Source organism: Rheinheimera sp. WS51 (assembly GCF_050936095.1).
Taxonomy (GTDB): domain Bacteria; phylum Pseudomonadota; class Gammaproteobacteria; order Enterobacterales; family Alteromonadaceae; genus Alishewanella.
In genome coordinates, this window is sequence record NZ_JBOTRC010000005.1 from 57,672 (window position 1) to 115,342 (window position 57,671).

A 57,671-nucleotide genomic window follows, 5' to 3' on the forward strand; every position below is an offset into this window, starting at 1 on the left:
TATCAACTTACGCTCATTAGGTAATAGTTGCACAAAACTCGCTGTGAGTGTCGCTTTGTCTTTTAACATAAAAAACACCATCAAAGGCACTAGCACTAAGTAAATAAGTAAAGCGACTAAGTCAACTATAGAAGCTAACGATAATGACAGCATACTTTGGCCAAAAGCCATCAACCGCTCATCAACTGAATGCATTATTAAATTAATTTGTTCAGTGCTTATCATATCTGGGAAGCTTGCAGGTAATTCTAATAGGTAAGTTTTGCTCTGTGCTAACATCTGCGGAAAATCACGGAGTAAATTTCGAGCTTGATACCACACTAATGGAATAATCCACATCAAAATTAAACAAGCAATACCAACAAAGCTTGCAACTACAATAATGGTACTAATGGCGCGCGATAAACCTAAACGCTGAAGTCTTATTACCGGCCACTCCAATAAGTAGGCAAATGTAATAGCAACTAATACCGGAGCAAGTATTCCACTTAACCAATAAATAGATAAAAATACAATTAGTAGCAACAAAAATAACGTTACCACTTGAGGATCAGAAAACTTATTTACGTACCACTTTTTTAACCAATCCAACATCTTTTAGCTCCACGCCTAGGTATTTTGTAAAATGTTTTAAGTCAGCAAGTATAGCGAAAATATAATATAAACTAGCGCTTATATATCTGTACTATAAAAATTTATGATAGATTACCATGTCAGAGGCTATGGAACTAATAGCAAAATACATTGCCATAGACGATAGCGCCATTTTGAAATGTAACTGGGACGACTCTGGTACCTCTTATGAAATTATTTGTAGTATTCAAACCTTGGATCCTTTGTTTGTTAGCTATAAGTTGTTATCACAGTACAACCTATGCTTATGATAATTTACCCAGTCTTGGTGGTAACGCTTTTAGTGAACTGACACCTGAAAAAGAAAAGCAGCTTGGCGATATTATGATGCGGCAAACCCGTGGTCAGTTGCCAATGGTTTACGATCCTTTAATGGACGAATACATTAACGCCTTAGGCAACAAAATGGTCGCCCGTGCCAACGATGTTAATTTTCCATTTAAATTTTATTGGATTCAAGATAAAAATATTAATGGTTTTGCCAGCCTAGGCGGCAACATCGCCTCACATACAGGCACTATCGCAATTGCAGAGAGTGAAAGCGAATTTGCCTCTGTTATCAGCCATGAGATTGCCCATGTTACACAACGACATATTGCTCGTTATGTGGAGGCCCGTAGTCAACAAGCACCGCTAACCTTAGCAGGCCTTCTGGGCGCTATTGTATTAGCCACAGTAAACCCTGAAGCAGGGATGGCAGCAATAGCCGCTACACAAGGTGCAGCACAACAAAGCGCTATTAACTTTACCCGCAGTAATGAACAAGAAGCGGATCGTATTGGTATGCAAGTGTTAGCAGAATCTGGCTTTGATCCTTATGCGGTACCCGATTTTTTCCGTAAATTGACAGAGAAAAGTCGCTTTGTTAATCAACAATTGGCTTTTCTACAAACTCACCCATTATCACAAAGCCGAGTCAGTGATACCCGTTTACGTGCAGAGCAGTTTACTAAGCGCTTTGTGCCAGACAGCCAAGATTTTACTTTAGTTCAAGCTAGAGTCTTAGCCCGTTATCACTATGATAAACAGCACAGTGAGGCTTTATTTTTAAAAAAGTTAGGCCAACCAGGCGGAAATACAAAGGCAAATCAGTATGGTTTGGCCATTGCTCTGCTTGATAATAAAAAACTTGCTGAGTCGCAAGAGATAATAGAAAAGTTGCTGCTGGACGATAAACATAATCTATATTACATCGATGTTTATACCGATATTCTAATTGCTCAAGGCAAGCACCAGCAAAGTTTAGATATGCTAGAAAAAGAGTATCTATTAAGGCCTAATAATCAGGTTGTTACTTTAAATTATGCTAATGCAGCTATGAGCGCAAAAGCCTACCGGCTAGCTATTCACTTATTAAAAACACTTCTTTTTTATAAGGAAGATAATATACTGGCTTATGGCATGCTAATTGATGCCTACCAAGCAATGGAAGACTTACCTAGATTATATGAAGCTCGCGCTAATGTGAGTTATCAGTTAGCTAATTACCCTAAAGCTATTGATTATATTGATGAAGCTATAAATTATTTACAGCCTGAAGAAAAGCTTGAAGCTCGCCGTTTAGTGGCAAAGAAAAAACAATTACAAGCAGAATATAGCCGTATACAACGTATGTAAAACGGTAAAATTAAATAGGAAAGACATCATGTTAACTATCTACCATAACCCGCGCTGCTCTAAAAGCCGTGAAGCTTTAGCTTTAATTACTGATCACGGGCAAGACGTCACTATTGTTGAATATCTTAAAAATCCGCCATCAGCAGCTGAGTTAACAGAGATTATAAATAAACTTGGCATTCATGCCAGAGCCTTATTACGCACTAAAGAGCCTGAGTATGCAGAGCTAGGCTTAGCCGATACAAGCTTACCAGAGTCAGTCTTAATAGACGCTATGGTAACCCAGCCGAAATTAATTGAACGCCCTATTGTTATTGATGGCGATAAAGCTGTAATTGGTCGGCCTTCAACTAATGTTTTAAACTTACTGACATGATTAAAATTTTAATTTTGTATTATTCTCGCCATGGCGCAGTTGCCGCCTTAGCTGAGAAAGTTGCCATTGGTGTTCACAAAGCAAACTCTGAAGCCATTATTCGCTGTATCCCACCGCTTGATAAGCAACACCAATCGCAACATCCTGTTGTTTCAATGACAGAACTTGCACAATGCGATGGTTTAGCTTTTGGTAGCCCTGTCCGTTTTGGTAATATGGTAGCTGATGCAAAAGCTTTTTGGGACAATACTACTAGCCTTTGGCTTAAAGGCGACTTAATTGATAAACCTGCCGGCGTCTTTACCTCATCAGGTAGTATGCACGGCGGAAATGAAGCCACACTGCTTAGTATGAGCTTACCCCTACTTCATCATGGCATGCTTTTAACTGGCATTCCGTATAGTGAACCGGAGCTGCATCAAACAAAAACAGGTGGAACTCCATATGGTCCAACTCATGTTAGTGGCCACCATGCTGACCCAAAACTAAGTATTGAAGAGCAACGCTTAGCTGTTGCCTTTGGCCTACGCTTAGCCAAACTTAGCACAGCACTAAAACATAAATAAAGGTAAGTAATTTTCTATGACAGCCTCAGCCAAGCCAACTATGGCCACTCGAACTGCTTTATATCTTTTTTTAGGTCGTATCGGCTTTTTTGGGCTTTGGCTTTTACAACCCATATGGATTTTATGGTTAGTACCGCCAGAGCTTGGTAACCGTTATGTTTTACTGGCCCTAATGTGGCTACCTTTATGGCTACCGCTATGGGGTATTATAAAAGCTCACGCCTACACTATGGCATGGGCAAACTTTATAGTCATGATTTACTTTATCCATAGCTTAACCAATCTATGGGTAGCTGAAGGCAGTAAATTAATATTAGCTATAATTGAATTAATTTTAGCCAGCGTTATGTTTATTGGCTGCACCTACTTTGCGCGAGAAAGAGGAAAAGAGCTAGGACTTAAAATTCCTAAATTAAAAGATGATCCTCGTAAATAAATTTTAAGCTAGCCTACCAGTAAAAGCATTACTAGTAGGCTAGAAAATATCAATTAATTCCTAAATACTTATGTATTTGAATACTTAACCGCCAATTATATTTAGTACACATCGCAATAGCTAACTCAGTAGCTCTTTGCTGTTGGCTAATTGGCTGCAAATAAATCAGTTTATTACTAATATCCGTGTTAGCAATTAAGGCTAATAATTCATCTATATGCTTTTGCATAGCAATAGGGTGTTTAATTTCATCTGCTCTATTTAAACAACTCTGTAATACCTTGTAACCACCTTGCATATTAATTTTAGGCGATACTGTAACCCAAGTTTCAGCAGGCGCTTTAATTTCAAAGGTACCACTTGTTTCTATTTGTGTACTGAAGCCATTATCATGTAGTAACTGACATAAAGGATTTAAGTCATAAAGACAAGGCTCACCACCGGTGATAACTACATGCTTTGCTTGATACCTTTGCTGTACAAATAGACTTAATATCTGCTCTGCACTTTGCGTCGCCCAATTATCAGTTTCAGCTACTTTTGCCATAATAGCATCAACTGGAGTCGCCTTATCATGGTCAATTGTCCAAGTATGCTTAGTATCACACCAGCTACAACCAACAGGACATCCTTGTAAGCGGATAAAAATGGCAGCTATACCAGTGTAACTTCCTTCGCCTTGAATAGTTTGAAATATTTCGTTTACTTTATACACGCTATTATTAGCCCTTTAGCCACTAGACTAATTACAGTACAATACGCACCCCAAGCTAGTCGCTAGATCATTTCGTTAAATCAAAAATCTATTATACAAGAGAGAGTCTGCTATGCCGAACAAAGTTGTGGTTATTTATTCCGGTGGTATGGATTCATACACTGTGCTGCATAAAGCATTACAAGCAGGCAAAAATGTCTATGCCTTATCTTTTAATTATGGTCAGAGACACGTTAAAGAACTGATTTATGCTAGCAAAGTATGTCAAGAGTTAGAGATACCCCATAAAACTGTCGATATATCAGCTATTAACCAACTATTAGCTGGCTCTTCATTGATAGATGATATTAACATTCCTGAAGGAAATTATGCTGCTGACAATATGAAGTCTACTGTGGTGCCTAATCGTAATATGATTTTATTATCATTAGCTACAGGTTATGCCGTGTCAATTGGGGCTGCTGAAGTTTATTATGGCGCTCACTCCGGCGATCATTCTGTTTATCCCGACTGCCGACCTGAGTTTGTGCAGAAAATGGATGAAGTTTGTCAGGTTGCTAATTATGAGCCAATTTCAATAGTCAGCCCCTATCTTACCCAAACTAAAATAGAGATTTTAGCTGACGGTATAAAAATGGGTTTAGACTATAGTAAAACATGGACTTGCTATAATGGCAGAGAAAAAGCCTGCGGAAAATGTGGCTCTTGCCAAGAGCGACTTGAGGCATTTAGGTTAAATAATCTGCGTGATCCTTTAACGTATGAACCATAGTACTGATTGACACTTTATAGCAATAAATTTCTATCAATCAAATAAAAAACCCCACTTCCGTGGGGTTTTTTTATTAAAGACTGACGCCTTTTTGTTTCGCTTTATCTTTGATATAAGACTCCCAACTACGCACTTGACGTGACATATTGGGATCTTTCTTCGCATTCATTAAAGCGGCATAAGCCTCTTTATATTTACTTTGGTAGAAATAAGCATCTACTAAGCTCATATACACACTACTTGGTTTATCAACATTCATTGATAATGCCTTATCAAAAGCTTTAATTGCATCATTGTAACGCTGAATTGATAAATAAGCAGAACCCTGGCGCCGATAAGCATCAGCATCATTTGTCACTTTTGCAAGCTCACCAAAATACTCTGCTGCCTTTTCAAACTCACGAGCAGCTTGATAGTTATTAGCAATAAAACTTAAATTAGTTTTATCACCTTTAACTAAACCACTTTTTACGTTCGCTTCCATCACTTTCGCAGCTTTAAAGGGAATATTATTATTCGCATACATTTGAGCAAGCATTCTGAGCTCAGAGTCTTTTTCAAGGTATCCCTGAGTATGTGCTAAATGTAATGTAGATAAAGATTTACTATACTCTTCAGTTAGCGTATAGAAATTCCCTAAATATACCCAAAATTGCTTATTTTCTGGAAATAATTCAACCATAACTTCAACTACTGCTACAAGCTCTTTATAGCGCTTAGTTTCATATAAAGCTGCCATTTTTAACTGATAAGGGCCAGGTATTGGCTTATCTGCAAAACGAATAGCATCATCAGCTGGCGCTATAACTTTATCATGTTGATTCATCAAGTAATAAGCATTAGCAATCCGCATATAAGCATCTGAATTTTGCTCACCGGTAAATAATAACCAAGCTTCATAGGCATCTATTGCTTTTCTATATTGTTTATCTTGCAATAGTAAGTCTGCTAATAAACGCAAAGAGGTCGCCTGATCATTAAACACTAAAATATCCGGCTTAACAGCTATAGTTAAATATTGAATCGCCTTTTTCTCATCTTTAGTAGCGTAAAGATTACCTAAAAAACGATTTAACGTTGCTGTATCAAACTCATTGCTAGATTTAGTGTCTAACAGCACAGCGATAGCTTCTTCTACTTTCTCTTCATTATATAAATCAAAAGCTTTAACAAGCTGCCGTCCAGTACGTTCACCCACAATCTGTGTTTTACGTTCTTTACGAGCTTCAATTTTAGCAAAATCAGGCTGCACCGCTGAATAAGCAGGTAAACTTACAGTACCCATAGCGGTTAATACAACTAATGCTGAGGAAAGCTTTATAAAACCTTTCATACTAACCTCCGGCCATATTTAAAGTGAAGTCAAGTTGAACCTGCTGACCTGTTTGCTTAATAGGCTTACCGTCAACCACTTTAGGACTATACTTCCAGCGACGTAATGCACGAATAGCTTCACGGTCAAACACACGACGTGGTTCAGCTTCAATGACTTCTACATCATCTACACTACCGTCTTCCATGATACTAAAGCGTAACCTTACCCATCCTTCTAAGCCATCACGAGCAGCTTGAACTGGATATCGAGGTTCAATACGTACTATAGGTGTTGCATCACCATCACGCATCATACTAGATGGGTCACCTAAACCTGCATTAGCATTACCTAATGATAGGCCTGGCATAGTAAAACCAATAGAACCTGCTGCACTTGACGTATCAGGCTCTGGCTGAGGCGCTTTTGGCGGCTGAGCCGGAGGTGGCGGTGGTGGTGGCGGTGGTGGCCTCCGCACCTGTGTATCTGAATCAGGCGGCGTAGTGTTAATTTCAATAACAATACGCTCTTGTTCATTCGCCTTACGCTCACCGGAACCTTTAATCAGGAGCGCCATAGTCAGAAACAACAGGAACGTTACCACTGCACCGATTATTAACGATGTTAGGAAACGTGCCATAGTTACTTAGTCTCCCCTGCTATACTAATGATTAAGCTATCATCAGCTGCTTTAATTTGATCCATTACTTCCATTACTAAGCCGTGTTTCGCTTCTTTATCGGCCTGAATGATAATGGTATCAGTTGGTGACTCTGCTCTTAAGCGTTCAATATTTGCAGAAACTCGTTCTACATCCACAGAACGTTTATCCATCCAGATTTCACCGTTAGGGCGAATAGCAATAAAGATAGTCGCACTTGGCTTTTTAGTAGCCTGAGCTGAATCTGGCTTGTTTACATCAATACCCGCTTCTTTAACAAAAGAAGTTGTTACGATAAAGAAGATCAACATAATGAAGACGACGTCCATCATCGGCGTAATGTCGATTGATGCTTCTTCTTCCTCACGAATACGTTTACGTGCCATAAAAAATTCTCTTTAATGATGCGGTAAGCTATCAGTTAGTGCGGCTTTTTCCCGCTTAACTTTTACATCTAACCGCGCACTGAAAAATACGCCAGATATTGCTGAAACCAAACCCGCCATTGTTGGGATGGTAGCCATTGAGATACCTGTGGCCATAGTTCTTGGGTTACCTGTACCTTGAGTTGCCATAATATCGAATACGGCAATCATTCCAGTAACAGTACCTAACAAACCAACCAGAGGACACAATGCGACTAACGTTTTAATCAGCAACATACGTTGTTCCAATTTGTCTGAGGCTTCAGAAATCCACGCATCACGGATTTTATGAGCATACCAAGACGTAGTGTCTTGTCTGGCTTCCCATTTAGCAATGATATCCTGTTTAACTTTTGGAAAAATTGCTTTTAGGTACCAGTAGCGCTCTATCATCAATACCCACATGACGAAGAGTACTAGGGCGACAACGTATAAAACGTTGCCACCTGTATGAATAAAATCCTCGACAGATTCCCACAGCCCTACTAGCTGGAGTATCATTAGGCTTTCTCCTTCTCCGCATGCGCAGCAATAATACCTGCAGCTTGCTCATCTAACACGTGTAAGATTGATTTAGCTTTAGACGATACAAATGAGTGTACGAATAATAATGGGATAGCAGCAATCAGACCTAGCGCTGTTGTAACAAGCGCTAAAGAGATTGAGCCGGCCATTAACTTCGGATCACCTGTTCCGTATAACGTAATTTGTTGGAAGGTTTGGATCATACCGATTACAGTACCTAATAGACCTAATAATGGGGCTACCGCTGCAAATAGTTTGATAATACCAATACCGCGTTCAACTTTCGGAGTTTCACGTAAAATGGCTTCGTCAAGTTTTAACTCTAGGTTTTCAGCATCAACGTTCTTATTGTCGTGGTAAACCTTCAAGATACGGCCTAATGGGTTAGCAGACGATGGGTTAGCTAAGTTTTTCAACTGACCACGGATTTTGCCACCAACAACAGTTAGGGTAATAAAGCGCTCTAAACCTAATAGTAAACCTAAGAAGAATACTACGGTAATGATATAACCTACTTCTTCACCTGCTTGATAGTATTCAAACAAAGTTGAACGCTGTTGGTTTAAGCGAAGTAAGCTGTTACCTTTTGTTGGGTCAACATATAAACCAGCTAACTCACCTGCTGAAGCTTTTTCAAATTCGGCTACAGAGTTATGCATTTTAGACTGTGGTTGACGACCTAAGGGTTGAACTTTATCAGTATCTTTATCTAATACTAAGTATTCACTGTCTGTAGTTAAGTGGAAACTACCAAAACGGGTAATACGTTGGGTTTCACTACCGCCATCTAACTTAACAACTTCAGCATCAAATTTTGAAATTTTTCCTGATTCAGTCATTTCAGTTAATAAAGCTAACCACAGATCTTCCATTTCACTTAAGTTAGGCAACTCAGTTGCAGAAGCTATAGTACGTAATGGAACATCACGATCTGGATATTCAGCGCTGATAATAGAAGACGTAATAGCACCAATAGATTGGTTAGCACTTTGTCTTACAACACCAAATAACTCACCCATAGTACCTAAAGCACTTTCTAACTCTTGTTGCTTGCTAGCAATAAGTGAATCATTTTCTTGGAATTGTTTTTGTAAGTTTTTACCGCGAGTTTCTTCAGCGGCTAATTGCTTCTTAGCAGAGCTTAATAATGCTTGCTTATCTGCACGAGCAGATAAAAATTCACGCTCTCGTTCCTGATTAACACGGCCTTCAACAGTCCGCTCTTTTTTAACTTGTTGTAGTAACTGATCCAACTTCGCTGTATCTGCGGTAGCATTGAATGCAATACCAGCAGAAAGCGTCAGTGCTGCAGCAGCTAACATGATCTTCATTGCTTTATTCATTAAATATTACTCCGCAGCAAAAAGTGGTACGCGTTCCATATCAAGCGTGGCTTCACGACGTGCCATCTTGATAAACTGAGTGACAGAATTCAAATATGAATCTGGTAAGCTTTCCCAGCTAGATGTTTGCTTATTCCATACCCATGCTGATTTACCATCTAAAGATGATGCCATTAGTGCTAAACGACCAACATGCACGTATTCAACTGTATTTTCTTGACCATTTACTTCAAGAGTACCTTGGAAAGAATCAAGTGCTGAGCCGTAGCCCATCTCAATGCTATAAGCTTCTAAAATTTGACGGTACTGTTCTGATAATTGAACATCTGAACGAGTCATTACTTCACGTAGTTTTTCAACGCGCTCTAAACGACGCTCAGTACGTAGTGGCATATCAGCTTTTACAAACTCTTCTAACGCATTAATCATGCGCATCATTAATGGTACAGTACCTTTACGGGTATCTTCTAAACCATCAATTTGACGTTGCAAGCCATTTACTTGACGTTGCTGGTCAGCAACTAAAGTAGCTAAAAAGTCATTATAGACCTTCAGGTTTTCAGTTTGATCAACTACCTGGCGATATTCACCAAGCAATTCCTGAGTTTGCTCGTAAATTGTGTTTATTTTTTCTTGTGATTGAACCGCATCACGCTGGATCAAACGACCTTGCTGATGCAAATCTTTTAAATCTGTAGCAAAAGCACCACTAGATAAGGCTAAAGTGCCTACTAGCGCTGATGCAACAAGACTCTTGCGAATTTTATTGTTAGACATAGTTCCCAACCAATTATTGCTGATTAACGTAACCTGAAGTTGTAAGGGCCTTATTATATTATTCGATATAATAAGCCCCTCGGTTAGAGGGTAAACCGTCCGCATCATTACAGGTAAAAAAGCCGTTGTCAATACAACTTCTACCTGATTACAGCCTGTAATAATGCAGCTTTATAAGGTTTAGCACCCAATTTTCACACTAAAAAAACTTATTAATTAATTTGCAAAAGCATATCAATATTTTTTTTTACTTTATATTCGGCGTTAATTTTCCTGCTGTATATAAAGCTACCATATCATCCAGTGAAACTGGTTTGATTTTACTTGCATTACCCGCTGAACCAAAAGCTTCATAACGATTAATACATACTTCTTTCATTGCTTCTACTGAAGCTTGAAAATATTTTCTCGGATCAAACTCCGCTGGGTTATGCGCTAAATAACGACGAATGGCACCTGTTGATGCTAAGCGTAAATCCGTATCAATATTTATTTTACGCACGCCATATTTAATACCCTGCTGAATTTGCTCTACTGGCACACCGTAAGTTTCAGGGATCTCACCACCATATTGATTAATTATTTCTAACCAATCTTGTGGTACAGATGACGAGCCATGCATAACTAAGTGCGTATCAGGAATACGCTCATGGATCGCTTTAATTCGATCTATAGCTAAAATATCGCCTGTAGGTGGACGACTAAACTTATAAGCACCATGCGAGGTACCACAAGCGATAGCTAGCGCATCAACTTGAGTGTCTCTTACAAATTGAGCAGCTTCTTCTGGGTCTGTCAACATTTGTTCTTTTGTTAATACGCCCTCTGCACCTACGCCGTCTTCTTCACCTGCTGTACCAGTTTCAAGCGAGCCAAGACAACCTAACTCACCTTCTACAGACACACCACAAGCATGCGCTATTTCTACGACTTTACGGGTTATGTTCATGTTGTAGTCATAATCCATTGGTGTTTTACCATCTTCACCTAATGAACCATCCATCATAACCGATGAGAACCCTAGCTGAATTGAACGCTGACAAACGCCTAAAGAAGTACCATGGTCCTGGTGCATAACCACTGGAATATGAGGAAATTCTTCCACTGCAGCTAAAATTAAATGACGTAAAAAAGGTGCGCCAGCATATTTACGTGCACCTGCCGAAGCCTGAACGATAACAGGGCTATTTGTTTTATCTGCCGCCATCATAATCGCGCGCATTTGCTCTAAATTGTTAACGTTAAATGCTGGTATGCCGTAGCCTTGCTCAGCAGCATGATCTAGCATCTGACGTAACGAAATAAGGGCCATAGAATCCTCTCTGTGTTTAATTAAAATATAGTCGTATTATGAAATTTTGCTATTAGTTATTTTTATGCTTTTACTGATGCTCGTTGTTCTAATATCTCTACAGCAGGCAATTTTTTACCTTCTAAAAATTCCAAAAACGCACCGCCACCTGTTGATATATAAGACACTTTGTCTGCAATTTGATATTTATCAATTGCTGCTAAGGTGTCACCACCGCCCGCAATTGAAAATGCTTTACTATTCGCAATGGCTTCAGCTAAAGCTTTAGTCCCTGCAGAAAACTGCTCTAATTCAAATACACCAACAGGTCCATTCCACACGATAGTGCCAGCATTATTTATAATTTCAATCAATTGCTCAACAGTATCTGGTCCAATGTCAAAAATCATATCGTCAGCAGCAACTGCATTTACAGCTTTTAAAGTAGCAGGACTTGCCTCACTAAACTCACTGCCTACTACAACATCGGTCGGCACAGGAATAGTAGCTCCCCTGTCACTTGCTTGGCTCATTAGTCGCTGTGCTTCTGACACTAAGTCAGCTTCAAACAGTGACTTACCTACGTTATTGCCCGTTGCTGCAATAAAAGTATTTGCAATACCACCTCCAACAATAAGTTGATCGACAATACCAGATAACGACTCTAATACCGTTAATTTCGTAGAAACTTTAGAGCCGCCAACAATTGCAACTAACGGCCGTTTTGGCTGTTTTAACGCAGAAGCTAACGCATCAAGCTCAGCAACAAGCAATGGGCCTGCACAGGCTACAGGGGCATATTTTGCCACGCCATGTGTCGACGCTTGGGCTCTGTGAGCTGTACCAAATGCATCCATCACAAAGACATCACATAAATCAGCCAGCTGTTTAGCTAATTGATCATCATTTTTGGCTTCACCTTTATTAAAGCGCACGTTTTCAAATACAACAACTTCGCCGGCATCTATTTTTACGCCAGAAAGATAATCAGACACTAAGCGTACTGGCACTTCTAGTGCGTTATTTAAATAATCGACAATAGGCTGTAACGATGCTTCAGCTGAAAACACGCCTTCTTCAGGTCGGCCTAAGTGCGACATTAACATCACCTTAGCGCCTTTACTTAAGGCTAGCTTTATCGTCGGTAATGCCGCTTTTAAACGCGCATCTGAACTAATTTTTCCAGCTTTAATAGGTACATTTAAGTCTTCTCGGATTAACACTCGCTTGTCATGTAAATCAATATCACTCATGCGAATAACAGACATGGTTTACTCCTTCTTATTAAATACTGTTCATCATGGCTTGTGCTGTATCTAGCATGCGATTAGCAAAGCCCCATTCGTTATCGCACCAAACTAAACATTTAACTAAGCGTTTATGGCTAACCCGTGTTTGTGAGCCATCAACAATGCAAGAGTGCGGATCATGATTAAAATCAACGGAAACTAAAGGCTCTTCGGTATAATCTAAAATACCGGCTAACTCCCCTAGCCTAGCTTGGCTTAATATCTGATTAACCTTAGCAATACTGACATCCTGATCTAGGGTGACGCTTAAATCCATCGCAGTGACGTTTACGGTAGGTACACGCACAGCTATGGCTTCAAAGCGCCCGGCTAAGTGCGGCATTATTCGCTCAATCCCTAGTGCTAACTTAGTGTCAACCGGAATAATAGATTGGCTTGCAGCCCGCGTTCGACGTAAATCAGTATGATATGCATCTATAACTTGTTGATCGTTCATCGAAGCGTGAATAGTTGTGATAGTGCCACTTTCAACACCGAAATTTTGATCTAGCACTTGCAGCACAGGCACGATGCAATTTGTGGTACAAGAGCCTGCTGAAACAATGTTCATCTGATGATTAAGCAAATTTTGATTAATGCCATAAATAATAGTGGCATCAATATCAGCGTCTGCTGGGTGAGAAAAAAGCACCTTTTTAGCACCAGCATTAAGGTGCCACTGGGCATGTTCTCGACTATGAAAAACGCCGGTACATTCTAAAACGATATCCACGTTAAGCTCTGCCCAAGGTAACTCTGCCGGATCTGCACGAGAAAAAAGACGGATTTTATCGCCAGCGACGCTAATACCATCATTTGATGGCGCAACATCAAAGCGAAACCGACCATGTGATGTATCGTATTTAAGCAGGTGCAGCACGCCCTCTGCTTCAGCAAGTTCATTAATTGCTACCACTTGCAACTGTTGCTGCAATCCATTTTCATATATTGCTCGCACAATATTGCGACCAATACGACCAAAGCCGTTTATTGCTAGTCTAATTGTCATAACATCACATATAAAAATGGGATAAAAGGAATGGGATCATCGCTGATCCCATTAATATGAGTATATTTATGCTAATAGCTGTTTAGCCGTAGCAACAATATTATCGGTAGTAATACCAAAGTGCTTAAATAGCTGATCTGCAGGCGCAGACTCACCAAAGCTATTCATACCAATAATCTTGCCTTCAAAGCCTACATATTTATACCAACAATCTAGACTTGCTGCTTCCACTGCAATTCGTTTTGTTACAGTTGATGGTAAAACACTCTCGCGATACTCAGCAGTTTGTTGCTCAAAGGCATCCGTTGACGGCATAGATACAACGCGTACAGCAGCACCTTGTTCTGTTAGTTGTTCTGCAGCTTGCATAGCTAAATCAACTTCAGAGCCTGTAGCAATTAAGATAAGCTCTGGGGCTTTATTGCTATCACGTAAAATATACCCACCGCGCTTAATATTAGCGACTTGCTCAGGATCACGCGATTGTTGCTGTAAATTTTGGCGACTAAAAATTAGTGTTGAAGGGCCTTGGCTGCGCTCAATTGCGGCCTGCCATGCCACAGCTGACTCTACTTGATCACAAGGACGCCAGTTAACCAAGTTAGGCGTAGCACGTAGTGAAGCAAGTTGTTCAACCGGCTGGTGTGTAGGGCCATCTTCACCTAAACCAATAGAGTCATGGGTATAAACGAAAATCACCCGTTGCTTCATTAAAGCGGCCATGCGCACTGCATTTCGGGCATATTCCATAAACATTAAGAAAGTTGCACCATAAGGTACAAAGCCACCATGCAACGCAATACCGTTCATTATGGCCGACATACCGAACTCACGGACACCGTAATAAATATAGTTACCACTAGCATCAGTTGCAGTTAAGCCTTTAGAGCCAGACCATAATGTTAAATTAGAGCCGGCTAAGTCGGCTGAGCCGCCCATAAACTCTGGTAAAATAGGACCAAAAGCATTTAACGCATTTTGCGATGCTTTACGGCTGGCAATATTGGCAGGGTTAGCTTGCAATTGATTAATATAAGCCTGTGATAATTCAGCCCAATTAGCAGGTAATTCACCACTGATACGACGGCTAAATTCAGCAGCCAATTCTGGGTAAGCTGCACTATAACTCGCAAATAACGTCTGCCATTGCTGTTGGCGGCTTGCGCCTTGCTCTTTAGCATCCCAAGCTGCGTAAATATCAGCTGGAATATCAAATGCCGCATGAGGCCATTGTAAATATTCGCGGCTTGCTGCAATTTCAGCATCACCTAATGGAGCACCATGACAATCATGGCTACCGCCTTTATTCGGTGAACCATAACCAATAACAGTACGACAACAAATTAAAATGGGTTTATCTGTAACTTTATGCGCTTGTTCAATGGCATTTTGTACCGCTTGCGGATCATGGCCATCAACATTGGCAATCACATGCCAGCCATAAGCTTCAAACCGTGCTGGTGTATTATCAGTAAACCAGCCTTCAACTTCACCATCTATTGAAATGCCATTGTCATCCCAAAAGGCGATTAATTTATTTAAACCTAAGGTACCGGCTAATGAGCAGGCTTCGTGCGAAACGCCTTCCATTAAACAGCCATCACCTAAAAAAACATAAGTATGATGATCAACAATATCAAATTCAGGTTTATTAAACTGCGCTGCTAGAGCTTTTTCAGCAATAGCCATACCCACTGCATTTGTTAAACCTTGACCTAATGGCCCTGTTGTTGTTTCAACGCCTGGAGCATAACCATATTCTGGGTGCCCTGGTGTTTTAGAGTCTAATTGACGAAACTGTTTTAAGTCTTCAATGCTTAAGTCATAACCTGACAAATGCAAAAGTGAATAAAGTAGCATTGAACCGTGGCCATTAGATAAGATAAAGCGGTCACGGTTAGGCCAGTTTGGATCGGTTGGATTATGCTGTAAAAAGTCACGCCAAAGTACTTCAGCGATATCAGCCATCCCCATAGGGGCTCCTGGGTGACCAGACTTAGCTTTTTGTACTGCATCCATACTTAGTGCACGGATTGCATTGGCGAGTTGTTTACGAGGTAGCATCTTCACTCCTGACATTGCTCAGCTTTGTGTTTTAAAGCTGTTGATTAATGTGGCTGACAAAAGCCGACTATATAAGATATATCCAAAACAGGCGACATTTTCCCAGAGCCACTCGCAGATGGCAACTTTAAATCTTAACTGTTGTTTAATTGACTCAAAATACACCTAGTCTGATTGATGTTTGTCGTTCCCTGTCTCAGAAAAGCACTCAAACCTAGCTAAAATAGCATTAAAGACGTCTGGGTGGCAGAAAAATGTAGCAATAGCTCAGAGTTTTTATTAAAATGCCTGCCTATTTTTTCGGTTCATGCATGCAACATCGCAGCGCTGAATTTAAACTGTATTACTATTGGAACAAAACAGATGGCACAACATATATTTACTTCTGAATCAGTATCTGAAGGTCACCCGGATAAAATTGCTGATCAGATTTCAGACGCCGTACTGGACGCTATTCTTGAGCAGGATCCCAAAGCGCGTGTTGCTTGCGAAACCTTTGTTAAAACCGGCATGGTATTAGTTGGCGGCGAAGTAACAACATCAGCTTGGGTTGATATTGAAGAACTGACTCGTAAAACTGTGCGTAATATTGGCTATACCCATTCAGATATGGGCTTTGATGCAGACTCTTGCGCTGTATTAAATGCCATCGGTAAGCAATCACCGGATATTAACCAAGGTGTTGACCGTGCCTCTCCTGCCGAGCAAGGTGCAGGCGATCAAGGTTTAATGTTTGGCTATGCCAGTGACGAAACTGACGTTTTAATGCCAGCACCTGTCACGTATTCGCATCGCTTAGTTCAGCGTCAAGCTCAATTACGCAAAGACGGCACCTTAGCTTGGTTACGTCCTGATGCTAAATCTCAATTAAGCTTTATTTATGAAGATGGCAAGCCAATTGGTATAGATGCGGTTGTTTTATCAACTCAACACTGCGATAGCATTAGCACCGCTGATTTGCGTGAAGCGGTGATGGAAGAGATTATTAAACCAGTATTACCTACTGAATGGTTAACCGACAAAACTAAATACTTTATCAATCCAACTGGCCGTTTTGTTATTGGTGGCCCTATGGGTGATTGTGGTTTAACGGGTAGAAAAATCATTGTAGATACCTATGGCGGCATGGCGCGTCACGGTGGTGGTGCTTTCTCAGGTAAAGATCCGTCAAAAGTAGACCGCTCAGCGGCATATGCTGCACGCTATGTTGCCAAGAACATTGTTGCTGCTGGCTTAGCTAAGCGCTGTGAGTTACAAGTATCTTATGCCATAGGTGTAGCTGAGCCTACCTCAATTAGCATTGAAACCTTTGGCACTAGCAAATTAACTGAAGATGAGTTAATTAAATTAGTCCGTCAATATTTCGATTTACGTCCTTATGGTTTAATCGAAATGTTGCAGTTAGAACGTCCAATTTACTTACCAACAGCAGCTTATGGTCACTTTGGTCGTGATGAGTTCCCTTGGGAGCAAACTGATAAAGCTGAAATACTGCGCCAATATGCTAAATAGCAACTTGCTTAGTAATACTGCTTTTTATAAAGCTAAATAGACTAAAAAAGAGAGCTTAGCTCTCTTTTTGCTTAATTACGCTTAATTTTATCAAGCAATTATAAAACTAGTTATTAAACTTTCCACACTTTTGTGTATGATATTGGCCAAATTACTGCTGACGCTAGATACCACAGCATTAGCTACTAATTATAATTAAAACAAGAAAAGGAACAGTTATGTCGCAACAAGCCGAAACAGCTAAGAAAACTGGCTGGCTTAACCGAGCGCTAAACACCATTGAAGTTGTTGGCAATAAACTCCCCGATCCCGCTATGTTATTCGCATTATTAATGGTTGCGGTTTGGGTTGCATCATGGGCGCTATCAGGTGTCAGTTTTAGCGAGGTCAACCCTCGTACAGGCGAAGCTATTGTTATCAATAATTTATTAGCTGCCAGTTCACTTACTGACTTTATGGCTAATATGGTAAAAACCTTTGTTGGCTTCCCTCCTTTAGGTGTTGTTTTAGTGGCCATGTTAGGCTTAGGTGTTGCAGAATATACCGGTTATATCAATGCAGGCTTGCGCTCAATTTTGTCAGTTACGCCTAAAGTCCTATTAACGCCGGTTTTAGTTGCCGTAGGTATTTTAAGTCACATTGCCGTTGATGCTGGTTATGTTTTAGTTATTCCTCTTGGTGCGGTTATCTTCTATGCCGCGGGTCGTCACCCACTTGCTGGTATTGCTGCCGCTTTTGCCGGTGTATCAGGCGGCTTTTCAGCTACCTTCTTTTTACCATCAAGCCTTGACCCATTATTATCTGGCTTAACCCAAGCATCAGCACATTTATCTGCTGATCCTGCAGCAGCCAACTTAGTCATTAACCCGCTAAATAACTACTTTTTCACCACAGCATCCACTGTATTAATTGTTGCTATCGGTTGGATATTAACCGATAAATTTATTGAGCCTAGATTAAAAGCAACTCAAGTAGACGGTGATCCTGAAGAATTACCTACTATGGATCCATTACAGGCTAACGAAAGAAAAGGTTTGCGCTGGGCTACTTTTGCAATGGTATTAAGTGGTGTTTTACTTGTTGTTTCAGCTATGCCTGAAACTTCAGCTTGGCGCTCACCGGTAAATGGCCTTTTAACCGACTCTTCAGCGCCATTAATGCAATCTATTGTGGGTATTATCTTTGTATTCTTCTTAATTCCAGGTGTCGTGTATGGTTATGTAGCCGGAACAGCGAATAATCACCGCGATATTATTCAAGGGATGAGCAAAGCAATGAGCGGCATGGGTTATTACATCGTAATGGCTTTCTTCTGTGCTCAGTTTATTTATGCTTTTGGTCAATCAAACCTAGGTGCTTTAGTTGCTATTAAAGGTGCTAATACCTTACAACAAATGGCATTACCTATGGGCTTCACTTTAGTAGGCATCGTATTTTTATCGGGTTTTATTAATTTGCTTGTTGGCTCAGCCTCTGCAAAATGGGCGTTAATTGGGGCCATTATGGTGCCTATGCTTATGGAACTTGGCGTATCACCAGATTTAACCCAAGCCGCTTATCGTGTGGGTGATTCATCTACTAATATTATTACGCCGTTGTTGCCTTACTTCCCTTTAATTGTAGTTTTCTGTCAAAAGTACGTTAAAGCCAGCGGTATAGGTACTTTAATCGCCTTAATGCTACCTTTCTCTATTGCCATGTTAGTGTTATGGACAGCATTCCTACTTGGCTTTTGGGCCTTAGATATTCCGCTAGGTATTGGCTCTAGCTACACTTACCCTGTTACGCCATAATGGTATAAGTATTTTTATACTTTTACATTAAGTTATAAAATAAGCCCTGCTATTGCAGGGCTTATTTTATCTACCACTGTAGGACCTTGCCTGCTACTATTTAGCTATTTATTATAACGAAGTAAAACTATGCGCATTCCTCGTATTTATCACAGCTCTAGTATCCCCCTGAATCAGTCTTTTAATTTAGACGATGAAGCGGCTAATCATGTTGGTCGTGTATTACGCATGCCCATTGATAGTGAACTCATTCTATTTAATGGTGATGGATTTAACTACCCTGCCACAATAACAGCGGCGGATAAAAAACGGGTTAACGTTATTGCACAAAAACAACTAGAGAATCCAGTTGAGTCGTCATTAAACATTCATCTAGGCCAAGCCATTTCTCGTGGCGATAGAATGGATTTCGCTATCCAAAAGGCTGTTGAATTGGGTGTAGCAGAAATTACTCCTTTATTTACAGAGCGCTGTGGCGTAAAACTAGAAGGAGAACGTTTACTAAAGCGCACCCAACAGTGGCAAAAAATAGTTATCTCAGCTTGTGAGCAAAGTGGCCGCAGCATAGTGCCTATTGTTCATCCTGCCGTTTCATTAACTAGCTGGCTAGCACAAGACACACAAGAATTAAAATTAACCTTGCATCCTAGAGCTAAAGACACCATTAAGACCTTAGCAGCCGTAAAAGATATACGTTTAGTTATAGGCCCAGAAGGCGGCTTTACTGATGAAGAAATAGCCCTAACCACCCAAGCTGACTTTAAGAGCATTTTATTAGGGCCACGCATTTTACGCACCGAAACAGCTGCATTAGTTACTATTAGCGCCTTGCAGCTGCAATTTGGCGACCTAGCATAAGGAAAAGACATGAGCAAAACCATCAAACTGGGTATCGTTATGGACCCAATTAGCAATATTAATATTAAAAAAGACTCCAGCTTTGCCATGCTATTACAAGCCCAAGCGCGTGGCTATGAACTACATTATATGGAAATGACCGACTTGTATTTGTTAGCAGGAGAAGCCCGTGCCAGCACTAAGTTACTAAGTATAAAAGAAGATCCAGCTGATTGGTTTCAATTTGGCAGCTGCCAAGACATTGCTCTAGGTGAGCTTGATGTTATTTTAATGCGTAAAGATCCGCCATTTGATTCTGAATTTTTATATAGCACCTATATATTACAACGCGCTGAAGATGCTGGCTGTTTAATTGTTAATAAACCGCAAAGCTTACGTGATGCCAACGAAAAGCTCTATACCAGCTGGTTTAGCCAGTTTACGCCTAAAACCTTAGTTACCAGTGATGCGAATAGATTAAAAGCATTTTACCAAGCTGAGCAAGATGTCATTTTAAAGCCATTAGATGGTATGGGTGGTGCTTCAATATTTCGCTTAAAACCTAATGATGCCAATGTTAGCGTTATTATTGAAACACTAACTGAACATGGCAAGCGGTATGCCATGGCGCAAAAGTTTATTCCAGAAATTAGCCAAGGTGATAAGCGAATATTAGTGGTTAACGGCAAACCCGTGCCATACTGTTTAGCACGCATTCCTGCCAGCGGCGAAACTCGCGGTAACTTAGCAGCTGGCGGTCGTGGTGAAGCAAGACCTTTATCAGAATCTGATTGGGAAATTGCCAATGCTATTGCCCCCACATTAAAAGAAAAAGGCTTAATATTTGTCGGTTTAGATGTCATTGGTAATAAGTTAACTGAAATCAACGTAACAAGCCCTACCTGTATTAGAGAAATTGAAGCCGCCTATCCAGTGAGTATTACAGGCATGTTATTTGATGAAATTGAACAGCTCTTGGCATAAAACAAGCGCTTGAATTACACAATATAAATAAGAGGTGCGTATGCAGAATTATCAGAACCATTTTCTGATCGCCATGCCATCAATGGACGATCCACGTTTTAAACGTAGCGTAACCTATATTTGTGAGCACAATGACCAAGGTGCTATGGGCATTGTAATTAATCATCCATTAGACGTTAAAGTAGCAGACTTACTTAAACAATTAGATATTGAATTTGATAGTGAAAGTCCTGCTGCTAACGCTTATGTTTGTGCCGGTGGCCCAGTGCAACATGATCGCGGCTTTGTGCTGCATACTGCAAAAGAAGGCTATAGCAGCAGCATGAATTTAACAGACAACTTAATGGTAACAACATCAAAAGATATTTTAATAGACTTAACTACCGATAAAGCCCCTGAGAAGTTTATTTTAGCTTTAGGTTTTGCCGGTTGGGCAGAAGGCCAATTAGAACAAGAAATGGCCGATAATGCATGGTTAGTGATCCCCGCGGATCCTAGTATTATCTTTGATTTAAGCCATGCTGAAAAATGGCAATCTGCTACTGCTAAAATAGGCATTCAACCTTGGCAACTCACTAATGAAGCAGGTCATGCTTAATGAATGCACGAACCATTTTATGTTTTGATTACGGCACCAAAAGTATTGGTGTGGCAGTAGGACAAGAGCTCACGGGAACAGCAGCGTTACTCAGTGCTTTAAAAGCGCAAGACGGCACACCAGACTGGGTTAAATTAGAGCAAGTCATCAAGGAATGGCAACCCGATTTGTTATTAATTGGTTTACCCTTGAATATGGACGGCACTGAGCAGCCTTTTACAGCGCGTTGTCGTAAGTTCGCAAACCGATTACATGGTCGCTTTGGTTTGCCTGTTAGCCTACATGACGAACGTCTAACTACAACAGAAGCGCGCAGCCAATTGTTTTCTGAGGGTGGCTATCGCAATTTAACTAAGGATAAAGTCGATAGCTTATCGGCAAAAATAATTTTTGAGAGTTGGTATGAACAACAAAGCCCCCATTGAGCCAGGTTATTATCAGCATTACAAAGGGGGCTATTACCAAGTAATCGACTGTGCTAAACACAGCGAAACCGAAGAATGGCTAGTTATTTACCGGCCTTTATATGGTAAAGCCACACTTTGGGCTAGACCCCTTACTATGTTTTGTGAAAATGTAGAAATTGCCGGCGAACTATTGCCTCGTTTTCTCTATATAGGCCAAACTAACCCCACAGAATAAACCAAAGCCACCGGCTTTAAGGCCGGTTTTGCCCTTTTATCACCGTTTTTAACCGTTAATCACTATTTGTCCCAGTCTACCATTTTCTAGATATATGCTTGTTATGTTACCAACCAATAACAGGACAATATTATGTTTGAACAAACTGAATTTTTACATCAATTAAACCAAGTAAACCCATTATTTTGGATTGGCTTTATTCCATTATTATTGGTTATTTACTTTATCCCTACTATTATTGCTAGTTTTCGTAACCGAGCAAATATAGGCAAAATATTTATTGCCAATATACCGGCTGGTTTTTCTTGGATTGCTTGGTTTGCCTTAATTGTTTGGGCTTTCACTGGTAAGCAGAAAAAATCTACTGACCAACCAACATAATAGAAGGTAAACTGTGTTTATTCCGGCTGCAATTAAGCAAAGCTTACTCAACTTACTATGACAAGATTACGTCAACTACAACAGCAAATTGCTCTTAGCCAGTGCAGTCGCGCCTATCTATGGGCGCAACTGGCAACCTTATTGGTCTATTTACTTTACTTTATGGGCTATACCATCCCTTTTGTTAATGCAGGACAAACTGGGTTGCTCATAACCTTTGTAGCTAAGTATATAGTTGATGCAGCCAGTTTTATCCTACTTAGCCATATCTTATTAAGACCGCAGCTTAAACAGTTACAGCGGCATGGATTCAATTTTAAATCCTTACTCTGCTTTGCTTTACTATTATTGTTTGCAGCTACTCTACAGGCAATATTAAGCTATCTATTAAGCCAGCTTGAGCTACTAAAAAGTACAGATATGAGCCTACTTACCGTTAACGATCCTGCTAAAGACTCCGCCTTTCAAATGACATTCACAACCAGTTTTATATTGCTAAGCTATAGCATGATGTTTGCTGGTATGTATCTGGTTTGGACTTTCGCCTACGTTTTATGGCACAACTGGCAAGCAAAGCGTCTTATGCAGCAACAAATGCAGCAAGCACAACTACAACAGCTTACTAATCAGCTTAGCCCTCATTTTTTATTTAATGCTTTCAACAGTATTAGAGCTTTAATTTTTGAAGATCAAGATAAAGCCGCAGACACAGTCACGCGGTTATCTGAGCTTTTTCGTTTCCATTTACAGGCCCATTTACAACCAGAGTCTAGTTTGGAACAAGAATGGCAATTAACCGAGCAATATCTTGCCATAGAACAAGTGCGGCTAGAGCAGCGCTTGCAGCTTCAGATAAGCCTTGCACCAGAGCTGCTGCAGCAACAATTGCCTACTCTTAGCTTACTTACACTAGTAGAAAATGCGATTAAACATGGCATAGCGCCTAATAGCGCACCAGGGCAGCTGATAATCAACTGCGCTAAAACCAAGCAAGGCTGGTATTTATCAGTTACAAATACCACTTTAAGTGCCACAACACAGGCTGGCACTAATACTGGCTTAGCTAACTTGCGCCAACGTTTGCAACTTATGTATGCTTCTAAAGCCCGGCTATTGCTTCAGCATAATTACAACCACTTTAGCGCTAGGATCGAGTTTGAATATGTATAAATGTTTACTGGTTGATGATGAACGATTAGCCCGAAGCGAATTAAAACGGCTATTAAAAGTCCATCCACAATGTCAGATTATTGCAGAAGCCCAAACCGGTGAAGAAGCCTTGCAATGCCTAGCTGATAACCAAATTGACTTAGTGTTTCTTGATATTCAAATGCCAGGATTAACTGGACTACAACTCGCCGTCCATATTCCAGCCCAGACTCAGTTTATTTTTTGTACAGCTTTTAATAGCTTCGCACTAGACGCCTTTGAGCTTAACGCTGTTGATTATTTATTAAAGCCAATAACATCAGAGCGGCTGGCTAAAGCAATCCAAAAACTACGACCAACTGACCAGAGCGCTTGTCCGCACTACTTAGCAGAGCAGCATGGTATTTTACTCAAATTTGGTGAAAAACAACGAGTTGTAAAGCTAAATGAAATTAACCGCTTTGAAAGCATAGGCAACCACGCGGCAGTATATACACCTTATGGTAAAAGCTTTATACATAGCTCATTGGCAAAAATAGAAAAGAAGCTCGATCCACAGTTTTTCTTTAAAGCCAGTCGTGCAGATATTGTCCGTATAGCAGCAATTAGCCATATTGAGCCTGCTATGGCTGAGGGGAGTTTATTGGCTGTGTTAGAGGATGGCCAACAGGTTGACGTAAGTCGTCGACAAGCTGTTTTACTAAAGCAACAATTTAGTTTGCTATAAGCATCTAATAAGTAATTACACCTTTGATTAAATAGCCTATAGCTTGCTTATACAGCTATATCTAAGTCTTTATAGGTTACTTACTGCTAAGCAAGCTATATAGTATTGTAACAAGCCCTCTAAATATCAGGCTAAGCCTGAAAATCAGCTAAGTTAATTTCTTCAGCCAACAATAAAAGGATGTCTTGTTGTGACAACCAAGTGCGCAATTGTACCGCACCTGACTTTAACTGATCATGCTGACCTATTAACAACCAAAGCTGCATTACAAGGCCATCTAACTGGCCAGAGCCATCATAATGCACTGCTTTGCTTTGCGCGATGATGCTTAATAAATGTCGAGCTAATTCGCGGCTTTGTTCTAATTTTTGTTCAAACGGCAACAGCGCTTGTTGTAAGCATGACTGCACAGGATATAACATCTCTACAGCTTGCTTTAGCTGCTGCTTGCGCAAACTTCCTCGATAATCGTCATGATAGACTGGCAATAGCAGCTTACTGCGGTATCCAGCTAATTCAGCTGCACTGACTAAGCCATAACTACTCAATAGCTCTTCTGCGCGGTTTAACCATGACATTAGCTCAGTTAATGCTGTTGGCTGCTTCACTTCAAACAAAGCAACCATAGCAGGGTAACTTAGCAGTAGCTGCTTTAGTTGTGCTACTAGATGCACTGTAGATTTTTGCATAAAACCTTATTCCGGTAATAGATTACGACTAATGTCACCATGAGCATTTTCAGATTGCTGCCATTCCATGCCATCTTCGGTAATCTTTAATTTTATATAGATTAGACTCTCAGGCTTTTCTTCACGTAATTTATGCGACTCAGCAATCACATTAAGGTTTTCCAGCACATTCTTTTGGCTTACCACCTTAATTTCTTGCTCTGCTACCTTAATCAAACGTTCCATCATCTGCTCAGGATTAAATTTAGGTGATTTCTTAATTAAATTATGCTTTTCAGCCAAATGAAATAAATAGTCTACCGTTTGATGGCTAAATTCTTTAACTGAAGACAAGTTTTGATTAATTCGTAATGATTGCTCTAAAGTTTGCGAGTAACGCGCGATCTGAGAGCGTAGATCCTTAGACGCTTCTACGGGTAAGCTGGTACGCCCTAACCCATTAGTTAATTCCCGATACACTAGACTATTAAATTTAGTATTATCTATTGGCTGAAATTCAGTTTCCATTTTTTCAGATAAGGTATCCATCGCTACTGGTATGGTTAGCTCTACATCAGACACCCGCATACGAGGTACTGCAAAATGCTTGAGTAAATCGTGCTTAGCGTACTCTTCGGCCACTTTCACAGTTTGAATATCAGCCATAACTCTTGCATTAGTAATACTGCTAATAATTCCGCCAATATACTCATTTAACTTTGCCATAAATTACTTCCCTAAAAAGGCTGGCCGCATTACAGCCAGCACGTTAACGTCCATTTTATTAGGCACTTACAATGCTGTCTTCTAGCATGGTTAGAATACGATCTAATCCTGGTGGAATTTCATCATTTAACGCGGTAACTTTGACTCCAAGGTTATAGGTTTTTTCAACACTCACCCCCCGCGCCGATGAGCGTTTATAGGATGCAGAAGCTTTAAAGTTAACAATTTTATAGTTAATCCCTAACTCTGCACTTGCTGCAAACTCACTCGAAACATTAGACGTTTCAGTGGAAGTTAGCTTGGCATTAAAATCAATGCTGATTTCTTCAATTCGTAACGCGGGAATAGTAAGCATGGTAAGAAACGGAACTTTAATGGATACATCGGTAGAGTTAAATTGCGTGGCAACATCTGTATCTGAAGGTAAACCTTCATCTGCTAGCTGATCCGCCGTTTTACCAAAGTGCGGATTAGGTGTTGATTTCGCAAAGTCAAAATCAACATAACGTAGCGCTTTACCGCCGGAACCATCGTCTTCAAAACCAACTTCCTGAATAAAGCTTACTTGTGACATAGAGGCAGCATGCTGCGCTTGCACAGCAGCTTGTAATGGCCCGCCTATATAAACACTAAAATCTAAACTATTAAGTTCCTGCACAAGATTCGGCATAATTATCTCTCCGTGTTTTATACACCTACTCTGTTTAGGCTTTTCGGTTTCCGCCGACATCAACGCTAATGGCTTAACAATCAACCTTTGTCCAATTAATCTTTAGCCAAAAAGCATTAATAACAGCCTAGACACTAAGTAGTCTATTGCCAGTTTAAGCGGGTCAAACGAAGGGATTAATTAGTGATAAAAAAGTTATAAATAGCCGATAAGTATAAAAAAGAGACTAAGACGAGCTAAACCTTAGTCTAAACACTTGGAAAGAAGATAATTTAGTTAAAAAATAATAAGTTACTTTTGTTGTTGCCGATACCATTCGCCAATAATTAAACTTGCAGCAACACTGACATTTAACGATTCCACATTGCCGCTACCCGGTATTTGCACAGCTACATCAGCCGTTTTAGCAACACTTTTTGAAACCCCAAACATTTCTTCACCAAAAACCACCACTACCTTTTCTGGCAAAGGCGTCTTATAAAGTGATACACCATTATGGCTCGAGGTTGTCACTAAGGTATAACCTGCTTGCTTACATAGTTGTAGGCTTAATGCCAAACTATCGCAAGACAACCCTGCTATAAATTCACCACCACCTTCTGCCGTTCTTAAAGCCGCCCCTGACTGCAATAACTCAGGTTGCTGCATTATTATGCCGCTAACACCAAAATGAGCACAGCTACGGCTAATGGCGCCTAAATTATGCGGGTTGCCTACTCCATCTAAAGCGAGCAAACAGTCAGATTTAGCTGTTTGTTGTTGCAAATAACTCGCGAGCTCTTGGCTTGGCTTACGTTTCACCAATAACACTATGCCACCGTGATGCGCGCTAGCCGCAATTTTCTCCAATTCATGATCTTCAACAATATGATACGCTTTTTTCTGCTTAGCCATAAACTTCATAACATCGGCGAATTTAGCAACTTGCTCAGAGTTTAAATATAAACGAATTATACTCTCAGGCCGTTGCTGAAATAACACCCGACAAGCATTTTCACCATAAACTTTAGTTTCATGCTGGCTCTGTTTTGCTGGTTTAACCTGTGCTGAAGCCGCCCGCTTAGCCTTAGGTTGCATCCAAGGCTTTTGCAGTGGATTTTTTGCAGCCCTTGCTGCTGGACGACGAGTTTTATTCGGTTTACTGCGATGCTCAGACATGTTCTTCCTACTATAATCATCAAATGACAATACCATTGTCGCTAATTTTACCAGCTGTGTAACAACAATACTTGTAATTTTGCCTCTTGCCAGTAAGCTGTCGCCTTTAAATTCATTTTTTATAAATACAGATCTTAATTATGCTCAGTTATCGTCATAGTTACCATGCAGGGAATCACGCTGATGTGATTAAACATCTAGTACAAGTTGCTATTATTGATTACCTACTAAAAAAAAATAAACCCTTTTGTTATCACGATAGCCATGCTGGTGCAGGCTTATATAGCCTAGACTCTGAACAAGCATTAAAAACGGCTGAATATGAAACGGGTATAGGCAAATTATGGCATCATCAGCCCATCAGCCCTGCTGTGCAAAGTTATCTTCAAGTTGTAAAAAGCTTAAATAGCGATAATGATTTAAGTTTTTACCCAGGCTCACCAAAAATAGCTGAACTTATGCTGCGGCCAAGCGATAGCATCCAAGCCACAGAACTGCACCCAACCGACTTTCCAATACTCGCCAGCCAATTTCATCGTCGCCGTTATACACGTATTGAAAAACAAGATGCTTGGGCCGGTTTTAAAGCCATGTTACCGCCGCTTCATAAACGTGGTTTAGTTTTGATTGATCCACCTTATGAATTAAAGCATGAATATGAAGATCTAGTAGCCGGCTTACAGTTGGCCTACCAACGCTTCCCACAAGCAACTTATGCCATTTGGTATCCGGTAATTGAGCGCAGTACAGTAGAAGCCTTTATTGCCGAGCTTGTCGCTACGGGAATTAAGAACCAATTACGTATTGAATTATGCCCAATAAGCGACAGTCAGGGCTTTGGTATGACCGGTAGTGGTATGTTAGTTATAAACCCACCCTACACCTTAGCCGACACTATGCGCCAAGCACTTAGCGAGATCCAGCCCTTAGTTGCACCTGATGGCGACTGGCAAGTGCATCAGTTGGTATTAGAATAAGCACATAGTAAGTGGTACCCGTAAGCTTTTAAGTAAAGTTAAACAATCCAGCCTTTACTTATATGCCGAAAGCTATCGGTACCACTGCATTTTAACCATTCAAAAGCTACCATCTCTTTACTAATAATCTGGGCACCTTGTTGCTGCATTCGATTAAGCGCTAACTGTTTATTTTCCGCAGTACGAGAGCCTACCGCTTCTGTCACTACATAAACTTGATAATTATCAGCCAACAAATCCAGCACCGTTTGCAATACACAAACATGAGCCTCAGTACCCATAACCACAATTTGCTTGCGTTCAGTTGCCGCAATCGCCTTAGCAATATGCGGCTCTTTAAGTGCACTGAAATGCATTTTATGCAACATTTGCGGCTCAGGTATTAACTCTGCAATTGAGGCTAAAGTAGAACCTAAACCTTTGGGATACTGCTCAGTGCCCCACACAGGCACATCAAGCTGCAAGGCAACTTGTAACACCCAAGCCGCTGCTTGCTCTACTGTTTTTGTTTGATCAATTGCGGGGGCTAATTTTTGTTGCATATCAATTAACAATACTAAACTCTTTTCCGACTGCAAAAGCATAATGCCACCTATTTAACTAGTTAAAAACAAGGCTTAAAATCATTAAAACAAACAACGCCAACTTAAGAAAACAAGTATAAAACTAGCACTAAAAACTCAAACACTAAAAAAGCCTACTCAGCGAGCTGAATTATTCGACTATCAACACCGCCTAAATCATCCACTACACGTAACAGATAGCGCCCAGCATCGGCTGACCAAAAGAAGGTTTCTTCTGGCTTAACACTCGCCAAATAACGATTATTAACAAACCAATGAGCCTGGCTTACATCACCATCAAAACTGGCTTGTAGGGCAATTTTTCGCTGCTCTGGGTTTTGGCCTAGCTGATACACTAAATTTGCTTGTGGCGAGCGGATCTGTGGCATGGTATGAATTAAGGTAGTCATCTGACTACAATTATGCTGATACGCAGGGGGTTGGCGCAAAATAATGCCTGCATTAATAAAGCTTTGGCCAATATCTGATGGCCAGAATTCATACACCTCTAATGTAGTTTTACCAGGCTGGTGATAACAAGCCCGTTTGCCCGTATCTAAATAAATAGGTACAGCTCTGTGCACATTAGATAGCTTTATCGGTGACACCCCAGGGATAAACCAGCCTTGTTCGGTTTGCGGGCAATACTTATTAGGCAGGTCACCACTGCGTTGACACAAGGCTACTTGGCGCAGGTTTAGCTCGGCTGCTGCTGTAAATAAGTCAGTATTATCTTGCGTAGACACATTAAGTAAATTAAGGATCTGAAAAAACAGCGGCCCTGCCGCCGAGCGACCAATTAGGTTTGGATTACTTTCACCATTAAAGTTGCCAAGCCATACCGCCAGCACATAATCACCGCTTAAGCCAACAGCCCAAGCATCTCTAAACGCATAGGAGGTGCCCGTTTTCCAAGCAACATCAGTCGTTGCAATTAATTTTGATAATAAAACCGATTGCGGTCTAGCGTGTTGGCGCAGCATATCTAGGGTTAAAAAAGCAGCTTCTGCAGATAATAGCTGTTGAGCTGGATTGGCTTGTTCAGCAGCTTGCGCTTGCCAAGTTAGATTCGCCCACTGCCCTTTATTACCTAGCGCAGCATAAAGCTGCACCAATTGCTGCATGCTAATTTCCATACCGCCTAAGGCTAAAGCTAAACCATAATAATCTGCTGGCTGAGGCAAATTAACACCACCTTGTTTTAGCCATTGATAAAAATTGGGGTGCTGTAGTTGGGATTGTAAATGCACAGCCGGTAAATTACGGCTATTAACCAGTGCCGTTGTCGCATCAATAGGACCTGCAAATTGCTGATCAAAATTCTCAGGATTAAAGCTGCCATAGCGTCTTGGCAAATCTATTAATAAAGAATGTGGATGAATAATTCCCTGCTCCATTGCTAACCCATAAATAAAGGGCTTTAAAGCAGAGCCTGGTGAGCGTAGCGCGGTTACACCATCTACCTGACCTTGAATAGCTTCATTATAAAAGTCCGCAGAGCCTATCCACGAGACAACTTGTAAACTACTGCGTTTTATTAATAAAACACTGGCGTTGTTTAAGCCCTTAGTTTGTTTTTGCTGTAAATAACTGGTTACTAAACGCGATATTTTTTGCTGAGTACTGAGCGCTAAACTGGTATATAAGCGCCCCTTAGTTCCAGTGGTCGCGGCTAAATAATTAATAAAGTGAGGCGCATAATAAGGCAGTTCGCTGCGTTTTTTATAGTGTAGCGGCATATTAAGCAGGCTTTTAACCGACGCCAGATTTATACTTTTTTGCTCTAACCAAATTGCTGATAAGCGTTGTCTAGCTTGCTCTAAATGCTGTCTGCCACTTTGAGTTTCAGGGTTACGTTGGCTAGGATTCTGCGGCATCACAGCTAAGGCAATCGATTCGGGTAAACTTAAATACTTAGCTTCTTTACCAAAATAAATTAAACTAGCCGCAGCTACACCTTCCACATTTCCGGCATAAGGGGCGTAATTAAAGTAAGCTTCTAGTAGCTCATCTTTAGTAAAGTGCCGCTCTAAATACAGTGCATAAGCTATTTGTTGGAATTTACCTAACCACGTATTGGATTTTAATTTAAAGCGCAATCGCGCTAATTGCATGCTGATGGTTGAGGCGCCTTGACGACGGCCACCTTGAATAACGCTTTGCCATATCGCCCTCACTACGGCGCTAACGTCTAGGCCGTAATGCTGATAAAAGTTACGATCTTCATACAATAACGTCGCTTGTTGTAATCTAGGAGCAATTTCAGCTAAGGAAATACGCAAACGATAACGCTGATCTTCCGCTAAGCGTAAACTTAATAAGTTACCTTTTGCATCAAAATACGCGCTGGCTTGCTGATAATTACGATACAAATCTGGCTTAGGTGATACAAGCAAGCCGATAAAAACAAGCAAAGTGCATAAAAGCATAAAAGCCGCTAATAGTTTAACCCGCCTTTTAGTTCGATAAAGGCGGGTTGAATACGGCCGTTGATTAACCATAGCAGATCTCTTTTGCTTTAAATTACTCTCACTTAGGCTTACTCACCGTAAATTCTGATGCCACTGAGTGCGCATTAACAGTAAGATCATACATTGACTCGGCATACACAGCTGGCACGACAAAGTTGCCTGCAGCTGTTACTTTAACTTTATAATTTAGTTCAGTGCTTTGTGGGCCAAAACTTGCGTAGTACACAATGCGATCTTCCCTAACATCAACATAATCAGCCTGCCAAGGCCCTGCTTCCCTAGGTAGAGAGCTTCGTATTACGCTAAAACCAGCCGGTAATAAATCAATAACGGCCACGTTGCTATGCCATTGCTTGTTAGTACTGCGGATCCGTAGGCGAACGGTTAACTCGTCACCTTGTTTGGCTGTATTTACTTTATTACCTTTTGCATCTAAGTAATCACGAACAACCTCTAACCCATTTCGACTCGCTTCAGTGGGTAATTTATCAGGGTAGCCCGCCTCGTTTAAGGCATAAAAAACGGCTGAATTAGACTCAATTAATAGCTTATTAGCTGCAACAGAGAAGTTAACTTTAGGGAGAGCGGTTTTATTATCGGCTACATTAATAGGTTGTTTTTTATCGGCAATATACTGATAGAAAGCCAAACTTGGTGACTCAAGATCAGCTTGCATCTGGCTATAAGCAGACAACGCTAATACCGCATAAGCAGAGCTAATTGTATTATAGTTACCATCAAACATTGGCTGAACTAATGTTAATACCGCTGTACCGTCTAGTTGTTGGGCTTTTTCTAAGAAGTGCTCAGCCAGTAAGTAAATATACTGGGCATCTAAACTTAATTGTGATTGAAAAGCCGCATTAGCAAAATGTGCTGACGCTATTCTGCTTTGGCTAGCACTAGAGTGCATTTGCTGTTCAAAGGCAGAGCGTTTGCCTAAACGGTATTGGTCTATTAACCCCTTGGCAATATCTTGCTTTTGCAATAGTTGATAGCTTGCAGCCATATAGACAGCGGTAATATCAGACTGCCAAGCTTGTTTATGCTGTTTCTCTAAGCGTTCGTGTAATTCAACCAAATAATTGCTGGTTACCTGACCACTGCGCGTTAATAAATATATTGCATTGGCTCTTAGTCTAGCTTGGTATAAATTTGCGCCTTTATAGCGGGCTAAGGTTGTTAAATATTCTAGCCCTTGCTCTAGCATATAATATGGCACAGCTAAACCTTGCTCACGTGCGGCAATTAAAAAGTGCATAGTATACACACTAGGAGCATCAGCACTTACTTGCTGACCTGGCCAAAAATTAAAGCCACCATCATATTGCTGCCGCTCGGCAAGTTTATCTATTAATACAGCAAATTTTTGTTGTAATTCTGGTAACTGGTTTTGATAAGCGGGTTGCTGCACTAGCCCTATCCAAGGGAACACTTGTGACACAATCTGCTCAGTACAGCCATGAGGGTACTGGCTTAAATAGTCACTAAAGCTTTCAGCTAATACTAGTGGATCTGCCGAAGCTGTCGCCGACATAGCGGTAAGCTCAGGGTGCCACTGCGCACTAGGCGATACAGTTACCTGCCCCGACTTTGCATAACCTGCTGTAATGGTATTTTTGTAATCTGTCGCTGGGCGAATACTTAAACTGATATCACGCTCTGTTTGCTCAACTAGGCTGCCTTTTTCATAGCGGGCAGTAAAGGTAAGTGTTGCTTCACCTAAATGGTTTAAGACTTTTACTCTAAACCTAGCACTCGCTTCGCTGCCTTGGCCAATGATCAGCTTATGTTGATTATCACCAATTATCTGCAATGCTTCTGGTGCACTTAATGATACGGTCACTGGTGCTTGCGGCCCTGAGCCTTTAATGCCATTTGCCACAGAAACACTGACATCAAATTCGTCACCTGGCGCTGCACTAGTTAATACATCTGGCGTAACAACAAAGGGGCCTCGCACCAATAAATCTTGACTTGTTTTGCCTAAAGTAGCGTCACCTACAGCGACCGCCATTAACTTAATATTGCCGCTAAAGCTTTGTGGTAAAGTCACTTCGGCTTGGTTTGTTTTTTGATCAGCTTTTAATACCCCTAACCAAAAGACTCCAGGCTGTTCAACACGACGGGCAAAGGGGTTTAAATTTTTGTCCATCATCACCCGGCTGCCTGTAACCATTATGCTCTCAACATCGCCACCAATACCTGCCAAGTGCCGACGTAATAGCTTAAACTCAGGGAGTAATAAATCAAGGATCTGCATACTACGCACTTGTAATGCGCGTTTTTTTAGATAATGAGCCAGCGGATCAGGCAGTTTGTAATCGGCAACCTGTAAAATCCCCTCATCAACGCCAAAAATAAGAATGTCAGCTGGCTGTGAGGTTTTATACTCAATATTAAAAGCTTTACCCGGCCTGACTTCCTTAGGTGCTTTTAAACTAATGTCTAACACTCGGCTACTGCGGTCAATATTAAAGGGCACAACAGCATAGCTTAACGGGCTAACAAATAACTCTTCAGAATCTAACGCTCTGACATAGCTAACATTAATATAGGCATTACCCTCTAAGTGCTTAGGTAGTTGTATGCGTTGAATAGAGCTTGTCGTCTCAGCGGTAAACCAACTAAACGCATGTACTTTTTCTGATTCAATAGTAATTAAACCGCTACCGGTATAAGGCGCAGTGATATTCATCTCAATCCACTCACCGGCTTTATAATCAGTTTTATCAAGCTTAACGCTAAGAGTGGCATTTTTTTCTAGCATCGCTTGGCTATTACCCGCAGCGATAACGCTAAAGCTTAATTTAGTGAGTAATTGCTGCTTTGCATCGACTAACTGTAACTCATAATCACCTGCGTTATCGGTTGGCAGTAAATAGTGGCTACCTTGCTTAGCAATGTTATAAGGCGTTTCGCTAACTAATTCACGTTGTTCAATACTCTGATATTGATAAGTGCCATCGTTTTGCTTAACTAAGCTAGACACGGCCCGCTTAACGATCAGTTTTAGCGCAAGATCTGGCAGTGACTGCTGTACTAACTGATTATTAATGGCAATAAAATCGACTTTACGTGCTTGTTGTTTCTTTAGGTAATTTAAATCACCATCGGCTTTGTAACCCACGAGCTGCGACAAGGGTGATATGAGTGCTGTTTGCATAAGTTGCACACTGCGGCCACCACCAGAGTCAAAGCCTTCTGCCTCAAACACTAAGCGATAAGTACCGCCACTATACTGTTCTAGTGGCAAGCTAAAGTTAGCTTGGCCATTCGCATCCGTTTCTTGATCAACTAAATTTTCTTGAATTCGCTCTCTTGCTGAATCTGACTGTTGTAAAGAAACAAATTTAAAATCTGGAAATTCCTCAAAATTAAAACGGCTAGGTACAAGCTCAAACTTAGCGCTGACTAGGCGTTGCTGAGCAGGTGTGCCAAATAAGTTATCTAACTGGATCTGTGCAACTAAATCATTGGGTGATAGCCAGCCTTTAGCATCTTGATTAAAGGTATTGGTAATTTTCAATCTGTCTGGCACAAACTCTTCAAGCTGAAAACTAGCAGAGCCTAAGTAACGCTTAATACTGCCATTTTTGTCTAATAACCTAACTGAAACCGAGTAACGACCAGTATCACTACTTGCCTCACTCTCTACATTAAAACTATGTAAACCTCTTCCTGATAAGGTAAAAGTTTTTTGCCAAAACGTATTGCCGCGAGGTCCTTCAACTAATACCTTAAGTGGCAACTTACTGGCTTGAGCAACTGCCATATCCGCTTGGCGAATAATGGCGGCCAGTTTAATTTGTTCTCCTGGTCTATAAATACCACGATCGCTGAAGATATAAGCATTAAGTGCATCCGGCTCTACCGCATCATAATAATCACCAGAGGTATTAAACTTAGAGTAATCAAGCTGGTTGCTATAGCGTTGATACGGAATAAAGCTGCTATCAGTAATACCATCGCGCTCTTGGGTGACTAAATACACTACCGGCTCACGCTCACGATTAAAATGCTGGCTGCTAGCAAAGCTAACCTGACCTTGGTTATCGGTTTTATCGCTATATAGCGCAACACCATTTTTACCGAGTAATTCAACCTTAGCATTCGCGACCGGTTTACCCGTGGCAACAGACATTACAAAGACCTGCTGGCTGGAGTCTGCATTGTGCTTAACTAACAAACCTAAGTCGGTAACCAAAACCATACGTTTATCAAGGGTACTTTGGTAACGATCAGGTCGTTTTGGATCAAATGCCGTTAATTCAATAATAAAGAGCCCCATACCACTTTTGTCTAAATAAGGTTTCAGTGGCAAGGCTAGATAATTTGCTTGCTTTGGATCACTCGCTGCTAAGGTAAATGTTTTTTCGAAAACGGCAGTGATATTTTCATAGTTAAAGTTATAACTTTCAAAATAAGGTTGGCTAATATCACCATTTGTTTGGCTAATATAATGATTCAACTGCTTAGGTAACAATTTATGTAGTTTAACTTTCACCCCAGGTAAACCACGGCTTAATAGCTGCAAGGTTTGCTCGCCACTTAACGACAATACAGCGCCTTCACCAATAATTTTTGCCTGCTTAGGATACGAGGGTGCCGACTGTATAGAGCGAAACTCATTAGCTAAACGAAATTCTGCAACCGACGCTAAGCCTGCGGGTAGTTGAACAAATACATCTTGGCCCTCGGGTAAATCTAATTTAATACTAAACTGGCTAGCGTGCGGCTCAGGTGTGGCCATTAACTGCCACTGTAACGCTTTGGCTTGGCTTAAAACGGTGGCATTAATCTCACTTGTCATCCAATTACCTGAGCGACGTTTAGGGTGCTTAGGTAATGTATAAAGTTTTAGTTTCTCGGTTAATTCTGCTCGGGCTATTCTATCGGTGAACTCGAGCATCAGCACTTGCTCGGGCTCTTGCTCTGGGTTAGTCACAATTTCAAATGTCGCCTGCGCTACCTTTAAAAAACTCCCTTGATCAGGCACTAGTAACTGCTCTGAAATGCCGACTTTAGTTTTAGTGGCATTTTGTTCTGGTCGTTGTGCTAGCACACCCGGTTTAAGGTTAACGGTTAAATACTGCTCATGCTCGGGTAAGGTTAATGCCGCAGATTGTATGTAAACTTCACGGCCAGTTTTATCGATGGTTAGGCTATAGTCTAGTGCCTGCGCTTTTGCCGTCTTATCAGCACCATCTTCACGCATTGTTAAGCTTAATAGCGAGTTAATACTTTCTATTTCTACCGGATGGCTAAACAAAAGTGTCCCGACAATATGACGTTGCTTAAGTTGCTCAGGATGTTGATAAAAACGCAAGTTTTCCAGCGCAACGGTTAGCTCAGCTGATGAAAAATCATATTGGCTATGCTTTAATTTTATATCAGGGGCAAAAATGGCTTTATCAAGACTCACTGTATAGTGTTGCCCCGCGGGCCAGGCTTTATTTGGGGTAAAACTTAAGGTGTTATCATCTTGCCATAGCCACTTACCACTAATGTTTGGTGTTATTGTTACCCCTGCGGTTAGCACTTCACCAATTAAGTCGAGTTTTGCAGCTGAAACATTTGAGCTAGGTACCCGCGGCATTATATCTGGAGATAATTCCGTTATATCTTGATTTGAATTTGATAACTGTTGCGGCGACTTTTCATAAGAAAACTGAAGCGTCAGGCTGCTGGGCTGCTCTATGTCGTTATCATAATAGCCTATCTCTGGAGGGCTAACCTTAGCAACAAGCTGTAACGGCTTGGGCAGCTGGTTGTAATAATAAGCGGCAGCAACAAGGCCACTAATAAACAACAAAAGGAGTATTGTAATAGACCAAAATCGGCCAGGCTGTTGTTGAGCAGAGCGCTGTAATCGCAAACACCAAGGTGGAGCTATCCAGTTAACTGAACCAAAAAGCTTTGTGAAAATTGATGATGATCCAGACATAACCTATCCTTAGTTTCGAAAACAGCAACGATATAGCGCAACAATATTAGCTTATAAAGGTTAATGGTAAATGAATTTTATGCTATTGAAATTGCATAACAATGACAACCTTAACTAAAGCTTTATTGGTTAATTCATAAATTACCTAACAAAACAAAGTCAATTAGTACTAAAATAGCGAAATAACATATTAGTCTATTTTACGGCAGGCCTAATATAATACATAGCTTAACCCTTTATCTGCTCTAGTTTTAACCACTATACCATTGCAGCCTGATTACTTGAAACTTGCTAGAGCCCAAGTGGTCTGTATTCAATTATTAACCCATCGGAGAAAACAAATGACAATGTGGCAGCTAAGCGGCTGGGGATTATGGCTTATTATTGCTATCCGCTTCTTCCCTCGTGAGTTTTGGCCAAAACTTAAGTCTGAACCTAGTTATCAACATCTGGTGTTTTCATCGATACTGAGTTTAAGCATTTTATGGAGCATTAATGCGGGCATAATTAATGGCTTAAATATCCACTTTTTATTGTTAACCACCCTAGTGCTAAGCCATGGCTGGCGTATTGCCATGTTACTCTGTGTCTTAATTAGCTTGGCTTTAATTGTATTTCAACGCATACCTTTAGCTGATGCCGGCCTTTTTGCCTTAACAACCTTTATCATACCTGGGCTTTTTAGCTATCTGCTGTTTTTAGCCAGTTATCGCTATTTAACTCGGCACTTATTTGTTTATATTTTCATCGCTGGATTTATAGGCGCGGCTTTAACAATAGCCCTACATATGCTGTTAGTTTCATTGTGGTTTTATGCAGAAGGCCGTTTTACATGGGATATTATCTACGATAACTACTTAAGGCTTTCTATTCTCACCTGGTTTCCTGAAGCCCTACTCAATGGCAGTGCCATCACCTTAATGGCAATTTATAAACCTCACTGGCTGCGTACTTTTTATGATCGAGAATACTTATCACCTGAACGATAAAATGAATACCACTAATAACGCTAACAAGAGTGGCTAAAAAGCTAAGCTAAAATAAAAAAGGCGTGAATCAACACGCCTTTTTACAAAACTAGCAGCAAGGATTATAAACCTAGCACGTCTTTACCTTGATTAAAGTCGATATCAACAGGGATATTCACTGTGGCTAAACGTGCTAAGTCTTTAGCAAGTTGTGGTTTAATTACCCCTTTATCAGCAACTAAAGACGCCACGCCGTCATAATTACCATCGCCTTGCAAGGTTAGAATTAATTCAGATAACGAGGCCATAGCCAACTGCATTTTTGGGTAGTCTACTTGATAAGTGCCATCATTATTACGGACAAAGGCCCCTTGCTCGGCAAAGTAGTTGAAGCGGATCATATTCGCTTTACCATGAGCACTTGATGCACCAAAGCGCACAGAGCGGAAGATCCCCGCCATAAAGGTTGTATAGTAGTCTTCCAACTGACCTTCACTTAACATGCCCTGTTTATGCAATTGGGTGATCATATACAAACCTAAAATATCGGCTTTGCCTTCCTCTAAAGCAGAAGCGTGTTCTTTTAAGGCTTGGCGCACTGTGCCGTTATCATTAATGGTATTTTTAATGCCTAGGCCATGGGCAACTTCATGGAACATAGTATTATTAAAAAAGGCATTAAACGTTACATGCTGGCGCTGCTCTGGCGCAATCAGCAGTTCAGTTATAGGCAACATAATATGCTCAAACTTAGCCTGCATAGCATTTTTTAGCTGTAAGCGCCGCGTGCCCTTTTCTAATTGCACTTGCTCATCATTAGGTAAATTAATTGCAATGGTTTTAGAGCCAGCATTAGCATGACCAGCATAATAAACAACATCATAAGCATTTAAATCGGCATCACTGCCTGGCACTTCTGATTTATATTTTGCATCTACAGGTAAGCCTTTTTGTAATGCAGGTAAAGTCGCTGCGTATTTAGCCAGTTTTTCGCTCCAACTTTGATCTTTAACTAACACATAAGCTTCAAAGGCGGTGCGATAACCGTATAGCTGATCTTCATAATTTTCTATAGGCCCAATCACAACATCTATTGGATTATTTTTCATATCCATCCATGCTAAATCTGAAGCTTGGTAGTTGTCAGTTAATAAGGCTTGAGCTCTTAGAGTTAAATAATGAGCAAACTCTTTATCTTCAGCTAAAGCTGCAGCTTGAGTTAATAACTTAGCCGCTTTTTTAAGCTCTGAAGCATAGTATTTTGAGTAGGGTATGCTAACTAAATTACCTTGGCCATCACGCTGCACTATTGAATATAAACCGGTTTTATCGGCAAAGTTTGCCATATCAAATTCAGTTTTGGATAAGTCGCTAGGATAAAACTCTGCACCTAAGGCTTTGTCAGCATAACCACTAAGAAAAGGGGCATCGCCTTTGAGCCTATCCCAAGGGCCATAGTTAATTTCGGCAAAATCACGCACTTTACCTTGTGGTAATTTGGCTAAAAATTCAGCTTTCGGCTCGCCAAAAGCTTGTTGCCAAAATAAGTCATCCATTACTTTGGCCGCATCAATAAGTAAAGCCAGCATTTTATGTTGATTAGCCGAAAGACCTGATAAATCTGCGGTTAAATCTACTGGATAATAAATATCTAAGCGGGATTTAAATTCAGGAATTAAGTTAACGCTGCTTTGTTCAGCTGCCGAGGAGTCTACCGTGCTTTGGCTAGCATCTTGAGGAATCGTATTTTCTGGGCTTAAGTTATCTGAGCAGGCCGAAATAGATAAGGCTCCGGCGATAAACAAGGCGCTAAGTACTGAATTAATATGCATAAATAAACCTGTATGATTAAAAGAGAAATTTGAGTTATAGAGTAAGTAAAGTGCTCTTAGAGTGCAACAGCTATAAACGTGAGATCCCAACAACGATAACAAAGCTAAATAACCAAGCAAAAATTAAATAATTAGGTCGAGTTTTTATTATATAAAAACAACCTAACAGCACCGAAAAGTGCACTAATGCCATCACTAGACTGGCTGAAATAAATGCAAACAACAAAAACACCAATAAGCCTGCCACCACTAAAAACAGGTTTTTAATCATATTAAAAGCAGGGAAAATGGCAAACAAAGTGTAAAAGTGCTGATTGTTTTTTATTTGCCTGTTTAACTCTAATGGTAAAGCAGTCACCACCAGCACTAACAACTGGCCACAAAATAAAAACACAAACGGTGCTAGATCGGGCCTTTGCTGAACAAAGCTATGGCTAATAAGCAAACTTATTCCCGTTACAGCCAGCACTAAAAGAGGGGTCCGACTATGCTGGCGCCAAAAATCTAACCAAAAGTTATAAGCAGAATAAGCTGTTACTTTGTGCCTTAGCTGACTCTTAAACATAACAGATATTTTAGGCATAAGCTGAAACAGAGCTAAAAGCAATAAGGGTAAAAGCAGCCCTAGTTCTACACTTAGTATAAACTCAGTTTGTGCGACGACAAACAGCAAGGCTAAAGCCAAGTAAAGTTGGCGAGATGACGTAAAAGCCATAATAGAAAATACAATCTGTAACAGCAGTAGCAACAACATGTGTGGAATGTCGATCCAATGCTTTATATTGACAGATCCAATAAGAATAATATGCAGCAATAACATTGGGTTACAAAGGCAAGCTAACAAGATGTCAGTTAGTTTGGCCAGCCAAACTTTATCGGTAAGTGACTGGGTAAATGTAATAAAGCGCTGACCTGTAATCGCAGCTTTGCATAAGCCTAAACAAACTGTTTGAAAAAGTAATAAACCGGCCACAAAGTGCATCGCTTCACTTTTAGTCAGCTTATTTTCAAACAGCATGCCAAAACCGAGCAAAGCAAGATAAAAAACCACTGGTATTGCCGAGCCTAAGATGCCAAGCAAAAACAGTGATAAGCCTGATAATTGCGCCAGCCAATGCTTTATCTCAAACCTGAACAGTTCAAAGCGATAACTAATATAACGACTAATCACCGCGAATACTCTGCAATTTAAAGCCTTTATCAGTAAAAACGGCAGGTTCATTACTTGCAATAATAATATCACCAGAAAAGTCCTCAATAGCCTGCCATAAAGCCTTACAGCTGTTGTCATCTAAAGCAATATTAGGTTCATCTAGTAACAATAAACTGGGGTTACGCATAAAGGCATTGATTAAATGCGCCTTTTTTAAATTACCAGCCGATAATTGATCTAGGGTCTTATCTAGGTGTGGTGTTAAGCCAAAAGCAGCGATTAGCTTATCGGGAAAATCTAGTTGCCACATGCTTTGGGTTAATAAAAACAACTTCCTTACTGTTAAAAAGTTTGGGATCCTAATAGCATCTGATGCTATTGCGGTTATCGACTGCGGCGAAGTTAACTTCTTTCCTTGCCACAACACTTGGCCAGAATCAGGCTTAGTTAAGCCCGCTAAAATAAATAAAAAGGTTGTTTTGCCACTGCCATTTGCCCCGATAATGCAACTGCGATTGTTGGCAAACTGTAACGATAACTCTTTAATAACAGGCTGTTGGCCATAGTGTTTAACAAGGTTACGGACACTTAACATTACCTTACTTCCATTACTGCAACTTCATTACTTCAGCTGCATTACTAAATGCAAACTGCTAAAGCTATATTAAAAAACAGCTTTAGCATAATTAACGGAGCCAATTAAATAAATATTTTATTGGCCCAGCGGTTAGCCGTTTGGCGCCAACTTAACCATTTTTCATTAATTTTAATTAACCCCCAATAAGTCAGTGGTACTAACACTAAACTGGTTAAAGTAGAAAACAATAAGCCACCGACTATCGCAATGGCCATAGGCGCATAACTTGGGCCATCACCACCTATTTGAGTGCCACCAAAGGCTAAGGGAACTAGGCCTAATACTGTAGTTGATACCGTCATTAAAATAGGCCGTAATCGTGACTCACTAGCCTCAATAATAATGTCGACTAATGCTTTTTCAGGGCTAGCTTGACGATCTTGATTAATTCTATCCACCAAAACAATACCGTTGTTTACCATTATGCCTAATAACACCAACATACCTATCATACCCATTATCCCCATGCTGGTGCCGGTAAATAAGAAGGTCCAATAAACACCAACAAAAGAAAATAACAAGGAACCAATTACCGCTGTAGGTAATAAAAGTGACTCAAACAAGGCTGCCATAACCAGATAAATCATTGCTATAGCAAGTAACATATTTACCATCATAACTTGCTGTGATTCATCTTGACGCGAAAAGCTGCCTTGGAATGACCAACTATAACCTGGGGGTAAAGCTAGACTATCCATAACCTGTTTAATGTCATCCCGCACCTTATCCATAGTCGCGTCGTTACTTAAATTCATTCGTATAGCAATACCGGTTTGCCGATTAAAACGGCTAATTCTATCTAGCCTTGGCGCTACACTAATCGTTGCTAACTGGCTTAAACTAATAACAACGCCTTGTTTATTTAAAATAGGTAAAGCTGCAAGCTCTGAGCGTGAGGTGCTTATCCGTTCGTCATAGAGTACACGCATCATTAACTCACCCTGTTCGGCGCTACGGAAGGTTCTTAAGTTGCGTCCTCTTAGCGCCAACGACACAGCGTCAGCAACCTGCTGAGCACTTAAACCATGGCGTTGCAGCTGGGCTAGTTGCAAACGAATTTGCAATTCTTGCTGACCATTGCTGATTTCTGAACTCACGTCTTGCAAACCGGAGATCTGCGCTAAAATAGGCTCAACATCTTTTGCTAACCGCATAAGAACTTCGGTTGAGCGGCCTAATAAATGCACTTGTAGGCCATCGTTACTGCCCCAGCCAAAAGTAGGTTTAGCGCGCACAAGCTGTGGCCAATCTTGTTTAATAGCCTGCTTTAAGTCAGCTATAGGTTGCTTAATCGGTTGACGTAAGATAATAGTTGATGATGCATCACCCGCTCGGTAGTAACTATAAACAGACTCTATTTCAAATTTTTCTTGGTTAGCATATAAATACTCTTCCATTCTTATTACTTCGGCTTCTACTTCTGCTAATGCATAATTACCTTGAATATTATAATTAACAAAAATGCGGCTTGTTTCTTGATCGTCATCATCTCCACCAGATACACCGCCAATTGGAATAACAATGCTGACTAAAATTAACATAGCAAAAAAACTAGCCCAGCGTGGATAAGCCATAACACGACTTAAAATTCGTCGGTAAGCCCGTTCAATTTTAGTTGGCCCTGCCTGGCTAGCTAAACGCATATTAAGCTTAGTTGTTAGCAAAGGAATAAGGGTTAAAGCCATTAATAAACTAATGGCTAAACATAAACAAATAGCGATAGCCACATGCTCAAGAAATATGGTTAGCTGCATCTTTTGACCAATAATGTTGGGCAAAAAAACAATAGCGGTAGTGGCTGTACCTGCGACTACCGCTAAACTAACACGACGCACACCTTTAGCGGTTGCAGCTTTAATATCGCCACCTAAAGAGCGCTCTCTAAAGATACTTTCCGTTACTACTACCGCATTATCTACTAGCATACCTATGGCTAACATTAGGCCCATCATGCTTAAAATATTTAAGCTGTAGTCTAAAAAAAACATAATGCCCAAGGCGATACAAATAGAAACAGGCACAGCTAGCACAACAACCATAGTGCTACCTAAGTGACGTAAAAAAGCATAGAGCACTAAAAAAGATAACAAGGCACCAATAGCGCCAGCAGTTAATAAATCGGCTAAAGAGGTCGTTACCCCTTCGGCCATATTGTCCATAATATATAAACTAATACCGTTAAAGGCAGGATCTTTATCCACAGCAGCCACTACCGCTAATGCTGCCTTAGCTACCTCAACTAAATTTGCGCCAGACTCTTTATAGATATTCATGCCTACTGCATAGGTTTGGTCTAAATGTCGGCCATCTTCAGCCTTAGGTAGCTCTAGGGCGACTGTCGCGACTTCACTTAGGGTTAGCCCCGCTCTTAAAGGTAAAGCGGCAATTTGGCTTAATTGACTATATTCACCTACAGGTTTTACTAAAATACTATTATTACCATTACGTAATTCGCCAGCGGTTAGCGCAAAGTTATTTTGTTGCAAAATAGTGGCTATAAAGTCTGCATCAACATTTAAAGCTCGCATTTTATCTGGGTTAAGCCTAATAATAACTTGTCGTTTTTGTACACCATAGAGTTCAACCTTAGACACGCCACGAACTCGCTCTAACGGCCGTTTAATTTGCCGCTCTAATAAGTCGTATGCCATGGCTAAATCTCTTTGACTAGAAATCCGTAACTGAAAAATGGGCATATCATTAGTATTAAATTGAAACACTAATACCCGCTCAACATCTTTGGGTAATAAGTGTCTTATGCTATCTAACCGTTCACGCACCTCGATACTTTTACTATTAATATCTTGTTCCCAGTCAAACTCTAACGACACCTCAGCACTATTTTCATTAGACCAAGAACGCATTTGTTTAATGCCGGTGACTGTGGCTAATGCTTCTTCTAATGGCCGCGTAATTAAACGCTCTATTTCAGCAGGAGTAGCATTGGCATAAGGCACGTTAATAAAAATTTGCGGTATGTCTATGCCTGGAAACTTCTCTAACGGCAGCATTCTGCTACCTAAGATGCCAAATACTAAAAGCGATAAAAACAACATACAGATAGTAACCGGTCTTGCCAGAGCAAAACGGGTTAATGCTAAAGGTTCTTGCTTCATAACAATGACTCCTGAGCTTTAGCATTGTTGCTTTGTTGCGCGGGTGTTTTTGAGGCTGTAGTTGATTTATCTTTACTGACTAAATGATAAAGCACCGGAATAAAAACCAGGGTTAGCAAGGTTGATAATGCTAAACCAAAGATCACTGTTATCGCCATGGGGGTTCTAATTTCACTACCCTCACCGCCCAAGGCCATAGGCAATAAGCCTAAAATAGTCGTTAAGGTTGTCATTAGCACCGGTCTTAAGCGGCTACTGCCAGCTGCAATAATTGCTTGTTGTAATGCAATGCCTTCGCCGCGGAGCTGGTTTATTCTGTCAATTAATACAATGGCATTATTTACCACTATACCTGCCAACATAATTAAGCCGATAAACACAATGACAGATATCCGTGTGTCGGTTAACCACAAGCCTAATATTGCCCCTGCGCCAGCTAAGGGTACGGTAAATAAAATTAATAACGGCTGTAGTAAGTTTTCAAACTGCGATGCCATGACTAAATAAACTAAAAATATCGCCAATAACAAGGCCATTACTAAAGAATGATAAGCCCGGTCCATTTCTTCACTTTGCCCGGCGACAATAGCAGTAACGCCATAAGATAACGGCTGTTTAGCCAAAATTGCTTGGGCATTTTTAGTTGCTTGATCTATATCACCATATGCTAAATTTGCTGTAACTAGCGCCACCCGCTGTTGGCCAATACGGGTAATTTCACTAGGTCCCACTTCTTGTTTGATCTGTGCGACTGCTGATAATGGCAAGGGCTTGCTGCTATTAGGATTTATAATTAACTGAGCTAACTGCTGCTGTGACTGCCGATAAGCCTCGTCTAAGCGAACTCGAATATCCACTTTACGATCATCAATAGAATACTGCCCCGCAAGCTCTCCACCCACATAAGCGGCAACACGTTTGGCAATATCATGTGAATTTAAGCCCAACTGCGACAACCTATCATGATTAAAATATAAGCTAATCTCAGGTTGTCCCGGACGTAAGCTAGACTTTATATCGGTAAACTGTGGCTCTTGCCCTAAGCTTACGACTAAGGCATCAGCAGCTTGTTTTAATTGATTAAGCTCATAGCCAGTTAATTCAATTTGCAACGGCGTACTAAAGCTTAATAATTGTGGCTGATCTATTTTTACCGTTACATCTGGCCATAAGGCTAACTCTTGGCGTAAAAGCTCAGTTAACTGCTGTTGTTGTTCAGCGGTTGTTTCTGGCTTTAACACAACATTAAGCCGGCCCCAATGACTACCACCAATACTAGGATCAACCGTCATCTGAGCCCCAGTACCGGATTGGGCATAGGTTTTCTCAACCCCTGCTTGTTCTTTTACTAACAAGGCTAAGCGTGTCATAAGTTTATCGGTTTGCTCAATGGCACTGCCAACAGGTAATTGCACCTCAACATAGAACTCACCTTGATTCATGCTCGGAATAACATCTGCACCTAAGCGGGGCAATAAGGTGTAACAAGCTGCTGCTATAAGTAAGGTTAAACCAATACTGACACTTTTTAAGGCTAAAGCAGCTTGTAATAACCTAAGATAACCTTGTTCTATTTTGGCTAATAACCAGCGCACAGCAGCTAACAGCGGTTTAAATAATAAAACTAAACCGCCAGACACTAATCGGCCGACTAAAGTAAATAAAGTAATAATTGAAATAACAAGGGTTTTAACGGCTTGGCTAAATAATCGAAGCGGTAAAGTAGGCCAATAATACCAAGCTTTTTTGCCACTGTTTTGCATGGCCGTTAGTGCGGGTTTAGCTGGTTGAGGAGCCGCCTTTGTTTGGCGTTCTCGTGCTGCCATAGTTGGAATTAACGTTAAAGCCACTAGCAGTGACGCTAATAAAGCAAAGGTTACCGTTAAGGCTTGATCTCGAAATAATTGGCCGGCGATCCCTTGAACAAACACCAATGGAAAAAAGACGGCTACCGTGGTTAAGGTAGAAGCCGTAATTGCCATAGACACTTCTTTTGTGCCTAGTTTTGCCGCTTCAAATGCCGTTTTACCCAGTTTTTTATGGCGATCAATATTTTCTAATACCACTATAGCGTTATCAACTAACAAGCCAACAGCTAAAGCAATGCCGCCAAGACTCATCATATTTAATGAAATGCCCTGACCGTACATCAAATTAAAGGTAGCAATAACCGACAATGGAATAGATATAGAGATAATCAGCGTGGCCCAAGCATTACCTAAGAATAAATACAACACCAGCATGGCGAGTAAGCCACCTATTATGGCGGATGATTTTACTTCATCGATAGCTTGTTTAATAAACTCAGACTGGTCATAGACGACATCTAACTGATAATCACTCGGTAATGCCTGCTGTAACTGACTTAGTTGCGATAAAATTGTTTCTGCTACTTTTACCGTATTAGCATCACCCTCTTTATATACCGCGACTTCAATTGCGGCTTTGCCGTTAACATAAGTAATACTTTTACGATCAGTGTAACCGTCTTGCACTTGGGCTACATCAGATAACCGGATCGGATTATTAGCAACATCTACCACATATAAATCTTTAATCTGCTGTAAGTTACTAAACTGATTAATAGTGCGCACTAAATAATCAAAACTGCTGGTTTCTAAACGTCCACCAGACTGATTTAAGTTCTCTTGACGTAAACGCTGACTAATTTGGCTGATATCAAGTTGTAATTGGCTTAACTTGTGCGGATCAACCAAAATTTGAATTTCTTGTTCTAGGCCGCCGTCTGGGCGAACAGCGGCGACACCTTGCAAAGACTCTAAAGCACGACGTAAGTCTTCATCGGCATAAGTACGTAAGCTTACTAATTGCTCAGCAGTTAACGCCTGTTTCGTATCTTTACGACTTAAAGCTAAACGCACTATGGGATCTAAATTCGGATTAAAACGCAGTAGTAAGGGCTTTTCAATTTCTAAGGGTAATAATAAAACGTCTAGCTTTTCTCTTACCTCTAGTGCAGCAATGTCCATATCACTGCCCCACTCAAACTCCATTACAACATCAGAGCGACCAGAGCGAGAAACAGACTGAACTTTACGTACCCCTTTAACAATTCCAATGGCCTCTTCAATTGGTTTGCTCACTAACTGCTCTACTTCTGCAGGCGCTGCGCCTATAAACTCAGTGCGAATAGTTAGTGAAGGGTAAGATAAATCGGGTAATAAGTTTACTGCTAAACGGCCAGCGGCAACTAAACCAAACAGTAGAATCCCCAGCGTAAACATCCATATAGTGACGGGTCTAGTTACAGCAATATCAACTAATTTCATGGTCTCAAATCCTATTTGTTATTATCTTGTATAAAATTGAACCATGAGTGTTAAAACTGACGCACTGCAACAACGCTCACTTGCGCATCCGGTTTTAAAGCCGCCTGCCCTGCAATCACCACTTGTTGATTAAGCTGTAACCCTGAGACTATCTCAACAATATCATCTGACTGATAGCCTAGTTTTACTTGTTGACGAGTCACGGTATTGTCATTAGATACCACAAAAACAGAGGCTTCGTTGTCTGTAGTTATTAGAGCCCGTTTAGGAATTAGCAATGCATTAGGTTTTACATCAAACTGCAACTGAACCTGAGCAAACATCCCTGGTTTTAATTGCAATTGACTATTATCCACTTTTAACACTACACGCACTGTACCTGATGCTGGGTCAACTACAGGAGAAATTCTTACAAGTTCAGCATTAATGGCCTTAGAGCCAACAAAGCGTAAAATAGCATTTTGACCAAGCTCAGCTTGCTTTAAGTGTTGCTCAGGTAAATGAACTATGGCTTCAAGTTGCTGATTTTCTACAATATGAAACAAGCTTCCTGTTTGATACTGACTAATTAATTGGCCAACTTTGGCGTAACGACGGGCAATAACCCCACTTATTGGTGCTGTTATTTCTGTTTCAGTTAATGCTAATTGGGCTAAGTTAACAGAAGCTAGTACCGCATCATATTGCCACTTGAGTTTCTCGAAGTTATCAGCACTAATTAGCTGGCGCTGATACATTTCTTCCATCCGCTTTAACTCGCTACTTAACCGGCTTAATTCAGCCTGCTCTTTTTGTAAACTAAAGCGTTGTCTTTCATTGTCTAAGGTTGCTAATAATTGTCCGGCTTCAACCTGTTGGCCTTCTTCAACTAAAATAGTTTTAACAATACCGGTTGCTTTGCTAACTACTTGAGTTTCAGTACGGGTTTCCAACGTAGCTGTAGTTTGATAACTACTGCTAATTTCACCGCTACGACTGATGCTAGTTTCAATAGGAATAGCCAGAATATCTTCCGCTTTAGTTGCTTGCGCCTCGCTCTTAGCTGGTTGGCAGCCTAGCAATAGCCCTGTTGCTAGTATGGCTGCAATTAAAGCGGTAGTGTTCATTTTTATATCCTTGAGTAAAATATGTCAGTAATAACATGATATAGCAGCCGTCGTGCCACAATTTAAAAGTAAAATATAACACTTATTATCAGCAACTTACAGAATTAACGTTAACTTATATTAACATTCACCCTATGATTATTAGTCAAATAAACTAAACTTTAGTCAAATTAATAAAAAACTACGACCAATGCACAACTTAATAAGAGTTAGTGCATTTACTCTCAGGTCTGACCTTAATATACTTAGGCCTTAATTTATTTAGACTTATCTCTCATAGGGGCATTTTTATGCTTAAAAAAACCACCGTTTCCATTGCTATTATTGCTGCAATATCTAGTCTTAACGCCCAAGCCGAAGGCTATAAATTATTTGAACAATCTGTTAGTAGTATGGGTAATGGTTATGCCGGTCGTGGTGCACAAATCACTGATGCCACTTTAGTTTACTCCAACCCAGCCGCATTAACTCAATTAACAGGTGGCCATTTTTCTGCTGGTGTTAGTCTTATAGATGCCCAAACCAACTATCGCAATATGCAGGCAAGAAGTGCTAACGGCCAAGTTGTTGCAGGCCGAGATGAAGGTCATAATACGTTAACCGAAGCGGTACCTTTCTTATTCTACGCCAACCAATATTCTGAGAAAGTTAGCTGGGGAGTCGGGTTTTATGTGCCCTTTGGCTTATCGTCAGATTACGACAATGATTTTGTCGGCCGTTACTTTGCAGATGAAACCGATATTCAAGTCTTAAGCTTACAACCTGCTATTGGCTATAAATTAAATGATAACTGGTCTATAGGCGCTGCAGTTTCAGTTAACCGTGCTGCCGGAACTTTGTCTAAATATAAAGATCATGCTGGCTTATGTGAACTTGGCGAAGCAACAACAAATGCCATGTTCGGTGCACCTGTTTATAATGATGCCTATTGCCATAGCCAATACGAAGTATCAGGTGATGATATTGCCTTTGGCTACACCTTAGGTATTCACGGTGAACCTATAGCCGGAACCCGACTTGCTTTAAGTTATCATTCACAGGTTCGTTATACCTTAAAGGGCGATTCAACCATTACCAATACGCCTATAACCGGCGCTAACGTCGCTGGTAACCCGAACTTTATGGTTGTTGCACCACATTTACCTGCGATAGACTTATCAACCGGCAAATTAGCATCGAATGCCCGTTTAACAGAAGCGAGTAAATTAGGTTTAACAACACCCGCTTCGGCTGCGTTTAGCATTGACCAGCAATTTAGCGATGCCTTTTCATTACAGTTTACTGCGGCTTGGACCGAGTGGAGTAAGTTTGAAAGCATTGATATCGTTAGTAATGATCCTAACCCGAGCATTTCTACTAATACTCAATTACCACAAAACTTAAATTCACCAGGTTATATAGGCTATATTCCAGAGCAATGGCAAAACTCTTGGTCATATGCTCTGGGCGCGACTTATGTTTTACAACCGGAATTAACCTTAAAAGCCGGTATTGCTTATGATGAAAATCCTATCCCACAATCACACAAAACTGCGCGGATCCCAACGGATCATAGAACTTGGTTAACTGTGGGTGCAAATTGGGCATTAAGCGATAAAGTTAGCCTAGACATTGCTTACGGCTATTTATTTACCGGTGATGTAAGTATTAATGAGAGCGAATACAACGTGCAAGATCAAAAGCTCTATAACAGCAGCTTAACTGGTGACTACAGCAACAAAGCCCAAGTGTTAGCCATACAAGCTAATTATCGTTTTTAATAGAATAGGTGTTTTAATTAACCTTAAGGCCGTGTATAGCACGGTCTTGTTTTTTAGGTTTTACTAATATATTTACTCGCTTTTTGAACTAGCTATTAAAAAGGCTATGGCATTAACATGGCCTATATAATTGCTTATATTATGTTTGTCATATTTTAGCCCAAATTTCTAACTATACTTTACTCAAGCTAGGCACAAGCAAGCTGCAAGTTAGATATAAATTAAAGCAATAGGTATTCATCACTATGTATAAATGGCTTATTTTAATATTATTAATATTGGCTACACCACTAAAAGCAGAACAAGGCACTGTTATTTTAATTTCAATAGATGGTTTTGCTGCTACCTATTTAGCGCAGTATCCAGCGCCTACTTTAAAAACTTTAGTTGAAAAAGGCCTAACCGCAGAGAGCATGCAGCCAGTTTTTCCCAGTAAAACTTTTCCTAATCATTACAGCATCGTGACCGGTTTATATCCAGCGCAACACGGTATTATTGAAAATTCAATTTATGATCCTGAGTTTAAATCTGTTTTTCGCATTAATAAGCCAAAAGAAGTCACTGACGCTCGCTGGTGGTTTGGCGAGCCTATTTGGGTTACCGCTGAATTACAAGGTGTTAAAGCCGCGACCTATTTTTACCCAGGCTCAGAGGCGGCCATTAAGCAAACTAGGCCAAGCTACTGGCAGGTATATGATGGCAAAGTTAGCAATATACAGCGGGTAAACTCTGTTTTAGACTGGTTAGATTTACCTAAAGCACAGCGCCCTCATTTTATTACTTTATATTTTAGCAGTGTCGATGATGCTGGCCACCGTTTTGGCCCCAACTCTAATGAAGTTAAAGATGCCATAATCGAAGTAGACCAAGCCATTGGCCATTTAATGGCGGGATTAAAACAACGCGGTATTGATCAGAGTATTAATTTAATGATCACATCTGACCATGGTATGGCCGAAGTGCCAGCAGAAAACTCAATTGTGATTGATCGCTATATAAACTATGACGATATTGAACAAGCACTCTTTACCGCTGAAATTGTGTCTATTTTCCCTAAAGCCAATAAGCTAGAAAGTGTATATAAACAGTTAACTACCAAGCTTCCTGCTCAGGCTACAGTGTATAAAAAATCTGAATTACCGGCTCGCTGGCAGTATAAAGATAACCAGAGAATTGCACCGCTCATTGTCGTTCCTGAACTGGGTTGGCGCTTAATTAAACAGCAACATTTAGCAAGATGGCAGGCGCGTCAAGGGGAAGTTAGCGGTAACCACGGTTACGACAATGCCGAAGCTGATATGCAAGCTATTTTTATTGGTCATGGCCCTGCCTTTAAAGCTGGTACTAAGATCCCAAGTTTTAGCAATATCGAGCTGTATAATCTAATGTGTAAGATTTTAAAGATTACTCCAGCCGATAATGCCGGTAATCCTGCTTGGGCAGAGCAGATTTTAAACTTTAATTTAAATTAAAGCTGCTTTTGCATAAAATATTTTGCCCCACCGTCAAACGGGTAATCTGCTTGAGTCCATATAATCTGATAGCCAAGCCGTTGATAAAAAGGTTTGGCTTGAAAGTTAAGAGTATCTAACAACACATAACGACAACCGCGTTGTTTTGCCAGCTGCTCTGCTTCTAATAACATGGCTTTGCCAAGCCCTTTACCGCGATAAGATTCAGCTAACCAAAATGATTCTAAATAAAACCAATTACCAAAGGTTCTACCGGTTAAAGCGGCAATAAGCTCACCTTGGTTATCTAGCTTTTTTAAGCCTAAAGGCTGGCGTAAACTGGCATTCCAATGTAAGGCATTAAATTCAGCAATTTTCTGCTTAGCTAAAACAGCTAAACTATCACTATGATCGGCTATAAAGTCTGACATTTACAAGAGTATCTCTAGCTTGCTTCCTAAGGGTAAGATAGCATAAGCACACTATAAAAATATCATCAGTAGCCCGAATTTTAGCGAAAATGGAGTCTAAGTTTGTTTATAACGAGCCAATATTTTGAATACTAGCCCTCAACGTTTAGCAAAATGGATTGCCGCTAATGGTTATTGTTCAAGGCGCAACGCTGAGCGTTTAATTAGTGCGGGTAAAGTGCAGCTAAATGGCCAACAGGCTAAACATACAGACTTAGTTACACAGGCAGATCACATTAAGATTGAGCAGCAAAGGCTGCTCGCTCAACCACGCCGTGTCTATTATAAGTATCACAAACCTGTTGGTATTGACTGTAATATAAAACCTAGTGATAGTGCGAGCTTGTATCATGTTTTGCAATCACTACCCGAGCGTGTTTTTGCCGTTGGCCGTTTAGATAAAGACTCTAGCGGCTTATTATTACTGACCAATGACGGTTTATTGTGTCAGCGCTTAATTCACCCTGATTTTTATCACCAAAAATCATATCGGGTTTGTGTTGATAAACCTATAGACAGCCGTTTTATAACTCATTTATCTCAAGGTGTCAGTTGGCAGCTCGGTAGTAAAGAATACCGATCTAGGCCCTGCGACGTGCAACCGCTTAGCCACCATGAATTTATAATAACCCTTACCCAAGGCTTGCATCGGCAAATTCGCTATATGTGTAAAAGCCAAGGGCTCAATGTTACTGCGCTATGTCGCATTAGCTTACATAACCTTAAGCTTGCAGATCTAGCTCTGGGCAGCCTTGAGGCCATAAAGGGTGAATGCCTAAATACGCTATTACAGCTAGTGGAGCCCACAACAACAGCGGCTATAAAAGGCTAACTTATCACTAAAAATTGAGTAATCATTTTATTTAACAGGGCCAGAACTGACATGCTTTCGCGTTTTTTAAATCTCTCTTTGCAAAAGAAAATTGGCGCTATAGCCTTACCTATGGTGCTATCAAACCTCTGTGTTCCCCTGCTTGGCTTAGTGGATACGGCTGTTGCTGGCCATTTAGACCAGGCTCACTTTTTAGGTAGTATAGCCCTTGGCAGTAGCGTGATTAGTTTACTTTTCTTTTTACTTAGCTTTCTTCGCATGAGCACCACAGGCTTAACCGCCCAAGCCTATGGGGCTAATAATACTGATGCTCAACTTAACTGTCTTAGCCAAGGGGTTAGTATCGCGTTATTTATTGCCACAATATTGCTGTTACTACAAGTTCCTATAAGCTGGCTATTTTATTTTAGTGATGCCAGCGCCGCCATTAGCGAACAAGCTATTAATTACTTTCAAGTTCGGATCTGGAGCGCACCGGCGCTGCTTACAAACTTAGTATTAATGGGCTGGTTTTTAGGTCAACAAAATGCACGCTACCCTATGTGGATGCTGATTTTTAGTAACAGCATCAATATTGTTTTAGATGTTGTATTCGTTGTCTATTTTCACTGGGATGTAGCAGGTATTGCAGCGGCCTCTGTTATAGCCGACATTGCCGGCTTAGGTTTGGCGATAAGCTTTATATATCGCAGCCCCATGGCCAGTCAGGTTAGTCATCATTTTAAGTTGAAATGGCGACAGTCGTTTAATTTAGCTCAATTTAAGCCGCTATTTTCATTAAATAGAGATATTTTTATTCGCAGTTTATGCTTGCAAGCTGTGTTTCTTTTTATTGCCTTTCAAGGCGCAGCCTATGGCGATAATATCGTAGCAGCTAATGCCGTATTGCTCAGTTTTTTAATGCTAGTGTCTTATGCCTTAGACGGCTTAGCATATGCAGCAGAAAGCATTACCGGTCAAGCTATAGGCCAGCGTAACAGTAATCAATTAATCGATAGCTTAGTGGTTTTAAGTCAGTGGTGTTTAATACTAGCGGTTATGTTTAGTCTTAGTTACGCGGTTGCAGGCCAAGCCTTCGTTAATTTACTCACCTCAATCCCTGAAGTACAAGCAGAAGCCGCTAAATATGTAGCTTGGATGATACTTTTACCCTTGGTCGCAAGTTGGGCCTATTTATTAGATGGTGTCTTTATTGGTGCAACCCAAGGTAAAACCTTGCGTAACACTATGCTGTTGGCTTTAATGGGCTTTGCACTAGTGTTTTTACTTTTTTCCCATTGGCAAAACCATGCTCTGTGGCTGGCTTTATGCGCTTTTATGGCGCTGCGTAGTTTAGGCTTAGCTTTGGTCTTTTGCCGTCAATGGCAACAAAAGCGTTTTATTGCTTAAGCCAAAAGCAAGTAGCTAATGGCTAAGCAATAAACCTAAGCTCGGTTAAGCCTAGCTAAGTCTAACTTAGGCGGACTCATTACGGCTCGCTAAGCACTGATATCAAGAGGATCAGTGCCTACTTTAGTAACTAGTAGCTGGTCAATTTTATAGCTATCAATATCGACAACTTCAAACTTATAGCCTTCGTGAATAACAAAGTCGGTTCGTTTTGGGATCTTGCGTAAGGTGTACATCATAAAACCGGCAATAGTTTCGTAGTTTTCTTGATTAGGAAAATTATCTATCGACAACACCCGCATCACATCTTCAAGCGGTGTTAAGCCTTCAACTAGCCATGAGTTGCTATCACGGGCCACTATTTGATCTTCTTCAGAGTTAACTAACTCACCCATAACAATGCTCATCACATCCTTAAGTGTAATAATACCCACCACTAAAGCGTATTCATTCATTATTACGGCAAAATCAACGCCAGCCGATTTAAAGTGCTCTAGCACTTCGTATAATGACAGGGTATCGGGAATAATTAATGCAGTGCGAACAATCCCTTCTTTATTTAACGATATAGGCTGTTCATGTAAAACCTGCATTAAGATATCACGGGCATCCACATAGCCCACTACATGGTCTAGCACTTGATCACAGACTAAAAACTTAGCATGCGGATGCTGAGCAATTTTATCTTTAATATCTTCAAGTGATTCGCTTTTCATAAAAAACACTAAACTTTCACGCGCTGTCATAGCAGAAGTCACTGTTCGCGACTCCATATCAAATACATTTTCAAGTAGTTGGTGTTCATGCTGTTGTAACACACCTGCTTGAGCTCCTGCTTCCATCATAGCGATAATATCATCAGGTGTAATATCATCTTTGCGCATGGTTGGAACATTAAACAAACTAAAAATCACATTAGCTAAGCCATTAAATAACCATACAAACGGCTTTAATAACATAATTAAAAACAGCATGGGTTTAACCACACGCACAGCTATATATTCAGGCGCTATCATTGCCAGCCGTTTAGGCATTAAGTCAGCAAATAAAATAAATAAGGCCGTAATAAAAAAAACTGACAAGGCAAAAGCCACGTTGGGCATCCAACTTAAGGTTGGAAATAAGCTGTCTAATAATGCGGTGAGTTTAGGCGTAAAAGCAGCTTCACCAATAATACCACCTAAGATGGCAACCGCATTTAAGCCTATTTGTACTATAGTAAAAAAATTTCCCGGCTGTTCTTGCAGCGCTAATACTTTTTCTGCATTTAGGTTGCCGTTACTCACCATAAAGCGCAAACGCATTTTGCGCGCTGCCGCCAAAGCAATTTCAGAAATAGAAAAAAAAGCACTGCCAGCAACCAGCAGTAGCATTAATAAGATATATTCAAAGGTTGTCATTTATACTCCAACTAGCATAGCCAGTTTGATGGCTACTCTACGCGGCTATTATAGCGGTAGTTACGAGTAAAGCCTGCTATCTATCTGCAAAATATCGACAAATATTTTATTTTGTTGGCTTTTTACCGTGAAAATAAAACTTAAAACCAATTAAAGGCTAAGCCTATACTTCTTACACTTAAAATAATGCTTAAACCTAACACTATTGAACCTAAAATATTTTGTTTAATTGAGTTTTTATATTTTCCCAAAATAGTGTGGTTCATCGCTAGTAATAAGCATAAGCAAATTAAAGGCAACAATATGCCATTGGCCACTTGAGCAAACCAGATTATTGAAACAGGTTTAATACCTAAAGAAGCAAAGATCACCCCACTGACAATAATAAACAACCAAGTTAATCGAAATACTGGCTGCTTTAAATCTAAAGGTTTACCGAGTATGCCGGCCATAGCATATGCTGCAGCTAATGGCGCTGTAATAGCTGAGGATAGCCCAGAGGCTAATAAGCCTAAAGATAAGCCCCAGGTTGCAGCTTTACCAAATAAAGGCTCTAACGCAACAGCAAGCTGGCTAACATTTTCTAATTGTATTGCTTGACCAAAAAATGCAGCGGCGGCGGCTGAAACTATAGCAATAGAAATAAGGCCACC

Annotated in this window: 49 protein-coding genes (2 of these 49 cut by a window edge); 21 read left to right on the forward strand and 28 right to left on the reverse strand. The window is 40.5% G+C overall.

The window, feature by feature from the left end; genetic code table 11:
- Nucleotides 1-594, reverse strand: partial view of an AI-2E family transporter gene (locus tag ACRCA4_RS08200; protein ID WP_433186746.1) — the 5' portion only. It extends 483 nt beyond the left edge of the window; 594 of the gene's 1,077 nt are visible here — the first part of the coding sequence; its start codon is at nt 592-594; its stop codon lies beyond the left edge, outside the window.
- A gap of 207 nt (nt 595-801) precedes the next feature.
- Here ACRCA4_RS08200 and ACRCA4_RS08205 point away from each other — a divergent pair, with 207 nt between their 5' ends.
- Genes ACRCA4_RS08205 through ACRCA4_RS08220 form a run of 4 tightly spaced genes read left to right on the forward strand, consistent with a single transcriptional unit; the run spans nt 802 to nt 3,628 of the window.
- Complete coding sequence (locus ACRCA4_RS08205; protein WP_433186749.1) at nt 802-2,250, forward strand: M48 family metalloprotease; 1,449 nt, start codon at nt 802-804, stop codon at nt 2,248-2,250.
- Nucleotides 2,251-2,278: 28 nt separating this feature from the next.
- Nucleotides 2,279-2,626 (forward strand): arsenate reductase (glutaredoxin), encoded by a 348-nt coding sequence (gene arsC / locus ACRCA4_RS08210; protein ID WP_433186752.1) that lies wholly within the window; start codon nt 2,279-2,281, stop codon nt 2,624-2,626.
- The gene (gene wrbA, locus ACRCA4_RS08215; RefSeq protein ID WP_433186755.1) at nt 2,623-3,192 is read left to right on the forward strand and encodes an NAD(P)H:quinone oxidoreductase; all 570 of its coding nucleotides are present in this window, start codon (nt 2,623-2,625) and stop codon (nt 3,190-3,192) included. The genes arsC and wrbA overlap by 4 nt, the downstream gene beginning before the upstream one ends.
- Before the next feature lie 16 nt (nt 3,193-3,208).
- Complete coding sequence (locus tag ACRCA4_RS08220) at nt 3,209-3,628, forward strand: DUF2069 domain-containing protein (protein WP_433186758.1); 420 nt, start codon at nt 3,209-3,211, stop codon at nt 3,626-3,628.
- 49 nt (nt 3,629-3,677) lie between these two features.
- Here ACRCA4_RS08220 and queE read toward each other — a convergent pair whose 3' ends face one another.
- A complete protein-coding gene (queE, locus tag ACRCA4_RS08225; RefSeq protein WP_433186761.1) occupies nt 3,678-4,343 on the reverse strand; it encodes a 7-carboxy-7-deazaguanine synthase QueE in 666 nt (221 codons plus the stop codon).
- A gap of 112 nt (nt 4,344-4,455) precedes the next feature.
- Between queE and queC the strand changes: the two genes are divergently transcribed.
- Nucleotides 4,456-5,115 (forward strand): 7-cyano-7-deazaguanine synthase QueC, encoded by a 660-nt coding sequence (gene queC / locus ACRCA4_RS08230; protein ID WP_433186764.1) that lies wholly within the window; start codon nt 4,456-4,458, stop codon nt 5,113-5,115.
- Between the two features lie 73 nt (nt 5,116-5,188).
- Here the strand turns inward: queC and ACRCA4_RS08235 are convergent, their stop codons facing one another.
- The 10 genes from ACRCA4_RS08235 to tkt form a co-directional block, all read right to left on the reverse strand.
- The gene (locus ACRCA4_RS08235; RefSeq protein ID WP_433186767.1) at nt 5,189-6,448 is read right to left on the reverse strand and encodes a tetratricopeptide repeat protein; all 1,260 of its coding nucleotides are present in this window, start codon (nt 6,446-6,448) and stop codon (nt 5,189-5,191) included.
- 1 nt (nt 6,449) lies between these two features.
- Nucleotides 6,450-7,067 (reverse strand): energy transducer TonB, encoded by a 618-nt coding sequence (locus ACRCA4_RS08240; protein ID WP_433186770.1) that lies wholly within the window; start codon nt 7,065-7,067, stop codon nt 6,450-6,452.
- Nucleotides 7,068-7,069: 2 nt separating this feature from the next.
- Nucleotides 7,070-7,474 carry an ExbD/TolR family protein gene (locus tag ACRCA4_RS08245; protein WP_433186772.1) on the reverse strand — a complete coding sequence of 135 codons (405 nt, stop codon included), beginning with the start codon at nt 7,472-7,474 and terminating at the stop codon, nt 7,070-7,072.
- A gap of 12 nt (nt 7,475-7,486) precedes the next feature.
- Nucleotides 7,487-8,014, reverse strand: coding sequence for a MotA/TolQ/ExbB proton channel family protein (locus tag ACRCA4_RS08250; protein WP_433186775.1), 528 nt, complete (start codon nt 8,012-8,014; stop codon nt 7,487-7,489).
- A complete protein-coding gene (locus ACRCA4_RS08255; protein WP_433186777.1) occupies nt 8,014-9,381 on the reverse strand; it encodes a MotA/TolQ/ExbB proton channel family protein in 1,368 nt (455 codons plus the stop codon). Before ACRCA4_RS08255 ends, ACRCA4_RS08250 begins: the two co-directional genes overlap by 1 nt.
- Nucleotides 9,382-9,387: 6 nt before the next feature.
- Nucleotides 9,388-10,158: a DUF3450 domain-containing protein gene (locus ACRCA4_RS08260; protein ID WP_433186780.1), complete on the reverse strand. Its 771-nt coding sequence runs from the start codon at nt 10,156-10,158 to the stop codon at nt 9,388-9,390.
- Between the two features lie 247 nt (nt 10,159-10,405).
- Complete coding sequence (gene fba, locus ACRCA4_RS08265; RefSeq protein ID WP_433186783.1) at nt 10,406-11,470, reverse strand: class II fructose-bisphosphate aldolase; 1,065 nt, start codon at nt 11,468-11,470, stop codon at nt 10,406-10,408.
- A gap of 62 nt (nt 11,471-11,532) precedes the next feature.
- Nucleotides 11,533-12,717 carry a phosphoglycerate kinase gene (locus tag ACRCA4_RS08270; protein ID WP_433186786.1) on the reverse strand — a complete coding sequence of 395 codons (1,185 nt, stop codon included), beginning with the start codon at nt 12,715-12,717 and terminating at the stop codon, nt 11,533-11,535.
- Between the two features lie 16 nt (nt 12,718-12,733).
- Entirely contained in the window at nt 12,734-13,747 is a 1,014-nt protein-coding gene (gene epd, locus ACRCA4_RS08275) for an erythrose-4-phosphate dehydrogenase (protein WP_433186789.1), read from the reverse strand.
- A gap of 66 nt (nt 13,748-13,813) precedes the next feature.
- A complete protein-coding gene (tkt, locus tag ACRCA4_RS08280; RefSeq protein WP_433186792.1) occupies nt 13,814-15,811 on the reverse strand; it encodes a transketolase in 1,998 nt (665 codons plus the stop codon).
- A gap of 363 nt (nt 15,812-16,174) precedes the next feature.
- Between tkt and metK the strand changes: the two genes are divergently transcribed.
- The 10 genes from metK to ACRCA4_RS08330 all read left to right on the forward strand — a co-directional run bounded on the left by metK (nt 16,175) and on the right by ACRCA4_RS08330 (nt 24,434).
- Entirely contained in the window at nt 16,175-17,323 is a 1,149-nt protein-coding gene (gene metK / locus ACRCA4_RS08285) for a methionine adenosyltransferase (protein WP_433186794.1), read from the forward strand.
- 218 nt (nt 17,324-17,541) lie between these two features.
- Complete coding sequence (locus ACRCA4_RS08290) at nt 17,542-19,116, forward strand: AbgT family transporter (RefSeq protein WP_433186797.1); 1,575 nt, start codon at nt 17,542-17,544, stop codon at nt 19,114-19,116.
- Between the two features lie 129 nt (nt 19,117-19,245).
- Nucleotides 19,246-19,974, forward strand: a complete 729-nt coding sequence (rsmE, locus tag ACRCA4_RS08295; protein WP_433186800.1) for a 16S rRNA (uracil(1498)-N(3))-methyltransferase — start codon at nt 19,246-19,248, stop codon at nt 19,972-19,974.
- A 9-nt stretch (nt 19,975-19,983) separates the two neighbouring features.
- The gene (gene gshB / locus ACRCA4_RS08300; RefSeq protein WP_433186802.1) at nt 19,984-20,937 is read left to right on the forward strand and encodes a glutathione synthase; all 954 of its coding nucleotides are present in this window, start codon (nt 19,984-19,986) and stop codon (nt 20,935-20,937) included.
- Between the two features lie 40 nt (nt 20,938-20,977).
- Complete coding sequence (locus tag ACRCA4_RS08305; protein ID WP_433186805.1) at nt 20,978-21,535, forward strand: YqgE/AlgH family protein; 558 nt, start codon at nt 20,978-20,980, stop codon at nt 21,533-21,535.
- Nucleotides 21,535-21,960: a Holliday junction resolvase RuvX gene (gene ruvX, locus ACRCA4_RS08310; protein ID WP_433186807.1), complete on the forward strand. Its 426-nt coding sequence runs from the start codon at nt 21,535-21,537 to the stop codon at nt 21,958-21,960. Before ACRCA4_RS08305 ends, ruvX begins: the two co-directional genes overlap by 1 nt.
- Nucleotides 21,938-22,177, forward strand: a complete 240-nt coding sequence (locus ACRCA4_RS08315; protein ID WP_433186810.1) for a DUF1653 domain-containing protein — start codon at nt 21,938-21,940, stop codon at nt 22,175-22,177. The genes ruvX and ACRCA4_RS08315 overlap by 23 nt, the downstream gene beginning before the upstream one ends.
- A gap of 132 nt (nt 22,178-22,309) precedes the next feature.
- Entirely contained in the window at nt 22,310-22,558 is a 249-nt protein-coding gene (locus tag ACRCA4_RS08320) for a superinfection immunity protein (protein WP_433186813.1), read from the forward strand.
- Between the two features lie 57 nt (nt 22,559-22,615).
- On the forward strand, nt 22,616-23,728 hold the full coding sequence (locus tag ACRCA4_RS08325; protein ID WP_433186816.1) for a sensor histidine kinase: 1,113 nt from the start codon (nt 22,616-22,618) through the stop codon (nt 23,726-23,728).
- A complete protein-coding gene (locus ACRCA4_RS08330; protein WP_433187032.1) occupies nt 23,721-24,434 on the forward strand; it encodes a LytR/AlgR family response regulator transcription factor in 714 nt (237 codons plus the stop codon). The genes ACRCA4_RS08325 and ACRCA4_RS08330 overlap by 8 nt, the downstream gene beginning before the upstream one ends.
- Before the next feature lie 131 nt (nt 24,435-24,565).
- Here ACRCA4_RS08330 and ACRCA4_RS08335 read toward each other — a convergent pair whose 3' ends face one another.
- The 4 genes from ACRCA4_RS08335 to ACRCA4_RS08350 all read right to left on the reverse strand — a co-directional run bounded on the left by ACRCA4_RS08335 (nt 24,566) and on the right by ACRCA4_RS08350 (nt 27,656).
- Nucleotides 24,566-25,123, reverse strand: coding sequence for a hypothetical protein (locus ACRCA4_RS08335; RefSeq protein ID WP_433186819.1), 558 nt, complete (start codon nt 25,121-25,123; stop codon nt 24,566-24,568).
- Nucleotides 25,124-25,129: 6 nt separating this feature from the next.
- A complete protein-coding gene (locus ACRCA4_RS08340) occupies nt 25,130-25,828 on the reverse strand; it encodes a hypothetical protein (RefSeq protein WP_433186822.1) in 699 nt (232 codons plus the stop codon).
- A gap of 58 nt (nt 25,829-25,886) precedes the next feature.
- Nucleotides 25,887-26,498, reverse strand: a complete 612-nt coding sequence (locus tag ACRCA4_RS08345) for a DUF2589 domain-containing protein (RefSeq protein WP_433186825.1) — start codon at nt 26,496-26,498, stop codon at nt 25,887-25,889.
- A 291-nt stretch (nt 26,499-26,789) separates the two neighbouring features.
- Nucleotides 26,790-27,656, reverse strand: a complete 867-nt coding sequence (locus tag ACRCA4_RS08350; protein ID WP_433186828.1) for a tRNA/rRNA methyltransferase — start codon at nt 27,654-27,656, stop codon at nt 26,790-26,792.
- A 140-nt stretch (nt 27,657-27,796) separates the two neighbouring features.
- On the opposite strand from ACRCA4_RS08350, the gene ACRCA4_RS08355 reads away from it, so the two are divergent.
- Complete coding sequence (locus tag ACRCA4_RS08355; protein WP_433186831.1) at nt 27,797-28,633, forward strand: 23S rRNA (adenine(2030)-N(6))-methyltransferase RlmJ; 837 nt, start codon at nt 27,797-27,799, stop codon at nt 28,631-28,633.
- A 38-nt stretch (nt 28,634-28,671) separates the two neighbouring features.
- Here the strand turns inward: ACRCA4_RS08355 and ACRCA4_RS08360 are convergent, their stop codons facing one another.
- The 3 genes from ACRCA4_RS08360 to ACRCA4_RS08370 all read right to left on the reverse strand — a co-directional run bounded on the left by ACRCA4_RS08360 (nt 28,672) and on the right by ACRCA4_RS08370 (nt 37,614).
- Nucleotides 28,672-29,217: a hydrolase gene (locus ACRCA4_RS08360; protein WP_433186834.1), complete on the reverse strand. Its 546-nt coding sequence runs from the start codon at nt 29,215-29,217 to the stop codon at nt 28,672-28,674.
- 113 nt (nt 29,218-29,330) lie between these two features.
- A complete protein-coding gene (gene pbpC / locus ACRCA4_RS08365) occupies nt 29,331-31,697 on the reverse strand; it encodes a penicillin-binding protein 1C (RefSeq protein WP_433186837.1) in 2,367 nt (788 codons plus the stop codon).
- A gap of 28 nt (nt 31,698-31,725) precedes the next feature.
- Nucleotides 31,726-37,614 carry an alpha-2-macroglobulin gene (locus ACRCA4_RS08370; RefSeq protein ID WP_433186840.1) on the reverse strand — a complete coding sequence of 1,963 codons (5,889 nt, stop codon included), beginning with the start codon at nt 37,612-37,614 and terminating at the stop codon, nt 31,726-31,728.
- 341 nt (nt 37,615-37,955) lie between these two features.
- Between ACRCA4_RS08370 and ACRCA4_RS08375 the strand changes: the two genes are divergently transcribed.
- A complete protein-coding gene (locus ACRCA4_RS08375; protein ID WP_433186843.1) occupies nt 37,956-38,603 on the forward strand; it encodes an energy-coupling factor ABC transporter permease in 648 nt (215 codons plus the stop codon).
- Between the two features lie 101 nt (nt 38,604-38,704).
- Here the strand turns inward: ACRCA4_RS08375 and ACRCA4_RS08380 are convergent, their stop codons facing one another.
- The 6 genes from ACRCA4_RS08380 to ACRCA4_RS08405 form a co-directional block, all read right to left on the reverse strand.
- Nucleotides 38,705-40,414, reverse strand: a complete 1,710-nt coding sequence (locus ACRCA4_RS08380) for a dipeptidyl-peptidase 3 family protein (RefSeq protein WP_433186846.1) — start codon at nt 40,412-40,414, stop codon at nt 38,705-38,707.
- 70 nt (nt 40,415-40,484) lie between these two features.
- On the reverse strand, nt 40,485-41,657 hold the full coding sequence (locus ACRCA4_RS08385) for a DUF6136 family protein (protein ID WP_433186849.1): 1,173 nt from the start codon (nt 41,655-41,657) through the stop codon (nt 40,485-40,487).
- Nucleotides 41,578-42,162: an ABC transporter ATP-binding protein gene (locus ACRCA4_RS08390; RefSeq protein WP_433186851.1), complete on the reverse strand. Its 585-nt coding sequence runs from the start codon at nt 42,160-42,162 to the stop codon at nt 41,578-41,580. The genes ACRCA4_RS08385 and ACRCA4_RS08390 overlap by 80 nt, the downstream gene beginning before the upstream one ends.
- A 104-nt stretch (nt 42,163-42,266) precedes the next feature.
- A complete protein-coding gene (locus tag ACRCA4_RS08395; protein WP_433186854.1) occupies nt 42,267-45,320 on the reverse strand; it encodes an efflux RND transporter permease subunit in 3,054 nt (1,017 codons plus the stop codon).
- Nucleotides 45,317-48,610, reverse strand: a complete 3,294-nt coding sequence (locus ACRCA4_RS08400; protein ID WP_433186857.1) for an efflux RND transporter permease subunit — start codon at nt 48,608-48,610, stop codon at nt 45,317-45,319. Before ACRCA4_RS08400 ends, ACRCA4_RS08395 begins: the two co-directional genes overlap by 4 nt.
- A gap of 50 nt (nt 48,611-48,660) precedes the next feature.
- Entirely contained in the window at nt 48,661-49,716 is a 1,056-nt protein-coding gene (locus ACRCA4_RS08405; protein WP_433186860.1) for an efflux RND transporter periplasmic adaptor subunit, read from the reverse strand.
- A gap of 290 nt (nt 49,717-50,006) precedes the next feature.
- Between ACRCA4_RS08405 and ACRCA4_RS08410 the strand changes: the two genes are divergently transcribed.
- Together ACRCA4_RS08410 and ACRCA4_RS08415 are read left to right on the forward strand one after the other, a co-directional pair.
- Nucleotides 50,007-51,476 carry an OmpP1/FadL family transporter gene (locus tag ACRCA4_RS08410; RefSeq protein ID WP_433186863.1) on the forward strand — a complete coding sequence of 490 codons (1,470 nt, stop codon included), beginning with the start codon at nt 50,007-50,009 and terminating at the stop codon, nt 51,474-51,476.
- A gap of 245 nt (nt 51,477-51,721) precedes the next feature.
- On the forward strand, nt 51,722-52,948 hold the full coding sequence (locus tag ACRCA4_RS08415; RefSeq protein WP_433186866.1) for an ectonucleotide pyrophosphatase/phosphodiesterase: 1,227 nt from the start codon (nt 51,722-51,724) through the stop codon (nt 52,946-52,948).
- Here ACRCA4_RS08415 and ACRCA4_RS08420 read toward each other — a convergent pair.
- Nucleotides 52,945-53,358, reverse strand: a complete 414-nt coding sequence (locus tag ACRCA4_RS08420) for a GNAT family N-acetyltransferase (protein ID WP_433186869.1) — start codon at nt 53,356-53,358, stop codon at nt 52,945-52,947. The genes ACRCA4_RS08415 and ACRCA4_RS08420 overlap by 4 nt on opposite strands.
- A gap of 124 nt (nt 53,359-53,482) precedes the next feature.
- Here ACRCA4_RS08420 and ACRCA4_RS08425 point away from each other — a divergent pair, with 124 nt between their 5' ends.
- Nucleotides 53,483-54,229, forward strand: a complete 747-nt coding sequence (locus tag ACRCA4_RS08425; protein WP_433186872.1) for a pseudouridine synthase — start codon at nt 53,483-53,485, stop codon at nt 54,227-54,229.
- Nucleotides 54,230-54,280: 51 nt separating this feature from the next.
- Nucleotides 54,281-55,618, forward strand: a complete 1,338-nt coding sequence (gene dinF, locus ACRCA4_RS08430) for an MATE family efflux transporter DinF (protein WP_433186874.1) — start codon at nt 54,281-54,283, stop codon at nt 55,616-55,618.
- A gap of 89 nt (nt 55,619-55,707) precedes the next feature.
- Here dinF and ACRCA4_RS08435 read toward each other — a convergent pair whose 3' ends face one another.
- Together ACRCA4_RS08435 and ACRCA4_RS08440 are read right to left on the reverse strand one after the other, a co-directional pair.
- Entirely contained in the window at nt 55,708-57,018 is a 1,311-nt protein-coding gene (locus ACRCA4_RS08435) for a hemolysin family protein (RefSeq protein WP_433186877.1), read from the reverse strand.
- A gap of 140 nt (nt 57,019-57,158) precedes the next feature.
- On the reverse strand, nt 57,159-57,671 hold the 3' portion of the coding sequence (locus ACRCA4_RS08440) for an Nramp family divalent metal transporter (protein ID WP_433186879.1). The gene runs 753 nt beyond the window's last position; only the last 513 of its 1,266 coding nucleotides appear in the window; its start codon lies beyond the right edge, outside the window — the gene reads right to left on this strand; the stop codon is at nt 57,159-57,161.

Bases quoted from the DNA above. Each gene is read 5' to 3' on its own strand.
- tkt (WP_433186792.1), bottom strand. From the start codon at position 15,811: ATGCTACCTCGTAAACAACTCGCCAATGCAATCCGTGCACTAAGTATG.
- ACRCA4_RS08415 (WP_433186866.1), top strand. From the start codon at position 51,722: ATGTATAAATGGCTTATTTTAATATTATTAATATTGGCTACACCACTA.
- ACRCA4_RS08400 (WP_433186857.1), bottom strand. From the start codon at position 48,610: ATGAAATTAGTTGATATTGCTGTAACTAGACCCGTCACTATATGGATG.
- ACRCA4_RS08340 (WP_433186822.1), bottom strand. From the start codon at position 25,828: ATGGCAAAGTTAAATGAGTATATTGGCGGAATTATTAGCAGTATTACT.
- ACRCA4_RS08255 (WP_433186777.1), bottom strand. From the start codon at position 9,381: ATGAATAAAGCAATGAAGATCATGTTAGCTGCTGCAGCACTGACGCTT.
- ACRCA4_RS08260 (WP_433186780.1), bottom strand. From the start codon at position 10,158: ATGTCTAACAATAAAATTCGCAAGAGTCTTGTTGCATCAGCGCTAGTA.
- ACRCA4_RS08330 (WP_433187032.1), top strand. From the start codon at position 23,721: ATGTATAAATGTTTACTGGTTGATGATGAACGATTAGCCCGAAGCGAA.
- rsmE (WP_433186800.1), top strand. From the start codon at position 19,246: ATGCGCATTCCTCGTATTTATCACAGCTCTAGTATCCCCCTGAATCAG.
- ACRCA4_RS08395 (WP_433186854.1), bottom strand. From the start codon at position 45,320: ATGAAGCAAGAACCTTTAGCATTAACCCGTTTTGCTCTGGCAAGACCG.
- pbpC (WP_433186837.1), bottom strand. From the start codon at position 31,697: ATGGTTAATCAACGGCCGTATTCAACCCGCCTTTATCGAACTAAAAGG.
- ACRCA4_RS08420 (WP_433186869.1), bottom strand. From the start codon at position 53,358: ATGTCAGACTTTATAGCCGATCATAGTGATAGTTTAGCTGTTTTAGCT.
- ACRCA4_RS08205 (WP_433186749.1), top strand. From the start codon at position 802: ATGAAATTATTTGTAGTATTCAAACCTTGGATCCTTTGTTTGTTAGCT.
- queC (WP_433186764.1), top strand. From the start codon at position 4,456: ATGCCGAACAAAGTTGTGGTTATTTATTCCGGTGGTATGGATTCATAC.
- arsC (WP_433186752.1), top strand. From the start codon at position 2,279: ATGTTAACTATCTACCATAACCCGCGCTGCTCTAAAAGCCGTGAAGCT.
- ACRCA4_RS08250 (WP_433186775.1), bottom strand. From the start codon at position 8,014: ATGATACTCCAGCTAGTAGGGCTGTGGGAATCTGTCGAGGATTTTATT.
- ACRCA4_RS08325 (WP_433186816.1), top strand. From the start codon at position 22,616: ATGACAAGATTACGTCAACTACAACAGCAAATTGCTCTTAGCCAGTGC.
- gshB (WP_433186802.1), top strand. From the start codon at position 19,984: ATGAGCAAAACCATCAAACTGGGTATCGTTATGGACCCAATTAGCAAT.
- wrbA (WP_433186755.1), top strand. From the start codon at position 2,623: ATGATTAAAATTTTAATTTTGTATTATTCTCGCCATGGCGCAGTTGCC.
- ACRCA4_RS08315 (WP_433186810.1), top strand. From the start codon at position 21,938: ATGAACAACAAAGCCCCCATTGAGCCAGGTTATTATCAGCATTACAAA.
- ACRCA4_RS08355 (WP_433186831.1), top strand. From the start codon at position 27,797: ATGCTCAGTTATCGTCATAGTTACCATGCAGGGAATCACGCTGATGTG.
- ACRCA4_RS08435 (WP_433186877.1), bottom strand. From the start codon at position 57,018: ATGACAACCTTTGAATATATCTTATTAATGCTACTGCTGGTTGCTGGC.
- metK (WP_433186794.1), top strand. From the start codon at position 16,175: ATGGCACAACATATATTTACTTCTGAATCAGTATCTGAAGGTCACCCG.
- ACRCA4_RS08240 (WP_433186770.1), bottom strand. From the start codon at position 7,067: ATGGCACGTTTCCTAACATCGTTAATAATCGGTGCAGTGGTAACGTTC.
- ACRCA4_RS08270 (WP_433186786.1), bottom strand. From the start codon at position 12,717: ATGTCTGTTATTCGCATGAGTGATATTGATTTACATGACAAGCGAGTG.
- dinF (WP_433186874.1), top strand. From the start codon at position 54,281: ATGCTTTCGCGTTTTTTAAATCTCTCTTTGCAAAAGAAAATTGGCGCT.
- ACRCA4_RS08375 (WP_433186843.1), top strand. From the start codon at position 37,956: ATGACAATGTGGCAGCTAAGCGGCTGGGGATTATGGCTTATTATTGCT.
- ACRCA4_RS08335 (WP_433186819.1), bottom strand. From the start codon at position 25,123: ATGCAAAAATCTACAGTGCATCTAGTAGCACAACTAAAGCAGCTACTG.
- ACRCA4_RS08235 (WP_433186767.1), bottom strand. From the start codon at position 6,448: ATGAAAGGTTTTATAAAGCTTTCCTCAGCATTAGTTGTATTAACCGCT.
- ACRCA4_RS08390 (WP_433186851.1), bottom strand. From the start codon at position 42,162: ATGTTAAGTGTCCGTAACCTTGTTAAACACTATGGCCAACAGCCTGTT.
- ACRCA4_RS08290 (WP_433186797.1), top strand. From the start codon at position 17,542: ATGTCGCAACAAGCCGAAACAGCTAAGAAAACTGGCTGGCTTAACCGA.
- epd (WP_433186789.1), bottom strand. From the start codon at position 13,747: ATGACAATTAGACTAGCAATAAACGGCTTTGGTCGTATTGGTCGCAAT.
- fba (WP_433186783.1), bottom strand. From the start codon at position 11,470: ATGGCCCTTATTTCGTTACGTCAGATGCTAGATCATGCTGCTGAGCAA.
- ACRCA4_RS08245 (WP_433186772.1), bottom strand. From the start codon at position 7,474: ATGGCACGTAAACGTATTCGTGAGGAAGAAGAAGCATCAATCGACATT.
- ACRCA4_RS08410 (WP_433186863.1), top strand. From the start codon at position 50,007: ATGCTTAAAAAAACCACCGTTTCCATTGCTATTATTGCTGCAATATCT.
- ACRCA4_RS08370 (WP_433186840.1), bottom strand. From the start codon at position 37,614: ATGTCTGGATCATCATCAATTTTCACAAAGCTTTTTGGTTCAGTTAAC.
- ACRCA4_RS08305 (WP_433186805.1), top strand. From the start codon at position 20,978: ATGCAGAATTATCAGAACCATTTTCTGATCGCCATGCCATCAATGGAC.
- ACRCA4_RS08380 (WP_433186846.1), bottom strand. From the start codon at position 40,414: ATGCATATTAATTCAGTACTTAGCGCCTTGTTTATCGCCGGAGCCTTA.
- ACRCA4_RS08350 (WP_433186828.1), bottom strand. From the start codon at position 27,656: ATGTCTGAGCATCGCAGTAAACCGAATAAAACTCGTCGTCCAGCAGCA.
- ruvX (WP_433186807.1), top strand. From the start codon at position 21,535: ATGAATGCACGAACCATTTTATGTTTTGATTACGGCACCAAAAGTATT.
- ACRCA4_RS08320 (WP_433186813.1), top strand. From the start codon at position 22,310: ATGTTTGAACAAACTGAATTTTTACATCAATTAAACCAAGTAAACCCA.
- ACRCA4_RS08405 (WP_433186860.1), bottom strand. From the start codon at position 49,716: ATGAACACTACCGCTTTAATTGCAGCCATACTAGCAACAGGGCTATTG.
- ACRCA4_RS08220 (WP_433186758.1), top strand. From the start codon at position 3,209: ATGACAGCCTCAGCCAAGCCAACTATGGCCACTCGAACTGCTTTATAT.
- ACRCA4_RS08345 (WP_433186825.1), bottom strand. From the start codon at position 26,498: ATGCCGAATCTTGTGCAGGAACTTAATAGTTTAGATTTTAGTGTTTAT.
- ACRCA4_RS08360 (WP_433186834.1), bottom strand. From the start codon at position 29,217: ATGCTTTTGCAGTCGGAAAAGAGTTTAGTATTGTTAATTGATATGCAA.